Source organism: Leptolyngbya sp. CCY15150 (genome assembly GCF_016888135.1).
In the GTDB taxonomy this organism is placed as follows: domain Bacteria; phylum Cyanobacteriota; class Cyanobacteriia; order RECH01; family RECH01; genus RECH01.
This window is the reverse complement of sequence record NZ_JACSWB010000280.1, coordinates 1-57,671: the sequence shown is the minus strand read 5'-3', so window position 1 is coordinate 57,671 and position 57,671 is coordinate 1. Positions and strand designations below refer to the sequence as shown.

Genomic DNA, 57,671 nt, shown 5'->3' with positions numbered 1-57,671 from the left:
GCGCGACGAAAATCCTGACGTTGCTCCTGACCTGAGTGGGATTAATCTCAACAAAATCAACTTAAAGCACGCCAACCTCAGCCATGTTGATCTAAGTCAAACCAGCTTGTTAGGTGCCGATCTGGGCTACACCAATTTGCACTGCGTCAACCTTTCTCGGGCTGACCTCAGCGGCGTTGATTTCAATGAGGCGAATTTGACAGAAGCTAACCTCACAGATACAAACCTGCTTGGGGCCTATTTAAGTGGTGCGGATCTGAGTCAAGCTGACCTCAGCCGGGCTAAGGTCAACCGGGCCGATTTAACCGGCGTCAACCTTTCCAGCGCGATTTTGACGAAAACTAGCCTGGTGGGAGCCGACCTCAGCCGGGCTAATCTCAGCCAAGCCAGTATGGTGGGAGCCGACCTCAGCCGAACAGAAATGAGCCGGGTGGATTTGAGCCAAACGGATTTGACCGGGGCAGCTCTGCGAGATACGCGATTGATTGGGGCTAATCTCAGCCAAAGCATTTTGGTGAACGCGGTTCTGATCGGGGCACGCCTCAACCGAGCGGATCTCAGCGCCACGAATTTCACCGGTGCCAATCTGAGTACAGCTACGCTTTTGGGTGCCAAGCTCACCCAGGCTAATCTCAGTCAAGCTGACTTAACGGCTGCCAATCTCAGCGGTGCCAACTTGAGTGAAGCCATCTTGACCCAGGCGATTTTAGATGAGGCCAACCTCAGCGGTGCTAACCTCACGGATGCGGTTGTCACCGACATGTCTGCTGAGGGGGCTGATTTTAGTCAGGCTACGCTACCGGATGGTTCTCTATCGGAGTCGCCCTCCTAGGCTAAATGCCAGAGCCCAGCGATCGCCGCTGCCGAAGCGATCGCCCTCCACCAATGCCGGTCTTGGTTCGCGGCTCTAGGTCGCCCTCCTGCTCGGATGTTGGCGGGGCTGCTGCTGTGGGCGAGTCCGGTGCTGGGGCAGGTGTAGCGGGTTGGGGTGGGCGAATCGGCAACAGCTCCCCTTTTCGGGATACGGGAGCCAGCCGAGTTTGAGCTTGGTTGACCGCTACCCCCGCAATGCCACCACACATCACCGAGAACACGGGATTAGACATGGCGTTTAAGACGCTGTCCATCATATACAGCAAGAGCACTGTGGCCATAAGGGCTGCAGGGGCCACTTGGGGATGGGACCATAGCTTGGCGGGATAGCGGCGAATAAAGGCAAATACTGATAGGAAAAAGGATCCAAAAATTGCTGTTAGCCCAAAGAGCCCATTCACCCCAAATACAATAATCCATAGGCTATCGGTGACAGCAACATCGTTGCCATCCTCATCTATAATGCGGTTGCGCCCCCATCCGCCCCAGCCAAAGATTTTGCGCTGTCGAGCTTTGTCTGCCAATAATTCTTCGTTATTAAATCGAAATTCTAGTGATGCGATGCGCTCTTCTGGCACAAAGGATTCTAGGGAAGTGATAATTTGATCCGTTATGTAGGTTTCGGTGAGGGCATTTTGGTAGAGGTAAACCGACAGGGAAACAATGAGGGCTAGCGCGAGGATGGCGGTTCGGAAATACCAAGCCGCTGCCATAATGCCTAGCCCGATGACTAGGAGCATGTAAGCGCCGGTGGACTTTAGCAAGGTGAACCCCACCAGCATGACCGGAACCAGGATCTTCATGGGAATCCCGCGAACCTTGGTGAGGGCTCCTGTTTTCCAAAGCCCAATGCCCGTCAAGGTTGCGGCCATCATCCACCCACCTACGGCCAGACCGTGGCGCATCAGCACCGTAGGCCGGAAGCCATCCATCCGCATGGCTTGGGCAAAGTCGGCAAAGGCGTGGGAGCCGTAAATGATGGCATGGAGCTGGGGGCTAAACCGCACTTCAAAGAGACAGAGGGGAATGTAGGCTAGTCCACCAATGAAAACAGCGATCGCCAACATCCGCATCCCTTTGAGGGTGTTGAGATAGATCCGTCCTAGAAAATAGGGAAAGCCCCAGGTAACGGTTTGCTCAATAGATCCTGTAATGCCGTCATAGAGACCTAGCCCGTTTGACATAGACGAGAAAAAGGGCGCGATACAGTAGAGCAAGATGGGAATATCGATCCAACTCAGTTTAAAGAACTGTAGCTTTTGAGCATTGAAAAGCAGGGTTGCCAGAAAAATGCCGTAGCATGTCGCCGACATTTTTGTATAGTCTGGAATGCCTGGTAAGACTAAGGTTGCTTCTGGTAAAAAGAGCCAGGCTAAGACAAAACTGAGCACAATGGCGCGCTGTCCGGGAAGCTGCATGAAGAGATACAGCACCAGCGGAAACCACAGCAACATGACTAAAGGAACGGTAGGCGCTACGTAGCCTCCTCCGTTGTAGCTCATCTCAAAGTTCATAAGGCACAGTTTGAACTGAGGTCAACATAACGCATCTCTAGCAGGTATCTACAGCAAGCACAGGATCTCACCCCATTGTGAACGATGAATGTTAGATCCGCATGGGTATATGTGACGGAACTGAGGGTAATAGGTGTCATGGGGGGGGGCGATCGCTGCCTTGTGATGTAGATCCAATAGGTGATCCAATAGATGACCCAACAGGATGCCAGTGTGACGAGGAGCTTGGGCTGCTGGTTTTCTGCAGAGCGCGATCGCCCATAATAAAAGGGGCTAAGATAGCCCCCGATCGGTTCAGAATTCCAAGTCAACATTAGACTAACGTAGCAATTTAGATACGATTGCAGCATTGAATACAAATAGAGCCATTTTGGATTTTCTTTAGATATTCCTGTAGTTTCGTCTATGGCACGTATAAGGTTGGCTATTAGTTATTTGAAATGACCCGCCTAAAAGCGATCGCTTTGGATAGGAAAAGGTTTGAAATGATCATGTTTTGACAAATAAAATGTATCCCATCACTCTTTCTGGGATGCCCCCGATGAAGGGAGAATTGGGGCTTTCTCCTTCACCAGAGGGCATATGAGGCAACGAGATCGTTTGGGCTGTCGTGCTCAAGATGCCGTGCCCAAAATGTCATGATCTGGAAGCTCAATGTCTTGTTTAAGGAAGACATTGAGGACAGAATCATGGTCAATCTTGAGCACGACCCAACCATGGGATGACCTAGGCAGCGAGGATAAAGTTATCTCGGGTTACTTGAGTAGCATCAATGCCTTTGAGTATAACAATGGCCTGAACGGCACCCTCGTTGAAGCCAAATCCCAGATCTCCTTCTGTATCAACTCGGATCGCAGTATCGCTTCCGAGTTGTCGGACAGCAACATAGCGATCGAAGATGTCGAACCCGGAGAACTGATTGTTGTATCGAGGATCTGCAAAAATTCGACTGAGGTCAATCAAATCTCTCTCCACACTAAAGTCCAGAATGGAGTCCCGTCTGCCATTGGTGTCCTTAAACACAAAGGTATTAAAGCCACCACCGCCGACTAGGATATTGGCACCCGGGCCACTGTGGAGAATGTCATCTCCTATGCCACCGTAGAGTTCGTTGTTTCCATCGCCGCTAAAGAGTTGATCATTGCCGGCATTGCCATTGAGAACGTCATTACCGGCACCTCCGCGCAGGATATCGTTGTCTTCTCCGCCGAAGATGCGATCGTCCTCATTTCCGCCAAAGAGGCGATCTTCACCAATGCCACCGAGGATAAAATTATTGCCCGACGTGCCATAGATGACATCATTACCAGCGTCACCAAAGAGACGATCATCGCCAGGGCCACCGTAGATAATGTCAGTGCCATTACCACCGTAGATGGTGTCATCACCTGTTCTGCCATAGAGGATGTCGTCGCCAAAATTACCGTAGATAATGTCATCCCCAAGACCACCATAGGCAATGTCATTGTTATTACCGCCATAGAGCTGATCATCACCTGTGCCGCCAAAGAGGCGATCGTCCCCAGCTCCGCCGATCAGCAGATCATCGCAGGCTAGACCCCGGAGATTATCATCCCCGCCGCGACCCTCTAGACGGTCATTGTCTCGGGTGCCAACCAGCTCATTATTAGCATTGGTGCCAATGAGGGTGACACCATCTTCGCAGCAATCTTCACAAGGTGGCTCAGGCACCAACTGGACAATGCGGGTGCCAGCCACATCGCGGTTATTAACAAGATTAGGATCCTCAGTCGCCGAACGCACCGCCGCGCTGTTCCGTACTGTGAGGTCGCGATTGGGAGCGATCGCATTCACCTCAAAGACTCGGACTGCACCGCTGGCTAGACGGTTGAGGTTCCATTGCACAATGCCGGTTGTCGTACTGTAGAATCCCTGGGGCGCACTATCAAAGATCAGGCCCTCCGGAAGGCGGCTGCGCGTCACTACATTAGTGGCGGTATCGGGGCCAGCATTGCGCACACGGACGCGATAGGTGACGGTTTCACCGCCTTGTACCCGATCGGGGCCAATGATGCTGAGTCTGAGATTGGCTAAGTCATCCTCTGGAGGCTCAGGGTTATCCAATCGGACAATGCGGGTGCTAACGACATCGCGGTTATTGACAAGATTAGGATCCTCAGTCGCCGAACGTACGGTGGCTGCGTTCCGCACGGTAAGGTTACGATTGGGGGCGATCGCAGTCACCTCAAAGACTCGACTTGCGCCGCTGGCTAGACGGTTGAGGTTCCATTGCACAATACCGGTTGCCGCATCGTAGGTTCCCCGAGGCGCACTATCAAAGATCAGGCCCTCCGGAAGGCTACTGCGCGTCACCAAATTGATGGCGGTATCAGGGCCAGCATTCCCCACCCGGATGCGGTAGGTGATGGTATCCCCGCCACGCACCCGACTTGGCCCAATCGTGGTGAGTCTAAGATTGGCTAACTCATCCTCGGGCAACTCATTTACAACATTGGTCGCTAAAACGCGGCGGTTGTTGTTGAGATTGGGATCCACTTGGGTGCCCGTGACAAACGCGGTATTTTCGAGGGTTACCCCGGCTGTGGCTGGTGCTTGAACTGTAACGGAATAGGTTACCTGGTTACCATTATTGAGATTGGTGGGAGTCCAGTTGATGGTATTGGTGACCGCATCATAGGTGCCTCCATTGGATGCACTCACAAAGGTTAGATCATCGGGCAGTAAATCCTGCAGGGACACATTAGTCGCATTGTTGGGCCCGCTGTTCGTCACTGTGATGGTGTAGGTGAATTCATCCCCTGGCAGCACGTCACTCGGCCCAGTTTTACGAACCACCAGATCGGCTTGTGGGCCTGTGGGAGGATCGTTGGCCGTACTAATAGTGAGATTACGGATTTCGTGGATATTATTTGAACCACCTGTGGATGCCGCAAACCCAAACTTAAAGGTATCTGGAATGGCTGCACCCGTTTCTGTTACAACGTTGAAGGTGGGGATAATATCTTCGCCAGGATCATTAAAGTCCCCATCATCATTGAGATCGAGAAATACGGTGAGATCGCCGTTATCTTCTAACAAAACACGGGCCGTTTTCTGGGCATCGCCACGAGTAACCCCAGCACCTGGCACATCTAAGCCACCAGGAATTGCAGTTGTTCCACGCAGGTATGCGTAGCCATTCAGACCCGCTCCTGGCCCACGAATTGCCACAGAGTCCGGGGTTAGTCCTGGCCCACCTACTCGTCCTTCTGTAGCGGATGAGTAGTTTCCAAAGGCGTCAAATCCAATGCCGAGATACCCCCCTTCAATGCCATCGACCTGACCTCCAGAATCTCGTTGAGCATAGCCAAGGGAACCTCCAAAGGCCCCGGCGCTATCGGGAGTAACATTTCCATCGATGAGGAAGAAGTTGATGCCATCGGCACCGTTGCCTCCGTACATGTAAAAATCAAAGGTAATGTCTAAGCCATCACTGCTGCTGATCGGGTTGTTGTAGATGACAAAGGCAGCTTGGTTTTGAGCAGCAGCGGTGAGTCGCAGGGCACCATCACCGACGGCATCAATGGGGCCGCCGGCTAAACCTGGCAGAGCACCGGTGGTGCCTGTACGAGCGGTTAGGGCTGGATTAGGCGTGGTGGTTCCGGGGCCCGTGCCATAGATCCAGGGGCCTTGAACCGTGTCTAGGGTAAAGCTGTCTTGAAAGAGAACGGAGAGAACAGCGGGGTAGCGATCGCGCACCTGAGCCGAGAAAGCCAATTCGCTGCGGAGGGGAGCCGTGGTGACATCAAGCTCCCAATTGCCGCCGCGATCGCGATGACCAACGGGCGTGGAGGAAGCCGCAATCGTTGCTCCTGTCAGCTCATGCAGCGTTTGCACAAACGCCTGTCCCCGACGGCCAGCCCCAACCTCACAGCCATAGATGAGGATTTCAGAGTCTGATGCCAAAGAACGTTGCCATTCCCGAAGGCGATCGCTTTGGCTCTGCAGGGTGTCCTGATCGAGAGGAACTCGTCCTAGGGCTAACGATCCTGGTGATCCATGGGCGACGAGATGGATACTGCGGACATCGCTGTACAGGTTGAGAGTTTGGCTAATGAGGGCGATCGCGTCTTGGGTTGGGTTGAGAAGAATAGCAACGCCATGGGTGGGTAGTTCGGAGAGTAGATCGGTATAGTTTTCAACTCTCGAATCAACGAAAACAAGATGGGTTGGGAGGGTTGTAGATGCTGGGGATAACTGCACCGTGTCTTTCAGTTGATCAGCTTTGGATGAACCCCTAGGTTTTTGCATGACTGCTAAGATCCTCGATTGCATTTTAGGAACGAGTTCGTCTCACCTGATGCAATGGGAGGTCTTGTTAGCAATCCACGGCTATGTTTTTTGGATGGATGAACAGCTAGATATGGATGCATGGACAAGATCTACATTGAAAGGGGACGAATTTCAGGGTGTATAGACGCAGACTAACGATAGCTGCTACAACCACGATATCGATAAAAACTCAGGTTATTTATGGATAAGATAATCGAGTTTTTGTCAAATGCTTGCTGTAGCGTTGATGGTCTGGGGTAGAGCATTGATGGTGTGGTGTGACCGTCTCAAATCCGACTGAGATGAAAAAAATCAACTTCAACTGTAGCAATACTGATACGGGTATAACATTAATTTTTCCAATCTTCATCGAGACATCATTAACTGGGTGAAAACATGGGCATGTTCCTTTAAACAAGCCCATTGTAGGGGAGCATTGCATGAACTCCAAGAGAGTGTAGTGGGTATTTTGGGAAAATGTATCGGTGTGTGTCAAGCGTGACGGGCAAAGCGATCGCTCGCCAGTATTTTCTCTGTAAAAATAGTAATTCTACGCATCAGTATTATTCCTGAGATAAACCGTTTGCCTGCGATCGCTTTCCGGGTGAGGTGATGCCAGTCACATCGCGCATCAACGTGCATCACAGGGAGGTATCTGCATTTATCACGATAGTCTCTATCCACTATCACGAGGATGATTAGGCTCTTATCACAGAATAATCTGGAGCAGTACCGGATACTAAAGAGTGTGAATCAAGCCATAGCGATCGCAGTCTGTGTTGTGAATCGATTGCTATCTCTGCAGCAGGTATTTCAATGACTGAGGGTTTCTATGATGACCTTGCCTATGTTCGTCTCCTCCCCAGCCTCTAAAAGGGTTTCACTTCAATCTCATCCGTCAATGAGACGGTATGTCCGGCGTTTTTTGGCCCTGGGCATGTCCAAGGCCGAAGCACAACGACTTGCCCGTGCGATGGTTCAATATACCGTCACCAAGCGTGTTAAGGGTCAGCAGCGATCGCTCAAAATGCGGCAACTGATGCCCGTCTACTGGCGGCGACTGATTGAGGTGGGTGTACCGCTGCAAAATGCCCAGCAAATTGCCGAAATCATTGCTGCTTATGATGTGCTGCGCCAAGTCCCTTCGCCATATCAACTGGCGCTGCTCAAGCAACATTGCCGCTATATTTGTCGGGCAGAGCTGTGGCGACCCAAGTTGCTGATGGTGGACTAAGCGATCGCCCTAGGATTGCAAGACAGAACAACGAAGACAAAACAACGAAAAGGACTTGATACACAAGGGTTTCTGCCTTGGTCAATAGGCGAGTTACCTCTGCCTTAGAGTACGAGCTGTCTCTTTCTTGCTAGGCCCAGACGTCTTAGATCAGCCGAGGTGTTGGGGGATAGATGGTTCACGCGATCGCCGGGCTCTCTCCTGGCCTAGATCTGCAGATGGCGTTGCTGAATGGCGCTAACCGGCATGGGAGCAAGACACTCGCCCAACCTTGATCGTGAATGAAGGGTAAGCGAGCCGCTCACGGTTCGTTAGCGCACATCCGCTTGCGATTCAGCCCCGCATTGCCGATCGCCCTGCCTCTATTCCACGAAAGTTTCATTTTGTGGAACTGCCATGGCTCACGCAACCCATGGAGATCTCTCCAGGCTGAAGCGACGGGGCTACCAAGCCCCTAGATGGGGTGTGAGTTTGTCATGCGCAACGGGAGGTGGTGCCCAACGGCCACTCATTCTGAGGATGGACAGCGATCGCTAAAAAATCGCCCGATCGAGTGAGGTTAAACAACAGCAAGATCGTTTAAGTTAACTGAAGAACAGCAAGGTAAAAATCGCCCCTTGGCAATTGCCAGGGGTTTTTTTTATGAACATTTGGCGGATCTCAAGGCAGTGCCCCTTCTCTGGCTAAGCCTCAGGTCTGGACTGAGAACCCAGTTTTTCTAACCGGGAGAAGAAAGCACCCACGGACATGACGGGCAGTCAAGGTGTCTCAATCTTAACAAATTTCCGATTAAATCCTGGCTAGAGTTTAATCGAGATGCTGCAAGCCCTAGAGCCCACAAGAAGTGATATAAAAAGCACCCTGCCTGGGATAACAGGGTGCTGCGGAGTTAGTTGCATATAGTTTAAATTTCTAGAGCGATCGCCGAAACCCGTAGGAGATTTGTCAAGACTCGATGAGTTTCTGATGGATGAATTGTAAAGCTGCTCACGCTTGATCCGCCAACTCCATCAGGGGCTAGACCTAGAGGTAGGGCATCCATCTGGCGGATTGGCTGCGACATGGAGATTGTGACCATGAACTAGACGTGGAATAGGGTCTAGGGCTAGGCGAAATCTAGAGTGTGGGTTAATTCATGGCTCTGATGTATGTCCCTGGGCTGGCGCTTGGGGATGCAATATATTGCATTAGTTGAACCTAGATAAAAATTTCTGTTTTCTTATAAAGAATTGCGAGAAAAATGACGTAGATTCATTACGAAATTTTTGTGCATAACAGAATTGTCTTAATATTTTTTCCTTGAAATTGTTATTCACATCACAATAGAAATTAAGTACTATTTTAGTGGTTTACATAGCATAGAGATTCCTAGATGAACCTCTCTAGTTTGAAGAGCGATCGCCCCTGAAATAGAATCTGAATGTTGGGTATCTAGTAATTTTTTATACGTTTTGTAGAAGATTGTTTACATGCCTGATGGCCTGGTATGCGTCACCATCGCTACATTTTAGGAGAGAGCAATGAACTATAGAATCCATGATCCAGGTGCTAGATCAACGCAAGAGATTTCTCCATTCTATAAGCAGACGTTAACAGCTTCTAGCCTGTCTGAACCGCGGCACCAGCCTCACCATGGTGCTGGACGTCAGCCCTGGAGTGCTTATCAACCTACTCCATCCAATTGTTATGGCTTGGCTGAGCTAGGCATGAAAAACCTGGGTAATGTCTATCGAAATTTGCCGGTTCCTCAACTCATTGAACATGCTCTCATTCGTGGAGAAGGCATCCTAGCAGACAATGGTGCTCTCTGCGTTAAAACAGGTAGCCATATGGGGCGATCGCCCCAGGATAAGTTTGTCGTTGATGATCCAGATCATCATGCGGAGATTCATTGGGATGAATCTAATGTTCCTATTTCAGAACTCAAGTTTCAACACCTCTATCAGCGCATCCTCTCCTATGTTCAAGGGCGAGATCTCTATATTTTTGATGGCTTTGTAGGGGCAGATTCAACCTACCGAATGGGTTTGCGAGTCATTACTGAACTGGCATCAGAAAGCCTTTTTTCCCATCAACTCTTTATTCGTCCTTCACCATCAGAATTAGCAAATCATCATGCAGATTTTACCGTGATTGCTGTTCCTGGATTGAAGGGCGATCCAGACCATGACGGCATTCATAGTGAAGCCTTTATTGTGATTGACTTCTCAAAACGGCTGGTGATTATCGGCGGATCTCGCTATGCGGGAGAGATCAAAAAATCGGTCTTTTCTCTCATGAATTACGTCATGACAAAGCGAGGAGTCTTGCCCATGCATTGCGCAGCCAATCGCGATGCTCAAGGTCATACCGCCCTCTTTTTTGGACTATCGGGAACCGGAAAAACCACCCTTGCCTCCGATCCAGAGCGGTTTTTGATTGGTGATGATGAACATGGATGGTCGGAAGACGGCATCTTTAACTTTGAAGGAGGATGCTATGCCAAAACAAATAGCCTGTCGAAAGAGCATGAACCTCAAATCTGGCAAGCGGTTCGCTCAGGAGCCTTGTTGGAAAATGTGATCCTGCGGGCCAGCGATCGCTCTCCTGATTACGACGACCATTCCCTCACCGAAAACACTCGGGTTGCTTACCCCATTGACTATATTTCCAATAGCGAACGATCGGGTTTGGGAAACCATCCCAATACGGTGATCTTTTTAACGGCGGATGCCTTTGGCGTCTTGCCCCCGATCGCCAAGCTCACCAGCGCCCAGGCTATGTATCATTTTTTGTCGGGATATACGAGTAAGCTATCGAGTACAGAACAGGGTATGACGGAACCCCAAGCCACTTTCTCCGCCTGTTTTGGCAAACCCTTCTTACCCCTCGCGGCGGCACTTTATGCTGAAATGTTGGGCGATCGCCTGCGTAAACATCACTTCACGGCCACCGTATTTTTAGTGAATACCGGCTGGTTTGGCGGCCCCTATGGCGTAGGGCAACGCATCGCCATTCGCCATACCCGTGCCATGGTCAGTGCGGCTCTCAATGGTACCTTGAACCGAGTCACCTACCATGCCCATCCCATCTTCAAAATCTTTGTGCCAGATAGGGTGCCCGGCGTTCCCCTTGCCCTTCTCGATCCCCGGAAGACTTGGGCAGATGCTCAGGCCTACGATCAGCAAGCTTGCCTGTTAGCCCGCCGATTTATCGACAACTTTGCAGCAATTCATGGCACAAGCCCAGAGCTGATTGACGCGGGTCCCACCCTGGAAGCATTCTCTTGACCTTGAGCCGCCAATGCTCAAAACGCTTGGTTTTTCTAGAGTTGGCGATGTAATTGAGCCAAGGCGCAAGCTTTAATGTGCAACGATATCTCGTTTGTTCCCGCTAGATTTATGAGTCGTTTACTTAAAGTTCATAATTTCTTCATCGTTTAACGGTAAATCAACGGGACACAGAATGCGGGCTGAGGGCTAAACTACACGCAGGTAGATTAAATGGTTCGACTCAGGCTATTGTAATTAAGCGATGGGTGCGTCCCATCATTTTCGTCTCTAACTTCCATAGGGTGCATTGAAAGGTAGTGTGTAGGCTATGTGCGATGAGGTCGAGCCTCAAACCCATAGCTGTCATGCAAGAGCAACTGATAACGACTCGATAACCACTCATAGGTCTAGGAATAGGTCTAGGAACTTAATACTGGCTTACATCTTCTGATGATGGGTAGACTCTCCCAATCAGTCTTGAGATGTCATAGATGTGAGTTGCTAATGATTAGCCCATGACCTTTAAGTAAGTTTTTTAAGTTATTTAGCCCAGCATCAAAGGGCGATCGCGATCGAAACATGTGTCTGATCGACCGAATTCAACCCTGATGCTGCTGAAGATATCTCAAGAAACTTGTTGTCGCTTGTCGAGTATGACCCTAAGGTTGATGGGTTCATCAGCCTTGGCTGTCCAAGCAAACCCCAACAGCCTGATCCGAGCCATATCATGGCGTAGGGAGTGTTGTTTGAAGCAGTTGTTGCAAGCCTTGATGATGCCTTGGTAGGTATCATGCTCACGTTTTCTACCATGCCCCTATGCACCCGGAGACTTTAGTTGTATGCATGCGTTATCCAGACCCGCTACATCTGATATGGATTGGGTTGATAGAGTTCTAGTCTCAGCCGGTATTGATGATCACGCCATTCCTGCTGGTCTAGAATATGCCATTACCCAGTCTGAAGAAGGCATGATGGTTTCAATTTGGGAGCCTGCTCCCCTCACGCCAACCCGCGTTAGCCCTTTTATGTTTAAGGTGAATCACCGGGTTGAATCCCAGGAAGAAGCCCATCAATTTCTCAATCGCTATCTCCAGCAGATTATTGTATGAGGTCTGAGGGATTGATTGGCAGCTAAGACCGATTCCCATCCAAAAGATTTCAACGCGATCCTACAATGGGTGACGGAGCTGATGACGCTTGAGGTTCACGCCAAGGTGCGGGCAGATGCTGCATGGGGTAGGATGTGCCTAACCTGATGCCAACTGCGTCAACGCCGCTATAGCAAGATGACCAAGCGGCATCGTTGGGTCTCAGGTTAGTCTAGCCTAGGAACCAACCTTGATGGGTGGACATAACGTGTTACCGATGATGTAGGGGGCGATCGCCAATGGCTGGGGGAATCGATTTGTTTGGGGATGATGTAGACTCGGTGCGCAGTTTAGTGGCAGCGGTCGCTAAAATCGCCGGGCGCAATGCTGCCGCCATCCATAAACTCACAGAGCAGGTGGATCGAGTGGTAGCGACGCAGGAAACCAATGCGATCGCGATCGATCGCCTCACCCATCGCATCGATCGCCTCTCTCAGTCTGTTGCCCGTCTTTCGGTGGGTGCTGAAGCCGATCGCTCCGTTATGCGCGGCATTCAGACCGACAACCAAGAAATTCTGAACCATCTCAAGGGCAAGCCTTAGCCTTCTGGTCATCGGCAGGGCGCGATCGCCGGTGAATGGAGTTTTAGGGGGTACGGCTGACCTGATGGGCTGCCCCATTGTTTCCCCTCATCCCCCAGCCCCTTTTCCCACAAGGGGGGAGCAAGAGAGGTACAGGTTTTTCAAAGCCCCTCTACTGACCTGGTAGAGGGGTTTGGGGTGAGGGTCTTCGAGATTGACTCGTCACCCCGGCTAATGGCTCATGTCCAACATGCGCTGAATGGGTTTGAGGGCGGCCTGTTGTAGCTCGGCAGCCATGGTAATCTCGGGCGATCGCCGCTTCATGGCCCAGTAGATTTTTTCCAGGGTGTTCAGCCGCATGTGGGGACATTCGTTGCAAGCACAGCTTCCCATGGGCGGCGCTGGAATAAACTGCTTGTGGGGCGCTTGCTTTTGCATTTGGTGAATGATGCCCGGCTCCGTGGCCACGATGAAGGAGGAGCGATCGCTTTTTTGGCAATAGTTGAGCAGGGCGGTGGTCGATCCAATATAGTCGGCATGGCGCAATACTGAGGGCTCACATTCTGGGTGGGCCAAAATTTCCGCCTCCGGATGCTCCATGTGCAACTGCACCATTTTCTTTTCAGAAAAATTCTCATGCACCATGCAGGATCCCTGCCATAGCACCAAGTCTCGTCCGGTTTCTGCCATAACGTAGCGCCCCAGATTTTGGTCGGGCGCGAAGATAATCGGTTGATCCGTAGGGATTTGGTTGACGATCTGCACGGCGTTGGAGCTGGTGCAGATGATGTCGCTCATGGCCTTGATGTCGGCGGTGCAGTTGATGTAGGAAATCACCAGGTGACCCGGATGAGCGGCTTTGAAGGCGGCAAAGTCTGCTGGAGGGCAGCTATCTGCCAAGGAACAGCCGGCATCTAAGTCGGGCAACAAGACCAGCTTGTGGGGATTCAAAATTTTGGCCGTTTCCGCCATGAAATGGACGCCAGCAAAGACGATCACCGCTGCGTCGGTGCTGGCCGCTTGGCGGGATAACCCCAAGGAATCGCCGATGTAGTCAGCAATGTCTTGAATGTCGGGATCTTGGTAATAGTGGGCTAGGATCACCGCGTTCAGCTCTTGCTTTAAGGCCTGAATGGCGGCAACTAGGTCGGTGGGTAGGGCGGACGTTGACGTGGGACGAGCAGTCGTAAACACAGCAGTACCATCCATCAAAGGTAGGGAATCGGCTGCCTGAGATTGATCCCGGCCGCCCGATCGAAACGATGGATCAACGATGATCAACGGGTCGGCTCGGGGGATGGCAATCTAGACAGGTTTCCTATTATAGTAGTTTTTACCAAAATTGGAGGAGCGGCGGTGAAGGTACAGGGGAATGGGCAGGCTAGGGTGTTGACCGGGGACGAAATTCAGCGCTTGTTTGCCCATGGCTTGAGCAGCGATCGCGATCGCGCCCTGTTTGGCCTTTGTCTATATACGGGCTGCCGAATTTCCGAAGCCCTCACCCTGCGGGTGGATGATCTGCAGGGCGACACCCTCACCCTGCGGCGGCGGCATACCAAGGGCAAGCTACAGACGCGATCGCTCCATATTCATCCAGCTCTCGCGGAACTGCTGGCGGCCTACGCTCCGGCCAGCGGCTACCTGTTTCCGGGAATGCCAGGGCGATCGCCCCATCTCACCCGATTCAGCGCCGACAAAATTCTGCGGGCAGCCTGCCGGCGGGTAGGGCTCCAGGGCATCAGCACCCACAGCTTTCGCCGCACAGCCCTAACGACCATGAGCAATGCCGGCGTGCCCCTGCGCCATATCCAAGACATTTCCGGGCATCGCTCCCTCGCCACTCTCCAGCGCTACCTAGAAGTGCGTCCCGAAGACCGACAGCGAGCGATCGCCACCCTCCAGTTCTAAGCACCCCTGGGACGACCTCCGCAGAAATCTGTGGAATTCTGTAGGATGAAAGAGTATTTTGTAAACCAGTGTTAAACCCCATGGGATTATTCGGATTCGGTAAAAAGCTCAGCCTGCCCACCGCTCAAGAGGCGCTCCCTGGACGGGCGGAAACCATGCCCATTCCGTCCAAGCATTTTGTCAACGGCAATCCCCTCAACCCCGACCTCAAGGGCTTAGAGCAAGCCATGTTTGGTCTGGGCTGTTTTTGGGGCGCAGAACGCAAATTCTGGCAGCTACCCGGTGTGGTGGTGACGGCAGTGGGCTATGCAGCGGGGATCACGCCCAATCCCACCTACCAAGAAGTTTGTAGCGGTCTCACCGGTCACAATGAAGTCGTCTGGCTGGCCTTTGACCCATCTCAAATCAGCTACGAAACCCTGCTGAAGGTGTTTTGGGAAAGCCACAACCCCACCCAAGGTATGCGCCAAGGCAATGATGCGGGCACGCAATATCGCTCTGGGATCTATACCTATTCTCCAGAGCAGCAGCAGGCAGCGATCGCATCCAAGCAGGTCTATCAAACCGCCATTCAGGCCGCAGGCTATGGGGCGATCACCACTGAAATTCTAGATGCGCCAACCTTTTATTACGCAGAAGAGTATCACCAACAGTATTTAGCTAAGAATCCCAACGGGTACTGTGGCTTGGGTGGAACTAATGTATCTTGCCCCATTGGCATGGGGATCGAAGCTCGGGCATAACCCGTAGCATCCACTTGTCCCAAAACGGCTAGGGCATAGAATACATCTACGCTCTAGCCGTTAATATGGCTTAAATTACCCAGCTTATTGGCGGATGACGCGCGGCTATTTTGAGCAGAAACTAGAGAAGTCCTTGTAAAAACCTATGATCATCCAAGGTTTTGCCCTCACTATCCGTCAAGAGTCAAGAGTGAGTATCTGAGATCCAAGATCCGTTAAGCTCTCGGACAAGGGCATCCACGTTACTGGCAATGAGAGTACGGATTTCTTCGTCATAGACAGGTAAGTGGGCAAACCAGGCCTCTAGCTCGTCTAGCTCATAGGGCGTTAGGTTTGTCAGTTTGGATTGAAGCTCTACTGGCATATCCATGGCAATTCTCACGGGGCTACTGAATAGTAAACTGGAAGACTGTAATATCGGGCTGAGCGCTGCTCGGGCATGATCCAGATGTAAGCAACGCAATGATTTGACAGGTTGTGGGCGGTCTTGAAGAACCCAACGTTCAATGTCTGATCGTGCGCTGGAGTGTAACCATGACCTGAGTATGGATGAACTCGGGTCTATCCTTCAGCAACGCAAAAATGTATGGTGTCAGCGTATGGGTGTCAGCGGGGCTTCAGTATAAACCACAGGGTCATGAGTCACAATTCCAGAAAATACCTCTCAGAGGTTTGGGAAAGGTATAGCGACTGAACTTCATAACATCAAGGACTGAAGAGCAGAAACGCTTATGACTCAGGGGGGTTAACTGATCGCGATCGCATCTTGATAGATAGGATTACAACAGATACCAGGCCTTTCTTCGTCCTACGCCAACAGGTATGAAGATAGACACCGCCCCTATACTGTTGCACGACGCTGATCAACAGATTTCAATGTAAGGGTTAAGGTCTAGATGGCTGGAGTAACCAAATACTGGCAGCTTCTAGGGAAAAAATCAGTGATTTTGCTTACAAAGTTGGCTAGTCCTGGAAGACTTAACTCTAATTCTAGCGATCGCGCTCTATTTTCTCAAGCTGTTATAAGATTGATTGCGTATTTTCACTGAAACAACATCTATACCTTTTCAACTTCATAAAAGCTATATTTTTTTGTCTCAGAAACAAGGTAGAATGCCGAACCCCCTAGTATAAAAAGCTCAACCCCGCTCATCCGTGATCCAAGCCTGCCGGCGGGAGGATCTGCACATGCTTAGCGGTGTTGGGGGTAGGAGTCAGGGAGAGCGATCGGCAGATCAAACCATAGGGTTGTTCCTTGGCCGCAGGTGCTAGAGACACCAATGGTTCCATGGTGCGCTTCAATGATCTGCTGACAGATATACAGCCCCAATCCTAGTCCTAGGGTTTGGCGGGCGTTGGGGCCACGGGTACAAAAATTGAACAGTTGATCGCATTGTTCAGTCGAGAGCCCCGGGCCGTTGTCATGGACGGTGCAGCGGAGATACTTGCCCATGACTTGGGCGGTCAACCGCAGATGGAGTCCAGGAGCGTTGGAGCGCAGGGTATGTAAGATGAGGTTGTGATAAACCCGATGCAGTTGTGTCGGATCGGCGTTCACGAGCGGCAGGGCATCTGGGATTCTCACGGACACGATCGCTTCGGCATCTTGTATAGAAGAATACAGATCACCGAGAATCTTTTGTACTGAATTTCCCAACGAGAGCGGTTGGCAATGGAGCTGTAGTCCGTGGGTTTCGATGGTATAGGCTTCGAGTAAGGAATCAATCAGTTCAACCTGGCGATCGCCGCTTTCAATCATGCGGTCTAGAATGCCCTGAGACAGCGTGGTTTCACCGGCTGGATTGCGTAAATTTCTTAAGACCATCAGTGTTCCCAACACGGGGTTGCGGAGGTCATGGGATACGGCATGGAGAAAGAGGCGTATTTGCCGTCGCAACTCAAACTCCTGTCGCATCATCCGCTCGTAGAGATACACACCTAGATTAGAGATAAGACAGACTGAGAAAAGCTGAAATCCAGTCAGGGAATATACCGCAGAGCCCATAGCAGGGGTGAGATCGGTGCGGGCCGCAAAGTGAACGTTTTCAAAGCCAAGGAGCATCGCTCCAGCCACACTGCCCAAAAGAACAGCCTGAGACAGCAGATGCAGCCGCCAGCGAACGGGGATCAAAATGGCCTGGGCCGTGAACACAATCATCCAACTGATGGGGTTGAAGATGACTTCCCCTCGAAGAAATACCTGGATCTGGGGCAGAAAGGAAATCGACCAAGATAGCCATAAAAAGAGCCATCCTGGATAGTTCCGGGCACGAAAGTCTTTCAGCAAGACCAGCCCTAAGACCAGTCCTAGCCCTTGAGCAATGGAGCTTACAATGCAGCGGTAGGAGAGGCCTGGCGTGAGGCTCACCGATTGCTCCAGAGTCACTGCCGGGATCACCACAAGCAGATTGAGCGTGGTTAAACAGCTCAATAAAACAATAGCCAGGATGCCCATTAAGCGTAATCGTTCCAGCATGAAGCGATGTTGCCATTTTGGATAGTCCAATGAGGAGGAGGACGGCATCCAAGATATCAAGCGATCGCACCATGGCTTAAAGGAGATCAAGGTCAGCCTAGGCCACTGAAGATGCTGTGGAGTTTTTGCATTCACATTGGAGCAACTATGAGCTACAGTCTCCACTGTACGAGATCACTGCCCATCTCACTAGCTCCCAGTGGTTCACCCTTTTGGATGAGGGCTAGGACGGGGATGAGTCATGATGGGGCGATCGCATGGAATCTTGACTGGAAAAAAGCTGGAGAAAATCTTGCGGAGTATCGTAAATTTCCAGGATGGTATCAAGGGACGACATTTCCACAGCCATGCGAGCTTGACCACTGAGGGAGCATAACGCCAGCCGTCCACCCACCTTCTTCACACGCTTGCTAGCAATCACCAACGCTCCTAGACCGCTACTATCCATAAACATGACGTCCTGCAAATCTAGAAGCAAGCAGGCAACATTGGATTCTAAACTCTGGGTGACCCAATGCAGGATATCTGGCGCACTGGTTGAGCTGAGAATGCGCGTGGTCGGACGGAAAATCCGATAGGGAACAAACATAATGCAACCTAGAAAACCAATGGGCTGAGCAAGACCCATGGCATGGCCTACCATGGGTCAATCTACTTTTCTGCCCCAGCTTTTGATATCCGGATCCTGGCTGGCTCTGCTCACCAAGAGCCAGCCAAATTAGCGGCTGGATGGCGCAGATTTATATTCGATCAGCGTGGCTTGGCGATGGAAGATCCGACGAAGATGAAACTGGAGCTGACCCTGAAGTTCTGGAAATTTTCCTACGGTGCAAAACCATCCATACCAGCGAGCTACGCCTGGCTCATAGCCCTTGCCCTGGGCATAACGAGCCGTTCGCAGGGCAGACACCAGATAGAGAGCCAGCAGCAGTAAACTAAAGCCCGAGGTGATCCCAGCCGTTCCCAAGATCACTACGGGGATCACCAGCCCCCAGATCCAAATCCGGCGGCTTTCCTTGACCCAATGCTGCTGAGGACTGCGGCCATGCATCCAACTGCCTTGGGCGAAGGCATGACCCGATCGCTGCGATCGCTTCCACCACTGGGAAAACTGGGTCATTTGGGCATCATGCAGGGTCATCTCTGCATCTAGACGGAAGATTTTCCAATCCTGCTGACGCAATCGCACGCATAGCTCCGGCTCCTCCCCAGCAATCAAACTAGGGTTGAAGCCGTTCACCTGTTGGACTGCCGCCACCCGCATCATGGCATCGCCGCCACAGGCCGTGGCTTCTCCCACTGGGGTATCCCATTCAATGTCACAGATTTGGTTATAGATCGAGGCCTCGGGGAAGCGCTCCCGCCGCCGTCCGCAGACCACCGCCAGATCCGGGCGATCGCTCAAGGCTTGGCGAGCCATCTCCAGCCAGCCTGGCACCACTTCGCAATCTCCATCGACAAATTGCACAAAGGTGAGATCGGGCTGGAGCTGCAGCAGCCGTTCAAAGCCAGCATTCCGAGCGCGGGCGGCGGTGAAGGGAATAGACAGATCAAGCACCACCACCTCAACGCCGAGAGATTGGGCAAACTCGACGCTGCCGTCCGTGGAGCCAGAATCGACGTAGACCACCGCATCAGCCTGGCCCACCACCGATTTTAAACAGCGCTGCAGGCGATCGCCTTCATTGCGACCAATCGCGACTAATCCAATTGTGTTCAAGGGACACCTCACTCATTGATTAGGGGCGATCGCCCCAAGGGTTCGCTTCTACCATGCCCAATACAGCTTAGCTTCGGCAAGGCCGCCCTGTGACCGGGATCATCGGAACAACCGACGGCGATCGCTCTCAGACGGATGTACTATCACTCGATGGATAGACCGGGATCAATCACACGTCTCATGAGGGTCACAGGTAAGTCTTAACTCCATCACAGGCAATTCTCAGAAACTTTCGTATCTTGAAGAAGTCGTGAACATTTAAGTAACCATGCAAATTCCACTACAGCGAAATTCCTGGGGACACCTTGAGATTCGCTTTCGACTACATCAGTCTTGGGGTGTATCTCGCAAAACAGCTCCCATCTTGACCCATGACCCAGAGCCAGATGAGGTGGCGACGGACGGCCAAGATACTTTGGCCGAACTTGAAATGTTGATGCGTCCTGGTTAAAACATTGCCATGCATCATCCTAGGAGCATAATTTGGATCCGTACTCTTGACCGTGCGATCGCCATACGTCAGGGCACTTAGTTTTCTATCGTTTCAACTATGGTTAGGGCGCTAGTATAACGTCAGTTTGGGCTAAGGGAATGGTTCCGCTTTTCAGATGAAGGCAGGCTCTCAAACAACGAGAGCATAAGGCTTTCAGCTTATCCCACACTCAGGTTATGTTAGGCATCTATTGAAATTATCTATCGATTTGAGTCATCCCCATAGGGTTATTTTGAACGTAAATTCGACGGAGATCCTCAGCCTGAAAGGTACCGATCATCGCCCAAGGCATAGGAGTTTCTGGAGCCCTCACCTCGTCGAACGCACGGCATTTTTGAGAGCGATTTTAAGAGCGATCGCCCTTGATGTGAATATCTTTGGGCAAATTTGGGTATCCTGGGCACGCCTGCGATTGCACATTACTAGGGACTCTGTATGGCTGATCCGTCCTTAACGCCTTCTCCCGAGCCCACGCCTGATCCTGCGGCCAAACCGTCCTTAAAAGCACGGGCCATCCGGGGATCCATGTGGACGCTGGGCGGCTATGGTGCCAATCAGGTTCTACGGTTTGCCAGCAATTTAGTTCTGACTCGCCTGCTGTTTCCAGAGGCCTTTGGGCTAATGTCGCTGGTGCAGATTTTTCTGCAGGGGCTAGAAATGTTTTCCGACATTGGCATCAAGCCCAGCATCATTCACGATAAACGGGGCGATGATCCAGCCTTTCTCAACACTGCCTGGACGATTCAAGCTGGACGCGGGGTGGGGCTGTGGTTGTTGTCCTGCGCGATCGCGTTCCCGGCGTCCCAGTTCTACCGCGAACCCATGCTCACCCAGCTTTTGCCCGTGGTGGGGTTAACGGCGTTAATCTCCGGCTTCACCTCCACCAAGCTGCCCACCGCCAACCGCAACCTTCGGCTTGGGTTGGTCACGAGCTTAGAACTCACCTCCTATGTGGTGGGTTTGGTGGTGATGGTTTTCTGTGCTTGGCGGTATGAATCGGTCTGGGCGCTGGTGGCAGGGGGGCTGGTAGATAGCTTGGTGCGCATGACCCTCAGCCATGTGATGCTGCCGGGCATCCCCAACCGCTTTCATTGGGAACCGGAGGCCTTCAAGTCCCTCTATCGCTTTGGGCGCTGGATTTTTATTAGCACCGCGCTGACCTTCTTGGCCGGTCAGGGCGATCGCTTGATTCTGGGACGATTGCTAGACGTGCGATTTTTGGGGGTTTACACCATCGCCGTCACCCTAGCCCGCTTCCCCCGCCAAGCCATTTCCCAGGTGATCGATCGCGTCCTGTTTCCCTCCTATGCCGAACTCATTCGCGATCGCCCCGAGCGAGTCTATACCAATCTACGCAAAAGCCGCCTCACCTTAATAGGAATTGGCTGGGGTATTTCCCTAACGTTTATTCTGTTTGGCCCCACTATTATCAACACTTTATATGATGAACGCTATGCTGATGCTGGCTGGATCATTCAGATTATTTCGTTGGGATCATTAATTGGCGTTGTGGGCGGCACCTATGACGGTATTTTGATGGCCAAAGGCAAGACTTTCCTGGTGTCCTTTTTGTTGGTTGTGCAAATTTCAGTGCAGTTAGCCGCGATGGTCATCGGCTATCAGCTCAATGGTCAACCGGGTGTGGTGTGGGGGTTAGCCAGTGTGACCTGGTTTGCCTATCCTGTGAAAGCCATCATTTTCTCTAAGTTTTCGCTCTGGCAGCCAGAGGTTGATATCCCGGTGCTTGGTGCTGCCATCGTGATTATTTGGGGCTCAACCTATATGCTGAGTTCTATTTAAGCTATCAGCATGATTGATGGCAGTTGTCGAGATAGTTTTCAAGATTCATGCATCCTATTCATCAAGTTCTATCAGGTGTGTCTGCTGGTTTTAAGGAACAGTCTCATCATCTCTAGCAACCTCATGTATTAACTTCAAAAACCTTCAACCAACTGAGCTAGTTCAGCAGATTTATTTCAGCACCAGAGATTCAACCCAAGAGACACCATGATCCAACAGCCAGATGCCTTAACCGCAAAACTATTTCGAGCCTATTACAAGGCTAACTTGGTCGTTCGTCGTAAGTCCTATGAGTATCTATGGATATTGGGACATATGCGATCGGGTTCATCGATGTTTACCCATATCCTCAACACCAATCCAGAGATTTCTGGCTATGGAGAAACCCATGTTTTTTATTGGAACCAACAGGATTTAACTCACTTAATGTGTGATGTTAAATATGCCCTAAAGCAACTTGATATGAGCGATCGCTTTATCATGGACAAAATTCTTCATGATATGCATATTAAAGACGAATCTCTCCTCAATCATCCTCGTATCTCCATCATTTTTCTCCTAAGAGATCCGGCGGAAACCTTGTCTAGCATGGTCAAGCTATGGGGCGAAACGGGAGATGATGGAGTCCAGCTCTATTCTGTAGAAGACTACACCCAATATTATTGCGATCGCCTCCGAAGCATCCAGCGCTATGCCGAGATCATGGAACATCCTAAGCGAGCATTTTTCCTCACCCATGCTCAGCTCATTCATCAAACAGATGCTGTTTTTCGAGCCCTAGAACAGCATCTATCTCTAAAATTTCCCCTTTCTGAACAGTATGAAAAAACGCCGGTAACTGGACAGAGAAAAGTGGGTGACTGGTCTGGAAATTTAGAATCTGGAACCATTATTCGCAATCCTAAAAAAACACTCTATAACCTAGATCCACATCTTCTTGAGCGGGCCAATCAAGCCTTTCAAGACTGTTGTCAAACCTTAAGCCAGCGATGTACTAGCCTGCCCATATCCCAGGATGAATCGTGAGCCAGATGGTGAAACAAACCTCGAAGACCTCCCCCAACCCCTTTGCCAGAGAGGTAGAAGGGCTTTGAAACCACCTTTCGTCCAACTTTTGTCCCTTTGTGAGATGAGCTGATGTCAAACGTGCCTATTGACTGCGATCGCCCCCCTCGGGTCTCGGTCATTTTGCCGGTTTACAACTCCGAACGCTACCTAGCTGAAGCAATTGAGAGTATCTTGTCCCAAACCTTTGAGGACTTTGAGCTGTGGATCGGTGATGACTGTTCTAGCGATCGCTCCCTCGCCATCCTCCAAACCTATGCCGCCCAAGATGCCCGCATCCATGTGCTGGCTAACCCCACCAATCTAGGGGTTTCGGCTACCCGCAATCGCCTCCAGGCCCAAGCCCAAGGCGAGTTCATTGCCGTCATGGATGCCGATGACATCGCCCTGCCCGATCGCTTTAGCCAGCAGGTCAGCTTCCTCCATGACCATCCAGAGGTGGTCTGTGTGGGTGGTAACCATGCCCTGATCGATGCTGAGGGTCGCCTGCTCACCTACCTGGCCCTCCCCCCAGACAATGAGGCGATTCAACAATCTGCCCTCGCCGGCCATGGCAGTATTTGCCATCCCTGTGCCATGATGCGTCGCAGCACCCTGCAGGAGATTGGCGGCTATGACGAATCGCTGAAAAGCGCCTTAGATTTAGACCTGTGGCTGCGGCTGGGGGAAGTGGGGCATCTGGCCAATCTGCAAACCGTTGTGCTGCACTATCGGCTCCATGCCCATTCCATTAGCGAAACGCGCAGTACGGAACAGCGGCACAATGCGCGGCGGGTTTGCGAACGCGCTTGGCAGCGGCGCGGCATCGAGGGCAAGTTTGAAGCGGGCTATGCCTGGCGACCCACCGCCGATCCTGAGTCCCAGCATCACTTTATGCTCAAGTATGGCTGGTGGGCCTTCAATAGCCGCCAGCGCCAAACTGCCTTGGTCTATGGGTGGCGGGCGATCAAGCTACGTCCCTTCCAGACCGATGGCTGGATACTCTTGGGCTGTGCGATCGCCAAGCCAATGCCGTCCCTGGAGGAACCTTAGCTGTCCTCTAGGAGACCTTTGGAAAAAGAGTCCGTTCATTCACCCAGTAGGAGAGCGATCGCACCATGCAGACTTTGGAACTACCACCACCGCTCGTTAGCGTGATTATTCCGATGTATAACGCCGAGGGCTATATTACTCAGGCGCTGCAGTCGGTGCTGCAAGAAACCACGATTCCCTTGGAGGTGGTTGTGGTCAACGATCGCTCTAGCGATCGCTCCCTAGAACGAGTGCAGGCGATTCAAGATGCGCGATTGCGGGTCGTCAACGGTGCTAAGGCGGGCATTTCCACCACCATGAACCTAGGACTAGCGGCGGCCCGGGGCGCGATCATCATGCGCTGTGATGCCGATGATCTGTTTACGCCTGGACGCATTGCCTCCCAAGCCAACTGGCTGCAGCAGCATCCAGACTATGGCGCGGTTTGTGGTAGCTACGACATCATTGCGCCCAACGGCTCCTTTGTCCTGCAGCACGACACCGGCAGCACGCCGGAAGAGGTGACCGATGAACTTCAGCAAGGCATCACCCGCACCCACCTCTGCACCTTCGCCATCCGCACGGACACCCTACGACTCCTGGGCGGGTTTCGTCCCTACTTCGAAACCGGCGAAGACATTGACCTGCAGCTTCGTCTGACCGACATTTGCCGGGTGTTTTACCAGATCGAGTCTCGCTATTGCTACCGCCTGCACAACGACTCCATTACCCACGTGATCCCTTCCGAGCGACGGGTCTTTTTTGATCGGATCGCCCGCACCTTCCAGCAGCAGCGCCAGCATCAAGGGCAGGATGATCTGCAACGTGGCATCTTTCCGCCTATTCCCCAAGGTTCCGAGTCGCGATCCTATTCGTCCAATGAACAAATTCAGGGATTTCTACAGGGTCGAGCCTGGCAGGCTCTCAGCCAAGGACAGCGGCGGAATGCCTTGAAGCTAGGGGTGCGATCGCTCCTGGCCAATCCTGGCCATCTGCCCACCTGGAGCAACTTTTTGGTCTTACTGGCCAAACTGCCCACCCAGAAAGCACCGTCGGCACCCGCTCCCCCCAGTCCACCCATGGACGAAGCCCCCCAGCCCCCAGCCAAACCGGTTACATCCGAGGTTGACCGAGATGGATGATAGCGATCGCGCCTTCTTGGGCAACTTGAGGGTAGATTTACGGATCTGCTACCGTTGAGCCTTAGTATCTTGCAGCCAAGGAGCTAGATTTGGTCGTTCTGACATACCTATGCTGGGCGATCGCCCTGATCGTCTGCATTCCAGTTCTCACCTTCACCCTTGAATGTTGGCTAGCCATGCTGCCGGGGCGATCGCCCGCCCCGTTGGCCCATGCACCACGATTGGCGGTGTTGATTCCAGCGCACAACGAGGCTCTGGTCATTCAAGACACCCTGGCCGCACTGATGCCCCAACTGGTAGAGGGCGATCGCCTGATCGTCATTGCCGATAACTGCAGCGATGACACTGCCGCCATCGCTCGCTCGGCGGGAGCCACGGTGCTCGAACGCCAGAATCGGGATCAGCGGGGCAAGGGCTATGCCCTAGATTTTGGGCTGCGCTCCCTAGATGCGGATCCGCCCGACATTGTGGTGATGGTGGATGCCGACTGCACCCTACTGCCCGGAGCCCTGCGCACCATCGCCCAGCAGGCCGCCCAGTCCCAGCGCCCGGTACAGGCTTTGTATTTGATGGAGCAACCGCCCGATCCCAGCGCCAAGGATTCGGTGTCGGCTCTGGCCTTTATGGTGAAGAATCGGGTGCGGCCGCGAGGTTTGCAGCGCTTGGGCTTGCCCTGCCTGCTCACCGGCACCGGCATGGCCTTTCCCTGGGAGATGATTCGGCAATCGCCCTTGGCCAGCGGCAACATTGTGGAAGATATGCAGTTGGGTTTAGACCTAGCGATCGCCGGTGCGCCGCCCCAGTTTTGCGAAACGGCCCGGGTGATCGGTCGCTTGCCCCAGCAGGATCAGGCCGCCACCAGCCAACGCACCCGCTGGGAACATGGCCATTTGCAAACCTTGGTGACCCAAGTTCCCCGGTTGTTGACCACAGCGATCGCCCGGCAGCGCCTTGGTGCCTTGGCCCTAGCGTTGGACTTGGCCGTGCCACCCCTGTCGCTGTTGGTGATGCTGTGGGGTGCGGCGATGGTGGGGGCGATCGCCGCTGGCTGGCTGGGTGTGTCGTGGGCGATCGCGGGCTTTTTGGGTCTGCAGGGCCTGCTGCTGCTATCGGCGGTGATGCTGGCTTGGGCTCGCTTTGGGCGATCGATCCTTTCCCTAGGACAGTTACTCTCGATTCCCCTCTACGTGCTCTGGAAAATCCCCATGTATATTGCCTTCATCGTCCGACCCCAGCGGCAGTGGGTGCGCACGGAACGAGATCCTGCCCCGCCGCCGAAGGCCGATCGTGCGCCCTAGTATCCCAAACCGTCCTTAATCCCTACATCTCTACGGAAACTTTACGAACCATCTGAAGGTTTACAAAAACTCGTGGGAATACTGAGATGGGCTAGGCCTCAACCCTGCCAAACCGGGAATTCATAAGGAGGTTTTCATGCAGATCATTCCCACAGACATCCCCGATGTGCTGATTTTAGAACCGAAGGTGTTTGGGGACGATCGCGGCTTCTTCATGGAAAGTTTTAACCGGCGTACCTTTGCCGATAAAACTGGGCTCGATCTCGATTTTGTCCAAGATAATCACTCTCGCTCCGTCAAGCATGTGCTGCGCGGTCTGCATTATCAAGTGCAGCAGCCCCAGGGTAAGCTGGTGCGGGCGGCGATGGGCAGCATTCTCGATGTGGCGGTGGATATGCGGAAAAGCTCCCCCACCTTTGGTAACTGGGTCAGTTGTGAACTCAGTGCGGACAATAAACGCCAGCTTTGGGTGCCCCCCGGCTTTGCCCATGGCTTTCTGGTGCTTTCTGACAGCGCCGACGTGCTCTACAAAGCCACCGACTACTACGCACCCCAGCACGAGCGATCGCTCCTTTGGAATGACCCCGACGTGGGCATCCTCTGGCCCCTCACGGCCGACCCGATCCTGTCGAGCAAAGACCAAGCGGGTCAATCCTTCAAAACAGCCGAGGTGTACGCCTAATGCGGATTCTACTCACGGGTATCGATGGTCAACTGGGCAGCGAACTCCAGCCTATTCTCTCCACCCTCAGCGATGTAACCGCCCTAGGGCGATCGCGCCTGGATCTCAGCCAGCCTGACCAAATCCGGCAGGTGATGCAGGCGATCCGGCCCGATGTGGTCGTCAATGCTGCGGCCTATACCGGCGTAGACACCGCCGAGCGGGAAATGGATCGAGCGATCGCCATCAACGGCACCGCGCCCACAATTTTGGCGGAAGAGGCGCAAAAACTCGGCAGTTCCATCATCCACGTCTCCACCGACTATGTGTTTGACGGCAGCAAAAATACCCCCTACCTAGAAGACGATCCCACCGGCCCCAAGGGAGCCTATGGGCAATCCAAGCTGGCTGGAGAGCTGGGCGTGAGCAATAATTGCGATCGCCACCTGATTGTACGCACTGCCTGGGTCTACGGTGCCGGCGGCAAGGGCAATTTTGTCAAAACTATGCTGCGCCTTGGGGCCGAGCGCGAAGAACTGCGGGTGGTCATGGATCAGGTCGGCTGCCCAACCTGGACGGGAGACTTGGCCCAAGCGATCGCCCAGTTGATTCCCTACCTCTGCGCCCCCAGCCCCACCACCGGCATCCTCCACTACACCAACAGCGGAGCCATTAGCTGGTATGACTTCGCCGTGGCGATCGTTGAAGAAGCCGCCGCCCTTGGATTTCCCCTCACCCTCAAACGGGTGGTGCCGATTACCACTGCTGACTATCCCACCCCGGCCCAGCGGCCTGCCTACTCGGTGCTGTCCGGTCAGAAAGCCGCCGACATCCTAGGGCATCCCGCTCCCCATTGGCGGGCCAGCCTGCGGAAACTGCTGCATGACCTAGCACCCGTGACCGCCTCTGCTCGTTGAATTCAGTCCTTCACCCATAGCACTCCCATGAAAGCAATTATCTTATCTGGTGGCAAAGGAACCCGTTTGCGTCCTCTTACCTATACTGGGGCGAAGCAACTGGTACCCGTAGCTAATAAACCGATTCTCTGGTACGGGATTGAGGACATTGTCGCCGCTGGCATTACTGAGATCGGCATCATTATTAGCCCAGAAACCGGCGGCGAAGTGCAGGCTAAAACCGGGAATGGCGATCGCTTTGGAGCCAACATTACCTACATTTTGCAAGAGGAACCGGCAGGGCTCGCCCATGCGGTGAAAATTGCCCAGCCGTTTCTCGGCGATTCGCCCTTCGTCATGTACCTGGGCGATAACCTGGTGCAGAGCGACTTGAACCTCTTTATTGACGCCTTCAAAGCTCGCCAGCTCGACGCCCTCACTCTGCTCTGTGAGGTGCCCAATCCCACCGCCTTTGGGGTCGCCAAAATTGACGACGAGGGGCGGGTGTTGGCCTTGGTGGAAAAACCGAAGGTGCCGCCCTCCAACTTAGCTCTGGTGGGCATTTATCTATTTGCGCCGAGTATTCATGAAGCGATCGCCCATATCCAACCCTCGGCTCGGGGCGAGCTAGAAATCACCGACGCCATCCAATATCTGATCGACCATCAGCAAAAGGTGGAAGCCCGCCGCATTCAAGGCTGGTGGCTAGATACCGGGAAAAAAGATGATTTGCTAGAAGCCAACCGGGTGATTCTCGACACCTGCTTGCAATCCTCCGTGAATGGCGAGGTGGATGATAAGAGCCAGATTATTGGGCGGGTGAGTATTGGCAAACAGTCCAAAATTATCAATTCCACCATTCGCGGCCCGGTGATTATCGGGGACAACTGCCATATCGAAAATTGCTTTATTGGCCCCTACAGCAGCATTGCCAACGAGGTATCGCTGATTGAAGCCGATATTGAACATAGCGTCTTGCTGAAGGGTGCCAGCATCACCGGCATTCATCACCGAATTGTAGACAGCCTGATTGGTCAGCGGGCCCAGCTCAAAGAAGCGCCTCAGCGTCCCAAGGCTTTGCGGTTCATGATCGGCGACGATTCTAAGATTGAGGTGATGTAGGGTATCCCAGATCCCAGACCCTCCCAACCACACGCCTAGCAACCCTAGATGCCTGAGTTGCCCACCGTTCCGCCCCATACTTTGATGCAAGAGGCACCTGCTCATGCCTGAGACCGCAGATTACAAATCCCTCAACGTTTTATTGATCATCGAGTCCTGTAACCCGGATTGGTCATCGGTTCCCTTAGTGGGATACAACTTTTTCCGAGAGATCAATCAACGGGTGAACGCCACCCTGGTCACCCATGCGCGCAACCGCGATGCTATGCAAAAACGGGGCCATCAAAACGTTGTTTATATCGAAGAAAGTCGAGGCATTCAGCTTTACTTTGGTTTAGTTGGGCCGATCGCTTCCAAGATTTGGCCGCTGTTTCATGCCCTCACCTATCCGGTCTACGAAGAATTTAACCGCCGGGTCTACCAGCAATTCAAAGACAGCGTGGTGGCGGGAGACTACGACCTGGTGCATGTGATCACCCCGATGATTCCTCGCTATCCGGTCAAACTTAGCCAAGTGTGCGATCGCACCCCGTTTCTCTACGGCCCCGTCAATGGCGGCGTTCCGTTTCCCAAAAACTTTGAAGCGATCGCCCGCAAGGAACATGCCTACCTAAATTTTCTTCGAGATCTAGGAGAACTGCTCCTGCCCGGCTATGAAGATACCTATCGCCGCGCCGACAAAATCCTTGCTGGATCAACCTATACCTTAGACATGCTGCAGGAGAAATTTGATCTTCCCAGCGATCGCATTCATCTGTTCTACGAAAATGGCATCGAGCAAAAGTTTTTAGATGCCGCTGAGGATCGCCCCGTCCATGACAAAATTGAGCTAATTTTTGTGGGGCGCTTAGTGCCCTATAAAGGAGCCGATATGTTGGTCGATGCGATCGCTCAACTAGAACCCGAGGTGCGCGATCGCATTCACCTAACCATTGTGGGAGATGGCCAAGAGCGATCGCCCCTTGAGGAACAAACCCAGCAGTTAAACCTCACATCAGCGATTACCTTTACCGGCTGGGTGCAGCAACAGGAAACCCTCGACTATTACCGCAAGTCTGACCTCTTTTGTTTCCCCTCTATTCGTGAATTTGGCGGTGCGGTTGTTATGGAGGCCATGGCCTGCGGCCTGCCTTGCATTGTGGTGAATAACGGCGGCATTGGTGAATATGTAACGGCAGAAACTGGCTTCAAAATTGAGCCCCTGTCCCGTGACCACATTGTCCAAGAAATGGCAGTTCACATCACCCAACTGGTGAAGGATGAAGCCCTACGTCGAACCATGTCGAAAACAGCTACGGAGCAGGCTAAACAATTTGAATGGGGACAAAAAGCCCTAACAATGATGGCTATTTATGATGAGCTGGTCAGCCCATCTCCGGTTCCTAAACTGGATGTTGCTACAGGTTAATAGCCTCTCAATCTAGCTGATAAACTAGGTTTAAACTATCTTGAAAGTCCGGTTTTCTAACCAGTTTTTGAAGGCTTCTCCCCTAGCTCTTGAGTCAAACTTAGTCAACAAGCACAACGTTGTTTCAATAGCTGCTTTTATGGATCAAAACTTATGTGATAACTAGAAGAACATCTAAGCGATCGCCTTCGTCTTAATCAGAAACCAGGCATCTATCCTAGTCTCAGTCTAGTCATCCATAGGAGTTTTCCATTTGTGAATCAGCAACCCTTATCTTGGGGATTATTAGTCTGTACCTATAAGCGAGAGAAAATATTGCCTCTGTGTATTCAGTGCGCCCTATCGCAATCTCGTCCCCCCACAGAAATCATCATTGTAGATGGAAGCCCCTATTGGCAAAAAACGCAGCAATCTATACTAGAAACCTTCGCTCATCAAGCACCTGATATTCAATGGACTTATGTTGAAGCTGAAAAACGTGGGCTCACACTTCAGCGTAATCAAGCGATTCAATTAGCAACGGCGGATATTGTTTTTCTGATTGATGATGACTCTCTCATGTATCCCACCTGCGCTGAGGACGTCATGAACATCTACGAACTAGACTCCCAATCGATAATTCAAGGAGTACAGCCAGCCGCTGCCCATGCTCCCCCTTCTGGGATTTTCATTGATGATAAACCCAAGGAAACGGGTATGAATCCAGAGGCAAAATCTCTCCGGAATGGACGATTTAGTAAGCTCAAACATTTCCTGTGGACGCATATTTTTCTCATGTCGAGTGAGCATTTATTTGTCCCCTATACTGGCTCTTTTCCTGCTCAATCGTTTCCAAGTTTTCCTGAGGATCACGTTTCTATATTTCCCGTGAAACTTTTCCAGGGATTTCGCATGACCTACCGCCGAGAAACGATTGCTAAAGTAAAGTTTGAACCTGCCTTGCTTTACTATGCAGCCGGAGAAGATCTAGATGCTAGCTATCGAGTTTCATTGCATGGAGCTTTGGTGGAAGCGCCCCAGGCAGCTATCCATCATTTCGAAAGCAAATCAGGTCGTCTCCGACGATTTCAGGTGACCATTCTATCGGTTCTCAACCAAGCTATCTGTATTAAGAAACATGCCTCAAATGCGTCCAAAGTTCACTCAAAGTTCTATGTTTTAATGGTTAGACGGATCCTGGCAGAACTCTGCAAGGATATTCTCAGCAAACGCTTTTCACTACCTCAGGTTCGGGGATTATTAGTTGGCTTAGCCTACTCGTTTAAAGTGTTTTCCATGTCCGTTCAGGATTTAGAAGACTGGTATCCGCAGTTTCAAAAATCTCTCACCCAAGCCTAGATATGTGTTGGGCAGATCGCTTCATGGAACAAGCTGTTGGGCAAGCACTTTAACTATTAGGTTGCATTTCGTTTGGTAGACCGCTCTTTATTTGTAACGTACCCTGTAGGACTCAGCCAGGATTATGGAAAACATGCAGCGACGACTTTTGATCACGGGTGGGGCTGGTTTCATCGGATCGAACTTTGTCCATCATTGGTGTGAAACCTATCCCAGCGATCGCGTGGTGGTGCTGGATGCGCTCACCTATGCCGGCAATCGGGCTACGCTGAATGACCTTGATAGCCATGACAATTTTCGGTTTGTGCAGGGGGATATTTGCGATCGCCCCATGGTGGATCAACTATTGGCTGAAGAGCAAATCAACACCGTTGCCCACTTCGCCGCTGAATCCCATGTGGATCGCTCGATTCTGGGCCCCGATGCCTTCATTCGCACCAATGTCGTCGGCACCTTCACGCTGCTCGAAGCCTTTCGCCATCATTGGACAGGTCGCGGCCAGCTAGAGAGCGATCGCTTCCTGCATGTTTCCACCGATGAAGTCTATGGCAGCTTAGAGGCGGATGATCCCGCCTTTAGCGAAACCACCCCCTACGCGCCCAACAGCCCCTACTCTGCCTCCAAAGCTGGCAGCGATCACCTAGCCCGGGCCTACTTCCACACCTATGGCATGCCCACGCTGGTCACCAACTGTTCCAATAACTACGGCCCCTACCACTTCCCCGAAAAGCTCATTCCCCTGATGTGCATCAACATCCTGCTGGGTAAGCCGCTGCCGGTCTATGGTGATGGGCAAAATATTCGCGACTGGCTCTATGTGAAAGATCACTGCACTGCCCTAGATGTCGTCATCCACAAAGGCCAGACCGGCGAAACCTACAACGTTGGCGGCAATAACGAGGTCAAAAATATCGACCTCGTGCATATGCTCTGCGATTTGATGGACGATCTCGCGCCAAATCTACCCGTGCGCCCCTCTCGGCAACTGATCACCTTCGTGAAAGACCGAGCTGGCCACGATCGCCGCTATGCGATCGATGCCAACAAAATCAAAACCCAACTCGGCTGGACGCCCTCCGTCACCGTCGATGAAGGCCTACGCCAGACCATTGAATGGTTTCTTAGCCATGAGGAATGGTGGCAGCCCTTGCTATCTGAGGACTACCAAGCCTACTACCAAAAAGTCTACGCCTGAGCTCCCTAGCGGTAGGACGGGTTAGCGACAGCGTAACCCATCAAAGCTGACACAACTGGAAGCCCCTCACCCCAAAGCCCCTCTCCCAGAACGGGCGAGGGGCTTTGAACGTATGTGAACTTTTTGGTTTCCACAAGGATAGAAGGGGCTGGAAACCAGTAGGACGGGTAGCGATCGCGTAACCCGTCCCAGCGCCCACCTTACGAGAACATCTAGGCTCATTGGGTGGGTAACGTTAACGTCTCTTGAACAAGACATCTGACCGCCCAAAGGTGAACGGTCAGGGCACATCTATTCCTGACCGTTCAGCCGCTAGTACTCCTAGGCAGACATAACCCGCCTAGTTGCTAAGGCGGAAACCCTTGACTGTCTTGGAAGTCCTCTTCGTTCTTCTATCTTCGTTCTTCTGTCTTGCGTTACTAGTCTTCCAAACAGCGCAGCATCCGCACCGTCGCCGCCGTGGCGTAGTTACGTAGCGCCGCTTCGTCGGGGCTGAACCGTTGCCCAGTTTCGTTGAGCGGTGAAGCAACACCGCAGTAGGTAGACATCTGGGTAATCAAGCTTGAGCCCCAATGCCCGGAGATATCGGTAAAGCTCGTCGCCGCCGTATTGCCAACTAGCGTAGGATCGTCACCTTGGAGCGTTTGCCCATATTCAGCCGCACGGCGCAACACTGCCATCAGCTCAGCCCGTGTCACTGGTTGCCCAGGACGGAAGCTACCGTCTTGATAGCCACTAATAATGTTGTTATCGCGGGCAAATTGAATCTTAGCTGCACTCCAGCGAGACGCACCCACATCTCGATAGGGGTTGCTACCTACCTGAGTCGGCAGCGCCAAATTCACATCGGGCAACGTATCGAGTGCCTCAATCACAATGGAGACCAACTGTTCACGGGTCAAGGAAGCGCGAGGACGGAAGGTGTTGTCTTCCAAAAATCCTGAAATAAACCCACGCTCAACCGCAAGCTGAATATCCGCTGCATAAATATCTCCAGCAATATCACTGAAGGCAGGGGTCGTGGGTGGTGTCACGACCGGCGGTGTGGTCGGTGGCGTCGTAGGAGGTGTCGTAGGAGGCGTAGTCGGTGGTGTTACAACTGGCGGTGTCACAACCGGCGGTGTGGTGGGCGTGGTCGGTGGTGCAGTATCCCGAGTGATGTAGACATGCCCCAAGGTGCGTCCTTCATAGGTGCGCTTCGCAAACCGCCAGCCAGGATCGAGGGTAATTTTGGCAAAGTCGGTGGTGACGCCATTGGCGCGGCCAAGTTCATATTCTTGGCCCGCCGAACGACTGAAGGGCACGCCCACCAGCACCATATCTCCACCCCGACGCACCACCCGCAGGCTGTACTGAACGCCCAAGTCTTCCCCGGCAATACGAATCGAATAGCCGTTACTATCGGTGCTGCGACCACAGATACCCGTAAAATCAAACGTCAGCAGGAGAGGATCGATAATCGTGGGATTGCTGCCCTGCTCGTTCCAACATTGACGCGTTGTGGACACTTGCTCAACAATCAGCAACTGGTGAGAACTACCGCCGCCAATGGGAGAAGCGATCGCCACAAAGCGGCTTTGATCAACTTCCTGCTGTCCAAAAATAGACGCTAAGGCAGGGGCAGACATCAGCAGCGTGCCTGCCATAGTGCCGGCAATGGCTGTAACTGTGGAGATGCGATGAAGAAGGGATTTTATAGCCATAACTAAACCATTACAAATTAGCGGATGAATAGAAGGGATGCTCGTCTGAACTAGGTGATCTGACTTAGGCGATCTAACTTAGGCGATCTGACTTAGGCACATCGAGAGATACTTGCTTACCCCGACGCCTATTGGCCTCTTCTATCGTTAGGAAGAACAGCTTGATGATGATTGCATGGGCTCCTGCGATGCTGATAACCATAGGGTGAACAGTTCTCTCCGCTAAGCATGGCCAAGCATGATGGTAGCGGGAGTATCTAGCAGACAGAATCAATCATAGGCGTTGGAAATCGCCCTTAACCATCACAAACAGCATAGATTTATCATCTCACTATTCTCGATCATCCGTAATCTCCCGCAATCTCCTGCAATCCGATGAGGGATAGGCCGGCAAAAATTCCCCTGGGTTACGCCAAGGGAATGACCGTGATTAGACGATGGATTGGGGGAGCGATCGCCCCCCATCACCACCTAAAATTCCATAGCATCCATACTGATGATCTGATTATTGCTGTTAAACAAGATAAACAGGTCGCGCGGGCCATTCTCAAACTGACCGGTCATAATCACTACCGGTGCATCGCCGGAGTTGTCCACCGTTGTGGCAACGGGGCCTTCATAAGCACCCGTACTAGCAATAAGATCGTTCCATTGCTGGGCTAGGCTTTCAGCGGTGAGGGTGGTGCGAATGGCCGGATCGTAGCTTTGCAGGGCAGTCGCGTAGTCACCACTCGCTAATGACTCAATAAACGTGTCAGCGATCGCTGTGACATCAGCACCTTGGGCTAAAACATTGGCCGCTGCAGCGTCCCCAGCAGGAGCGGTTTGGGCCTGAGCTGGAGCGATGCCACCTAGAAGAGCAGCAGCAATCACGATAACGGGCAAGTATCTTTTCATAACGTATGTCCTAAATGAATGAAGCGACTGAAAACCTAAATAGCTAGACGAAAAGGCGCTGGATTTGTGCCGCTGGCCAGAGCACGTCCTCTAAGCTGTTCAGGGCTTGACCCTTCGGAATAGATGGGTTGAGATGTCCCGATCGCCCTGGAAAAAGCGTGAATAGGGAACTATCCCAGTTTAGTCGTCTAGCTGTCCCAAAGACATCAACTTAGAGGTAGCCAAAAGCATAGGTTGATCAGCCTCACTAAGCAGCAGACATACTTCCTAAAGGATTCACCCCTACACCCAGCATTTCCGTAAACTATCCCGCACGTTTTCACGAACCTCCCTCACCCTTGGATTAAACCCATGGCCGATCAAGAACATCTCGACTTGCTCACCCAGAGCGTAGATGCCTGGAATGAATGGCGGCAAACCCTCCGCATTAAGCCGGATCTGAGCGGTGCCAAGTTAAGTGGGCTGGATTTACATATCGCGGATTTGATCAAGGCCAAGCTGGTGGAAGCGCAACTGGTGAAAACGAACCTGCGCGGTGCCTATCTGCGGGATGCGGATTTGAGTGAGGCGAATCTGCAACAGGCAGATTTAGAGGATGTGGATGCGGGCTGGTCAATTTTTATCCAAGCCAATCTACGGCGCGCTAAGCTATCGCGGGCCCAGCTCATCCAAGCCAATCTCAGTTGGGCTGATCTGCGGGAAGTGAACCTCACGGGGGCCAATCTCAGTTGGGCTGATCTCAGCAGCGTGCAGTGTACGGGTTCTATTTTGGTGGATACTGACCTTAGCCGTACCAAGCTGCAAAACAGCGCGCTCAACCTGTCTGACCTCAGCAATGCCAACTTGATTGAGGCTAACCTCAGTAATGCCAGTTTGGTTGGGGTAGATCTTGAGGAAGCCAACCTCAGCCGCAGCACCCTGGTAGGCTGTAATTTTACCGAAGCTTATCTGGTGGGCGCGAAGCTAAGCGGAGCCGATCTCACCGGCTGCTGCTTTCAAAACGCCGATCTCCAATATGCAGATTTCACCAACACCTGCATCGATCAGGTGATCTTCGACGGTGCCAATCTTAAGGGGGCAATTTTGCCAAAACCAGCGGCAGAGCCAGGGCGATCGCGCTAATCCCAATCAGCAACCCTACGGTAACGTGCGTTTGATGACGTTATCCGATCGCCCAACCCCCTAGATGCACCAGCCAGCTCTACGCCAACACCTGCGCCTGCTGACGATACCAATCGATGGTTTGCTGCAGGCCGTCGCGAAACGTCACCTGCGATCGAAAGCCAAAGGCTTGGGCGGCCCGCTGGGTGTCTAGACAGCGACGGGGCTGACCGTTGGGCTGATGATGTTCCCAAATTAGGTCGCCGGTAAAGCCCATCAGCTCACAGATCAATTCCACTAAGTCCTTAATGGAAATTTCCTCGCCGGTGCCGAGATTGACCGGATCTGGATGGCTGTAGTGTTGCGTACCCAGCACAATGCCCCGCGCTGCATCATCTGAATAGAGAAACTCGCGGGTGGGGCTACCATCCCCCCAGACAGGGATAGAGCGATCGCCCCGTTGTTGGGCTTCATGCACCTTGCGGATCAGAGCGGGAATCACATGGGAACTGCGGGGATCAAAATTGTCCTTGGGGCCGTACAAATTCACGGGCAGGAGATAGATGCCATCCAGGCCATACTGCTGGCGATAGGCTTGAAGCTGCACCAGCAGAGCTTTTTTGGCAATCCCGTAGGGGGCGTTGGTCTCTTCGGGATAGCCGTTCCACAGATCATCTTCCTGGAAGGGCACCGGCGTAAATTTGGGATAGGCGCAGATGGTGCCAACACAGACAAATTTTTCCACCCCAGCTTCATAGGCGGCATGGATGAGCTGGGTGCCCATCATTAAGTTGTCGTAGTAGAGCTCGGCGGGCTTTTCGCGGTTGAGGCCAATGCCGCCGACGTGGGCAGCCAGATGGATCACCACATCCTGCTGATCAACAGCGCGTTGGCAAGCCTCCCACTGGCGCAGATCACAATCTCGCGATCGCGGAATGGTGATGGTCTCAGCCGTGGCTCCCGCCTCGATCAGTTGGGCCACCACGGCCTGACCGAGGAAACCGGCACCACCGGTCACAAGAATGCGTTTCTGGCGAAGATCAAGGGTTGTCATAGTCTAGGCATAGTCTAGGTCTGGGGGTCTGCTGAGAACTAGTTGGCCAGGGGATCCTGGAGCGATCGCCGCACGGTGGCATAGTCTGAATCGCCGTTGGCGTTACTGTGGGCGTTACTGTTGCTCAGCCCGAGCACTTGCAGATCGGCATCCACCATAATCGCCACCAGTTGCTTAAAGGTGACTGACGGCTGCCAACCTAGCTGCTGCTTGGCTTTGGTTGGATCGCCCATTAACAGATCCACCTCCGAGGGCCGGAGGTAGCGATCGTCAAATTCTACATAATCTTCCCAGTTGAGATTGACATAGCGAAAGGCCAGGTTGAGGAAGTCGCGCACCGAGTGGGTTTCCCCCGTCGCCACCACATAATCATCGGGCTGGTCTTGCTGCAGCATCAGCCACATGGCCTGCACATAGTCCTTGGCATAGCCCCAGTCGCGTTTAGCATCCAGGTTTCCCAAGTACAGCTTGGACTGTTGCCCTGCCACAATACGGGCGATCGCTCGGGTGATCTTCCGGGTGACAAAGGTTTCGCCCCGCCGAGGCGACTCGTGGTTAAACAAAATGCCATTGCAGGCAAAAAGCTGATACGACTCACGATAGTTGATGGTTTGCCAATGGGCATAGACCTTGGCGCAGGCATAGGGACTGCGGGGATAGAAAGGCGTGGTTTCCCGCTGGGGCACCTCCTGTACTAGACCAAACATTTCCGATGAACCGGCTTGGTAAAACCGCACCTCAATGCCGGTACGCTGCTGATAGTCGCGAATGGCTTCTAGCAGGCGCAGCGTCCCCATGGCCACGGAGTCTACCGTATATTCTGGAGCGTCAAAGCTAATGCGCACATGGGATTGGGCTCCCAGGTTGTAGATCTCCACCGGCTTCACATCTTCCAGAATGCGGCGCAGGGTGGTGCCGTCGGTGAGATCGCCATAGTGCAGGAAGAGGCGAGCCTGCTGATCGTGGGGATCTTGGTAAATATGATCAATGCGATCGGTGTTAAATGTAGACGTGCGGCGGATAATGCCATGCACCTCATAGCCTTTGTCCAGCAACAGCTCACTGAGGTACGACCCATCTTGTCCAGTAATTCCGGTAATCAGGGCACGTTTTAGATTAGTCACCATTAATACTCCTAGCAATCTAAGCCATTCACCTCCCACCCCTGGACAACAGCCCACGTCATGGCGGTGCAACATATGAGGCAGTCTTGCATTGTACGCGGTGATCTGAACATCTTCAGCACAGGACAAGGTTCAATCCTGCACCTCTATAAGCATCTATGAGCACCTCAAGGTCATCTAATCCTCGTGCAGCACGTCTTCGATATGGGCGGTTGTGGGGTCATTCAGCTCAAAAATTCGGGATAGCGCCTCGCGGTTATCGGGGGTGAGCGATCGCCCCCCGGTTTCTAGCTGAGAAATTAATCCCTGGCTGAGCCCCGTGAGGGCTGCCAGTTTTCGTTGACTCCAGCCATAGCCCAGGCGCATCGCCTTAATTTGCCCTCCGGTGAGGCCGGTTTCGGGTTCCGGTTCGGGCTCCGGTCCCGGTTCCACAGAGGCAAGCTCGTCTGTATCATCCACCGTCATGGAGCTATCGTGCCAGTCTTCGAGGGGGGTAATCCAAAGCTGGGCCTGCAGCAGGCGATCAAAAAAGCCTCGGGGCCGACTCGGGCGCGATCGCCCCAACCCTAACGGCTGCAGCTCTGGCGGATAGGTTTCTGGATCAAAGTGAATACACCAATCACGAACCTGCAGCAGATGCAGGGTTTCATCCCAGAGGTTGGCAAAGCGTTTGCGGGATTGGCTGTCTTGCTTGGCCTGCTCAATCCGCTCTGTCCCAAAGGCCACATCCATGAGCATCATCACCGACATCGGTTCCTGGCGCTCTAGCCGAGTTTTAAACAGCAGCCACACCATCAGGCGAGCCGCCCCTTCCCGGTGCTGCCAAACGCTCATCACGTCCCGCAGGGAGGATTTGGACAGGGTGCTGTATTCACAGAGGGCATTTTTGTTGCGCCGCCCCTCTTCGTTGAGAAAATAGCGGGCCCAGAGCCCCGCCCGCACAATAAAGGTCACGCCAGAAAGTTCTTTGTTGCCAAACAGATCCTGCTGATAGTGGTAGCGCGTCCCCAACAAATGCCACAAGCGCCCTTCTTCAATGGTGAAGCCCTTCATGCGGCTTTGGGTGGGCCACGACACAAAGGTAGTGATTTTGCAGGGCTGCTTGGCAATTTCTTGAATCAGCGCCAATTTCTGCTGTTTATTCTTGTCCGTGCGCTTTTTCAGCCCCAGATATTCTTCAATCTGGCGATCGCTGATCACAAACTCTTGCTCCCAGGGGCGATCGATCTGGGTGGCGTGGGCCGCATAGATCAAATGCATACAGGCGGCGCGAATATCAAAGGTGTCAATCACCGCGAGGGCCGCGGCCCCTGCGAGGGTAGCGGGTGACTCGTCTTCAATCTGCTCCGTGACCCAAAAATGCACCGCCCCTTCGCCATTTTCCACATTGCGGGCATAGCGAAGTTTGCCCTTCGAATCGGCACCCCAGGGCAAATCCTTCCGCTGGGTGAGAATATTGCTGGCTTCCCAAATGGGCAGGGCCGAGGCCATGCGGGTGGTGGTTTTGCCGTTGGGAAACAGGTCGGGACTGGTTTGCAGGGCATCCGACGAGACATCAAAGCGATCGACCACTTCCACAGACGGCGCATTCACAGACGGCGGCTCCACAGGCAAAGCATTCCCAGGCTCATCCACAGATGGCGGATCCTCACAAGGCGGCTCTCCATCTGCAGGCCTGGGATCGGTGGATAGCTCCATCTGCACCGACTCAGGCGAGAGGGATGCTTCTGGGGGTGGAGAGGAGGAGTTACGTTTGCGAGGCATACGGTTTCCTTTAGCGTTCTGCCTGGCCGAGCGGCAATCGGTAAGGATTGCACCATTTGGACAAGATCGTCCCGCTTATACTGGGATGCAGGATTGAGATTCAGATCTAGACCTTAGATCGAGTCTCAGATCTAGAATTCAGTTGTCCCATGGTATCCGATCTGCCCCCAACTCGCCCAAGGGGCGATCGCTTTCCCCAGATCCCCGCTGTAGCTATCCCCAAGCCGATATGTCCTCCCAGCCGTTCCATTGGGTGATTCCCCAAGCTGATACCCATCCTGAAGCGATCGAGGTTTTACAGCGCTACCAAATCACCCACGAGTTTTATCAAGAAGCGCTCTATCGAGAGGTGCAGCATATCCAGGCCCAGGATTATCAGGCGTTGGCCAGCCAGCATCGCCAAGAGCTAGAGCAGCTTCGGCGAGATATTAACATCATGGGCTGGTTCAACCGTTGGCTCCAGCGGCGATCGCCTTAGATAAATCCGGGGGGCGATCGCTTTAGATAAATCCGGGGGGCGATCGCCCTAGACCTCAATCGCCCTAGACCTCAATTATCCTAAGACTCATGGGGCACTGGCTTTCCCTCACTAGCCTGGATCGACAAACCGCCAGCTTCTGAACCAGAAACGCCGGTTTTCATCCAAAGAGGTTCTTCGGCTGCCACCCTGGTAGAGCTTTGCTGCATGGGCCGATGACGATTGAGGGGCGAGTTGGCCACCACCCCCACCAGGGATATAGAATATTCCTGCAATTTTTCTAGGGCAATGTTCACGGCTGACTGCTTGGTGCGGCGCAGGGCCACCGCCATCAACACGCCATCCACATGGTCAGACAAAAACACCGTGTCCATGTAGTCGCGCAGGGGCGGAGCGTCGTAAATCACCACGTCAAACATCTCGGCTAAGCGATCGCTGACGGCTTCCATCCTAGGCGACCCCAACAGCTTAGGTGCATCCACCATCGTGCTGCCGGCCGTTAAGATGGAAAGATGCTCCGCCGTTGGTGCCGATCGGATCACCGCTTCTGGTTCAAAAGACGACTTGAGAAGGTCGCCTAGGCCCTTATCATTGGGCAGATCAAAAAACTCATGCAGCCTTGGATCTCGGAAATTAGCATCGACCAACAGCACTCGTTTTCCAGAGGATGCTAGGGTTTGGGCTAAATTAGCCGCAATCGTTGACGTGCCATCCCCCATCGTTGCAGAACAGACCGCTAGGGATTGAATCGTGCCACTTTTTTGAAACCGCAGCCCGGCAAACAATTCGCTAAAGGCTTCCTGAAACGCCACAATCGAGCTTTGCTCAGCGGGCCGTAGGGTAGACGACTCCGGCGAATAGAACAGGACTTGGTTGGCAAAGGGACAGGGAGGCACCACGGACAGGATCGGAGCGGGCATAGCGTCCTCGATATCCTCAACGTCGTGGTAGATATCGCGATATTTTTCAAGCAGCAGTGCCAGGGCAGCTCCCAACATCGCTCCGCCCATAATGCCCGCCAGCAAAATAATCGGGCTGGACGACTCGGGCATGGGGTCGCCGTTTTCATCTAAGGGCACCTGCGGCTCTGACAGCACTTCCCAAGGTACAGCGCTCTGAGCGGCTTCTAGGCTTAGGGTCTCCCGTTGGGAGAGCAGTTGATCCAGCGCCTGGGTGGTGATATCCAATTCTCGCTGAATTTCGTTGTATTCTCGGGCGATCGCTGGGAAATCTTGCACCCGGTCTTCCGCCGCCGACCGCAAACGCCCTAGCTCATCCTGCCGCACTTCCAATAGTTCAACTAGATTGGACGTATCAACCATCTGCTGAATCAAACCCAGGCGGATACTGTTTTGGAAAGCCTGCACTTCAGGATTACTCGACTCGCCGCCTAGGGCAGGGCCAATAATACTTTGGGCCGTTGAGTTCATGAGGCTAGCAATATTATCTTGCTGCTCCCGTAGCGCTTGAATGGTTGGGCTGGCCTCCGTAAAGCGGGCAGACTCGACGGCAATTTGGGCCTCTAGCTCGCGAAACTGGGTCAGCAGCGCCTGATAGCCTGGCTCTTCACTTAAGGTTGAAGCCGCGATCGCCTGATTGGGTGTGAGGTTGAGCTGCCGCTGTAGCGAAGCATAGTATTCGCGCTGCTCCCGCAACTCCTGAGCCGTTTCCACCTGCTGAGACACAATGCCCCGCAATTGTTCTGTGAGCTGAGCACTTTCGTTTTCAGGATCATTCACAAAAAAGCGCTGCTGGAGATCTTGCAGCCGATCTTGCAGCTCACTAGCGCGCTCTTCTAGGGTAGGAAGTTGGTCATTAATGAAGTTAATCCCTTCACCAATTCGGGTTTTCCGCTCTTGCAAACTATATTGCAGATACTTGGCAGCGGTTTCATCCAGCACCGTCTGCACCAAACCAGGATCATTGCCAAGAAAGGTCACTTCAATGATCTTGGTTTGGGGCGATCGCTCCACCAAGAGGTCGTTCTGGAGCTGAATATAGGCAAATTCTGGAAACTCCTCGCTGACCTGCTCGTAGATGGGCCATAGCATCGCCGGGCTTTTCAAAATCTCAAGCTGGGTGGGATAGTCAATTTCCTGGGCCCGGTTAATACCACCACCATTCCGCGTTAATGCCGATGGATCGACTAATCGAGCTTCCGCCGTCACCGGCTCCACCAGCAGCCGAAACCCTGCTTGGTAGGTGGGCACTGAGGAGGTACTTTTCACAAACGCAGCCCCCCCCAACAAAAGAGTGCTGCCAACCACAATCCAGAGATTGCGCTTGAGCATTCGAATGTAGGGGCCAAGCTTCAACCCGCCCTGGGGAGCGTCAGTATTTAGATCGTCGTAACCCGCTGGGGACTGCTGCATAATGGGCTATTTAAATTGCAAGGTCAACACGAGATAAACATGAAGGTGGTGGTCGATCACGGCTAGCAGTTGACGTCATCACGGGCGATCGCTGCCCTAGGCTACATCTGAATGCTAGCAATTTACAGTTTGACCTTCCAACCTGTTCCTCAATTCTTCAAATAAGAAGCATTCAACCTCTCATCGGTTAAGACTAGAAATCACCCTACCCACCATGGATCATGATGGATTGCACCCTACTTGTCTCACATCGCACCCTGAGTTTGAACAATACCTAAACAAGGCCTCAACAAAAATCTACCCTATCCCTGATCCCTCGGCTGATCATCAACCATACTTATAATCCAACATCTGGAAAGGGTTCACCTGGATCTGGATTATCTGGATCATCCGGATCAAACGGATCATCATCGTCGTCGTCATCGTCATCGTCATCGTCGTTATTCTGATCATTATTGTCATTAGTATCGAGACGATCGCGCACATCTAAAACGCCATCCAGCAGACCAAATACGTTGCGAATCGGGGCTGTTACAAACTCGATGCCATCAAAAATTCCAGCCAAGGTCGAACGCCGCACCACCACAATGTCGTTATTGCGCAGGGACGGATTGGTCTCTTCATTGACTGGGTCAGAGAAGTCAATGGACACCCGCCGCCGCTCAACGCTTCCGTCCAAATTAACGCGGATGAGGTCTACCCGACCGGCGCGGTTGCTCACCCGTCCGCCCGCCGCCAGCAAAGCTTGGTTGAGAGATGAATTGGGAGGCAACTCTATGGCTCCGGGGGTTTCAACTTCTCCAACCACATAGGTATTGATCAACAGCGGTGAGAAATTGGCTGTGGCAATTTCCCCAAGTTCTTCTTGATTGATATCAGACACCCGCGGCACTAACACGGTGTCTCCATCTCGCAGGGTAATGTCTTGGGGCAGGCTCCCGGTCTGCAAAAACTCCCAGAGGTTCACTTCAATGGTGCTTTCCTCACCGGGCAAGGTCTGACCTCGGCGAATTTCAATGTTGCGGATATTGGCGAGCTGGGTGATGCCTCCGGCCTGCTGAATGGCATTGATGGCGGTGGCCCACTGGCTGATGCCGTCACCCAAGTCTGTGGTTGCACCGGCCTCTGGGCTAATGGTGTAGGAGCCTGGCCGGGTCACTTCTCCCACCACACTCACCCGCAGCGGACGAGGTTGCACTAGGGCAACAACAATCAGCGGATCGCGAATGAACTGGGCATAGATCTGTTCTAGGTAGGTGCCAGCACTCGATATCGTTTGTCCTTCTAAGTAAACCGACCCAACCCAAGGCAGGTTAATGGAACCGTCTACGCCGATGACATATTCCCCGTCGCTAAATTCCGGGACATCAAAAATATTGAGGGTGATGGTATCGCCGGTGCCCAAAATATAGGGAAAGGAGGAGGAGCGGGGCAGGGAGAAGCTCCGATCGTCGGTTCTCACGAAGGGAAAGCGCGGGTCAACGCCGGGAGTGGCCGGGGATACCGGAGCAGGCGTGGGTTGAACCGGCTGATTTGGGAGCGGTGCCGTCTCGATGGGAACCCGTTGGGAAGCATCTGGTTCAGACGGGCTTGGGGTGATCAAGGGCAGGCGATCGCTGCTCTGGGCGGTGGGAGTAGCTTGGGCTAGGCGATCGCTTAAGCGATCAACCTCAGATAGACGAGTGTTGGATAGATCTGCCTCGGCAAGGTCGTTATCAGGATGATGAAGCTCGGATAACGGTGCCAAGTCAGACGGTGCCAAGTCAGACGGCGTCATCTCGGGCAGCGTTTGATCGGGAGCTGCGTCTAGGACAGCATCCCTAGACAAACCATCCGGCTCCAGCACAGGCAAGCGATCGCTTTGGGCCACGCTGGCCGTTGCCATCAGTGCGGTCATGAGTGATGCCGTCAACCCCACCGACAGCCCCATCAAAACCAACAGTCCTTGATTAAGTGTCTGGTTAGCCCTTGGGTCACCAGGCATTGCTTTGTGGATCGTGACCATAGTCCCTAAACAATAGTCCTTAAACAATAGAGGTTAAATGCAGGCTCAGTGGTGAATGGGTGTGACCAGTATTTTACATAGACCACTGGCAATCGTTGGATAATCACCCCTATCTTTACTAACGTTTTATATAACGATTATGTTTCTGAAACAGTCACCACGCTGATCAATCCATAGTCCTGAACGTCAGAACCGGCTAGCCAGCCCCATTCACCCTCTCAGTTGACCTAATCGCACCTACCGTAACCTTTCCACAAGTAAACTGTCATCTGTAGAGCACCGTGCAACTGAATCTGAGAACCACCAAATCCTTTGCATTGTATAGGATAGAGCGATCGCACCTCCGTAGATTCAACAGCGCCTGGTCAACTTCCGTCTATGCTTGAGCAGTTCAAGGATAGTCTGGGTACTATGAAACTGATTTACCCCCCAAATCTGGCAGTTTCTAACCACTCGGTGTTACGTTGAACCTGGCATGAGCCTTGCATCTACTATCCCACCACCCAAGTGTCATCCCCCATCAGGAGGGTCAAACCCGCCCACAAGAGCGTCCATCTGCTCTCGTACTAGGGTGAAGGACGTGGGAAATACGGACAATCTGTTGATCGACCGTCCCTTCCATCAGATTGCACACCTAGCTCTGCCGCTTTCAAACGTCGATGGTCAACATCGATGGTATCTGTCGATAGTGTCTGCTGAATTGTCTACTGAGTTCATGAACTATGCTCGTGATGTCGATGGCGATCGCCTATCTTATCAATCAATATCCTAAGGTTAGCCATAGTTTTATTCGCCGCGAAATTCAGGGAGTTGAAGCCTGCGGTATCAGTGTATACAGGTTTTCAGTCCGATCGCGCAGCGACGAGCTAGTTGATGAAACAGATAAAGCTGAACTCCAAAAAACTGAGGTGATTCTTCAGGTAGGGCTGGTCGGCTTGATGCTGGCCATGGGCAAGGTGGCCCTATCTCGACCCACGAAGTGGTTAAGCGCCCTGCGGCTAGCGGTGCAGGTGGGCTGGAACTCTGAGCGAGGTCTGTTGCTGCACATCATCTATTTGGCGGAAGCCTGCGTGCTGCTGGGCAAATTGGCGCGTACCCCGGTCACCCATGTTCATTCCCATTTCGGCACCAATTCCACCACCGTCGCCATGCTCTGCCATGCCCTAGGCGGGCCACCCTATAGTTTTACCGTCCATGGCCCTGAGGAGTTTGACAAGGTGAAGGCGATCGCCCTCCCAGAAAAAATTCGCCGGGCTGCTTTTGTCGTCGCCATCAGCTCCTACGGCCGCAGCCAGCTCTATCGCTGGTGTTCGGCAGACGACTGGGCCAAAATTCACATTGTGCATTGTGGCGTAGACGATTACTTCTTGAACCCAGCCACCACGCCCATTCCCGCCGCCCCCAATCTTGTCTGCGTAGCGCGGCTGAGCGAACAAAAAGGGCACCTGCTGCTGTTAGAAGCTGTTCACCGCTTAGCTCAAGCCGGGCAAGAGTTTCACCTCACGCTTGTGGGGGACGGGGAGCTGCGATCGCAGCTTGAGGCCAAGATTCAGGATTACCAGCTCCAGTCCTACATCACCATCACAGGATGGGCCAGCAGCGCCGAGGTACAGCGCCATATTTTGAATAGCCGAGCCTTTATCCTGCCGAGCTTTGCGGAAGGGCTACCGGTCGTGATCATGGAGGCCCTTGCCCTACACCGCCCGGTTCTCAGCACCTACGTGGCTGGTATCCCTGAGCTGATTGAGCCCGGCGTCTGCGGCTGGCTAATTCCGCCCGGCTCCGTGGATGCCCTCGCCGACAGCTTAAAAACGGTCTTGCACACATCCCCAGAAGACCTCACCCGCCTAGGCGACGCTGGAGCCCAACGCGTCCAAGTGCAGCACAATGCCCATACGGAAGCCCATAAGCTCACCCAGCTCTTTGCCAAGCCCAAGTAGCATCCCCAAGGCGATCGCTCCCCCTCAAGCTTCGGCTACTCCTGGGTAATACCCGTCCTTCCAGCCACCATCATTCACCCCTTTTTTCCTAACTACTATGCCCTCCCTCAAATCCCTAGCCCTCAAAGGTGCCATTTGGACCTTCGCCGCCTATGGCTTCAGCCAAGGCATTCGGCTAGCTAGCAACCTAATTCTCACCCGTTTGCTGCTCCCCGAATTCTTTGGCTTAATGGCGCTGGTCTACACCTTCATCGGCGGACTCACCCTCTTCTCAGATATTGGGATTGGCCCCAGCGTCATTCAAAATCGACGCGGCAACGAACCCGACTTCCTCAACACCGCCTGGACAGCCCAAATTATTCGGGGGTTTGGTCTATGGCTCTGCTGTTTGATCATCGCTTGGCCCGTCGCCGCGCTGTATGAAGAACCTCGCCTGCTCTGGCTGGTTCCCGTCATCGGCTTCACCATGGTCTTAGGCGGTCTAGAATCCATGGCCAACTACACTCTCAGCCGAGAGGTTGCCATGGGGAAACTGGCGCTCTTTGAAATTAGTACTCAGTTAATCGGTACGGCCGTCACGGTGATTTGGGCATGGTTTGATCCCACCGTTTGGGCCTTAGCCGGTGGATCGCTGGTGGCTTGGAGTCTGCGGTTAATCATTAGCCACACCCTTCTACCCCAAGTCACACCCAGCCGCCTAAAGTGGGATAAAGACGCCATCAAAGAGATTATTTCCTTTGGCAAATGGATTTTTCTATCCACCGCTATGATGTTCCTCTCCACCCAGTCTGACCGTCTCCTGCTGGGTAAATTCCTCTCGTTAGAGTTTCTAGGTATCTACAGCATTGCCTTTACCCTTGGCGACCTACCCCGGCAAATTAACCAAAAGGTTTACACCAAAGTGTTGTTTCCGGTGATGTCTAAAATTTCCGACACCCCTCGTTCAGAACTGCGCCAGAAAATTATGAAGTCTCGCCAGGCAGCCCTAGCAGGGTTGATGGTGGTAGTGGTGATCCTAGCGAGTGGCGGAGATATCATTATCGATTTTTTGTATAACGAAAACTTCGAAAGTGCCGGCTGGATTTTGTCCATCGTGGCGCTGGGGCTATGGCCCAACCTGATGGCCGATACCCTCAATCCTTGCCTATTTGCCGTGGGTCAACCCCGCTATAACGCCTATGGGAACTTTTTTAGCTTCTTAGTCATCGTCGTGGGTATCCCTGGATCGATCATGATCTTGCCGGAAGAGATAGCTCCCTTCGGGGCAGTATTGGCGGTGGCCTTAAGCGAATTGCCCTTTTATATTGCGATCGCCCTGGGGCTATACCGAGAAAAACTCTCCTGCCTGAGGCAAGATGCTATCTTCACCGGGCTTCTGGTCGTCCTCCTAGGAAGCGTATTAGCAGTACGCACTTTCTTAGGGCTAGGTCTACCCTGGGACGGCGTATTTGCCTAAGTCTAAGACCGGCCGATCAGCCTCTAACCCAGGACTAGGGCTATACTTCGTGGTTATACATCGTGAACCGTTGCATCTATATGGGCGGATAGCTTCCATAAGCTGAATGGATAACGCCTGGGAAGCTCTAGGGCAGACAAATCCCTATCTAGCCATCCTAAAAAACGATGACTCAACCGTTTAGTTCCTTGGTGGGAGAGCATAGCACCCCACCCGAGGTCATCGACTGGATCAGCACTATCCTGCGGCCCATGGTCATCAAAACTATCTCCCACTCAGATCTTTACCCTTAACCAGTGTTATGAAGGTTACTTTTGTCTTGCCCCCCGTTGACATGACTGGAGGAATTCGGGTGGCGTCCATTTATGCTGATCTGCTGCAACAGCGGGGCCACCAGGTCACCGTCGTTTCCACGCCTGCCCCCCGCCCCCGATTGCGGCGGCAGATTCGCTCTGTGTTAACCGGCAAGGGATGGATTCCGACGGACAAGAAGATGTCCTATTTCGATGATCTTGATGTGCCCCACCGGGTGATTGAGCGATCGCGCCCCATGGTTGCCGCCGATGTGCCAGATGCTGATGTGATCATCGCCACCTGGTGGGAAACAGCCGAATGGGTAGCGGCGATGCCTGAGGCCAAAGGCACCAAGGTTTACTTCCTGCAGCACTACGAAATCCATGACTATCTACCCGTGGAGCGGGTGAAGGCTACTTGGGCCCTGCCCATGCATAAGATCACCATTGCCCAATGGCTGGTCGATGTTGCTAAGGAAACCTACGGCGATCCAGAGGTCTCCCTTGTCCCCAATGCGGTGGATTGTCAACAGTTCTATGCCGAACCTCGGGGCAAGCAAGCCATCCCCACCGTGGGCATGATGTTTTCTCGGGCCGCTTGGAAAGGCTGCGATTTTGCCTATGAGGGCGTTCAGCGAGCGCGACAGGTGATTCCTAATCTCAAACTCTTGGTGTTCAGCATGTTTCAGCCCGGCGACAATATGCTAGCCGGCTGCACCTTTTTCCATAAGCCCAGCCAAGCAGAGCTGAGAGCCATTTACGCAAGCTGTGATGCCTGGTTGTTCACCAGCAAGATTGAAGGCTTTGGGCTGCCAATTTTGGAAGCCATGGCCTGCCGAACACCCGTGATTGGCACTGCCGCCGGAGCCGCTCCCGAACTCTTGCAGGAAGGCGCTGGCCAATTCATTCCATTCAACGATCCTCAGGCCTTAGCGGATGCGATCGTGGCGATCGCTCAGATGCCCGATGCCGATTGGCGGGCCATGTCTGAGCGAGCCCATGAGCGGGCAATTCACTATACCTGGCAGGATGCGGTGGTGACCTTTGAGGCAAGTCTCGAACGAGCGATCGCCCGTCAGCAAGCGGGCCTGCTCCAGCCGCTCACCCCGCCGCCGCCATCAACGACCCCCGATGTGCCCGAGTCTGCACTCTAGGCACCCCCTGCCGACCGGAGAAATTCATACTATGATCGAGGCAATGGCGTAAATTTTTGTAAATCCCTTGACATCAGCTTTTGAATCTGTAAGAAGCACCCTAGCATCACCACCTTGGTATGCCCTGCAGCCCATTTGGCAAGGGGGAGAAGAGGTAGTTCAGCAAGGCTTGCCCCATGATCAACTGGCCCCAACGTGGCAAATTCTCATGCTCGGGGATGGCTCGCCCACCCGTCACCTCCAGCTACTCACCGGCGAACGGACGGACGTGGATGTGATTGATATGTCGCTGATTGGCTGCGATCGCGACCAGGCTCCCAACGTGATTGACGTCATTCCAGGGCCCCGCCTGCGCCGCCAAGTGTGGCTACGTACCGCTTCTGGGCAACGGCTTGCCTATGCCACCTCCTGGTGGGAAGCCAGCCATGTTGACGACTATTTACAAAATCGATCGCTGCCCATTTGGGCTAGCCTCGCCCGCCTGCGCACCGAACTCTACCGAGATGTTCAGGGCATTTACTGCGGCTATTCCGACGTTCTAGAACAGGAATTTCAGCAAGCGGGCCCCTTCTGGGGACGGCACTATTTGTTTTGGCATCACGGACAGCCCCTCACCCTGATCTACGAGGTATTTTCTCCCTATCTAACGCGGTATTTGGGCCCCATGCAGCGATCGCAGCCCTAGACGCTAGCTATCTCTAGATCACCCTCAGATCACCGACGAGAATTGCAACAATAGTGCATAATCGGGATATCTAGGGTGTTTCTTGCAGCAATTATCTCTTCAGTACTGAGCCAGGGGATATATCCATTCCTGGTTCCATCAGAATCATCTAGGGACGTTTGGCATCTTCTATGAATCATGGCTAACGATGACAGTGACTACCATGTCATCGGTCTGGCTTTATATGCCCAGCCCAGTATGCCCGGTCTAGTATGCTCGGCCCAGTGGGGCTGTCAGTGTGCCTGTGTGATTCAAAGGTATAAGATGTAACCGATGCCTCGGTAGCAACATCTTGATGATCATAAAACGGTTCGGATCTACCTCTCATTTACTTGTATAGATGAAATAGTTCCCCTGTGAACTCCCCCTGTGAACAAGCCGTTACTCAGTATCTTGGTTTTCAAGTGAGCCATCTTGCACGGTATTGCGCCTTGCATCCCTGCCATCATCCCAGCTATGACGTCGTAACTGTCTTGGGCTAGTCTTAACCTGACAAAATGCCCATTGGGCATGAACTTCATTCCTCCATGAAGCTCTTACCAAGATGTTCTGATGACAGGCGATCGCTGCCACCCCCCAACCATACTTGGGTATCCTGTGCGATATAGATTCATCCTCCCATGACGCTGATTAATCCTCCTCCTAACCTAAGCGCTAGCACAAACCGACAACCTCCCCACATCTCAACCACGGCTTCGTCCCACAGGTCATCTCTGCGCTTTATCAAACCCGTTAGCCTACGCACTAAGCTGCTGATTGGCTTCAGCATGGTGTTTAGCATCGTATTTGCTGGAACCTTCTACTGGTTTTACCAATTCACCACCGAAAAAACCCTCAGTCGCCTCCAGGCTGATATGGAAGCCACGCTGAACGGCGCAGCCGAAGGTGTTGATGTTGAAGAATTAATGGCGTTGTATACCGAAGGACAGCCCAATGCTGAAGGCTTTTCGGATGATCCACGCTACCACAATCAACTGAAATGGTTTCAAACTGTTCAGAGCATTGAACCCAGGGCTTGGCTTTATTCCTACGTCATTCGTCGTGAAGGGGAAACCCATTGGACTGGGCTTAATTCTAATAATCCCCAGCGCTTAGAAATGGTGTTTTTAGTCGATCTATGGGCCATTCGAGATCCTGAAAAGGCGGCCCATTTTCTAGCCGTTGAAAATCCGGGTACCCCGCGCTGGGCCATTTTAGATGAGCGGATTAGACGGGAAGATGAAATTTATACCGATGATTGGGGCGCTTGGATTTCAGCCTATGCACCCCTACGAGATGCCAATGGCAATGTGGTTGCCGGCCTGGGGTTAGACATTGAAGCAGATTACGTATTTCAGGTACAGCAGGCCATTCGCAACCGGGTATTGATATCCTTCGGCATTACCTACGGCGTGTTGTTTATCCTGATCTATACGTTGTCGGGTATCTTAACGCGCAACTTAGTTGAGTTCACCGAATCAGCGGAGAAAATCGGAGCTGGAGACTACGGTGTTCAACTGTCGCGATCGCACCTACACACCTTTCCAGATGAAATGGATCGCCTGGCTCAGGTTTTGCAAAGCATGGTGGAAAGCATTCGCACCCGCGAGCAAATGATCATTAAAAGTAAGCGGATTGAAGATGAAATTCGTCATGCTTTGAAAGCAGAAAAAGAGACGAATGAACTTAAGTCGCGCTTTGTGTCTATGGTGTCCCATGAACTGCGCACTCCCCTCACTATCATCCGCACCTCTACAGAATTGCTAGAGAAATATGGGCATCAAGTTACCGAGGAGAAAAAGCAGGAATATTATCATCGCATTCGCTCAGCCATCAGTACTATGACCCAGTTGCTAGAAGACGTGCTGACCCTAGGCAAAGCTGAGGCTGGGCGGCTTGAGTTCAACCCTATGATGGTCAATCTAAATTACTTTTGTCGGGAAATTGTTGAAGAAATGCGCATGGGGTTGGGCATCAATCACACCATTGAATTTGAATGTTTATTGGGCTGTGAACAAGCGTTTCTAGACCCAGCTTTGATGCGATCGATCCTGACGAACTTGTTATCCAACGCCATCAAATATTCTCGCTCCCATAGCACCGTAAAACTGAGCCTCCACTGTCAAGATGGTGTTGCTCTGATTGAAATTCAAGACGAAGGTATTGGCATTCCTAAAGAAGACCAACCTCGATTATTCGAGCTGTTTCACCGCGCCAGCAACGTCAGCACCATTCGCGGTACGGGCCTAGGGCTAGCCATTCTCAAACAATGTGTTGCCCACCACCAAGGGCAAGTGCGTTTTAAGAGCCAGGAAGGCGTTGGAACCACCTTCACCATCCAACTACCTATCCAACCCCCTCCAACGCCCCCTGACGCCTAAATAACCCCAAGCTCAGCTTCAGGTTAGGGGCTCAGGGATGAACGGATCCGTCAGGCAAGATGGCCTGGTAGAGATTGGCGGTGCCCAGGGTCTCGATGTCAAGAATTGCCCCTTCCAGGTTGGCATAGCTGAGGTCTGCACCTCTCAGGGATGCCTCGGTGAGATCAGCACCCTGTAGACAGGCTTCGCGTAAATTGGCGCGGTTGAGGTTCGCCTTGCTCAAGTTGGCCCGGATTAGGCTGGCCTGAAGCAAATTGGTTTCACTCAAATCAGCGCGACAAAGATTACTCCCATCCAAGATGGCCTGGGTCAGGTTGCTCCCCATCAAGCCAATATCCGCAAGGTAAGCATTGCGAAGGATCACCCCCTCTAAGTTGGGCGATCGCAGATGCAGGTGACCCTTGACCAGCTTAGCCATGCTGAAGGTCTTGCGTCCGGAGCTATAGAGTTTAAGCAGTTTTTGGGCTTTCTGTTGAGCGATCGCTTCAGCAGACGCCGTCATGGGCGAACGTGTCATTGGGTGCAACGTGTGATATTAGTTACACTCCAATACTCAGATCCTACGGGGAAAGATCAGGAATGGGGCGATTTAATTCTTGGTGAATTTTGAACGCTTTCGTAATCCTTGGCTGACGCGTCAACCCCTGGGTCGGGGAGGTTGGCTAGCTCCGTAGCGATCGCCCTATCCAGATCAGTAGTCGCCTCCGCTAGGTTGCTGGAGACAGCCTCTGGGACATCGCTGGGGGAGGTCAGCACCTGCTGGACTAAGACTTGGTACATCAAGGTTTGGTCTAGTTCAACCTGCTCATCCATGGGCTGGGGAGCTGGGGAACTGTTTAGGGGTTCAGAAGCAGACCAAGGTGGCCCCTCTGCATTTGCAGTCACCCCCTTATTAGTTAGATCAATACTATCCAGGGGGTGACCCTCCGGGGTGACCTGCTGTTGTGCCCAAGCCTCAAAAATGCGATCGCGGCCATCGGTGGGTGAACTGTAGCGGTAGATCCAATTGCGGCTGCCGTCTCGGAGGCGCGATCGCCGTTGGCGATGGAGCTTAACGCCAATCAGGCCTAGCAAGGCTTGAATGATCTGCATGGAGCCCATGTTTTCAGTAATGGAGATCCGGAAGAGGGTTTTCAGGTCATACCTCCACTGCCGCGATCGCGCCACAATTGCCTGCACGAGGTCATGATCACCGTGAACGTCTTTACCGTCTTGCAGCAGGTCTACGAGACCCAGTAGCTTGAGAGCCTCAACGCGCTCGGTATAGGTGCGGACATCTTGGGGAGAGATGATCCCCTGGCCGCGGGATAGGTGATCGCGCCAATGTTGGCGATCGCGCGATCGCACTTGGTCGCTGGCATGGGTGAGGTAATAGTGCAGCCGCAGTTGCTGATACCAGCCCTGTTGATGGTGGAGGTATAGATCCGCCGTCACCTCAACGCCATAGCGCTGCTGTAGGCGATATTTTTCCTCTTGCTGACGTTCTTCTGGTGTTTTGTAGCGCTGGTCTTGCAGGCGTTGGTAGAGGTCGTCGGTAATGTCTGCTGCGTTGACAACTCCGTTGGCCTCATCCTGACAGGAGCGATCGCGAATATTAGTTTGCTGTTTGTTGATATCGCTTAAGCGTTTCTTGTCCTGAGATGCTGGGGTCACAGCCGTTACGGTATGCCCTTCTTGCACCAGGGTTGCTTCTAGGACATCTCGCAGCTTCGTCAGAGATGTATTGGCGCGGGCAGCAAACTTAGCCCATGTACGCAACGTTACCGGATCGTAGGTGTAATCAAGGTCAAAATCGACGTCTTTGAGCAATCGTAAGTTGGCTTGCTGGGTGCGAACGGTGGAGGCTACGACGGCTTGGTAGTCTGTGGAGCCATTGCCAATGCGATTCACCCCAAAGGGGCGTACCCAGACATGGCGGGGCACCGATTGTCGAACTCGCGCTAGGGCTTGCCTAATTTCACTATCGGGAATCGTGCCTTGAAAGATACCAAAGACCGCGACAAAGTAATCGGGAACGTTAAAGCTAATGCCAGAACCGATGCTGGGTGAGGCAATGACGATGTCATACTGCTGCATCAACGGGATCAAGTGAGCCATGCATCCATAGGCAGGATGGCTAGGATCGGTGACGGTATGGCTGTCGATGCGGAGAATGCGCTTATCGGGAAAAAGCTGCTGGAGGCGCGCTTCAACGTTGACGGTTCCCCACTTAGAGCGAGGTTTCTGGGCATCCATGCAGATAAACACAGGCCCTTGCTGCACCGCCTGTTCTAGGGCAACCCATAGAGCTGCTGGATCCGGTGTTTTGTAAAACGTGATCGGCCATGCCTGTGTTGGTTTCCAGGTGTTGACGACGATCCAGGGCTGAATCGGAGCTGCATTGGGTTCATCGGGGCGATCGCTGCCATAGGTGGTGAGCAGCTCAATACTCAGGTCGGATAGATCGGCATCTTGGGCAATGACCAGTCCACCGCTGGATAACACCAGCCGCAGGAGCGCTTTGAAGGTTTCTAAAATCACCACCCGCTCTTGCTGACAGGTGGTGCTATTGAGAACATGCCAGATAATCTGCTCGCATTCGTCTAGCACCACGATCGCGCCTTTCCAATCAGATACCATAAACTGCGCTTGGCTACGGCTATGAAGGGAGTCAATACAGAGGCCAAAGCCAAGTAAGTTAGACGTTTCAGATTGATGGAGTTCGCTCACATAATCCAGCCCCAGAAGCTGGCAAATGGCCCGGGCAAGCTGGATACGATGACTGATGACCAAAGTTTTACGGCCCGTCTGGGTGGCTTGGCGGATGATGCCTTCTAGAAGGGAGGTTTTTCCAGTACCTTTGGGAGATTTGATACAGACTAAGCCTGACTCAGGCAAGGTAACGTCTAGATAGCGCTGATGCACCGTTTCCTGCACAGGACAGGTTAATTGATACATCCGCCGCGATCGCCAAATGTTGAGCGGTAGGGCTTGCTCATAGCAATCGGTAAAGGCTGCTTGAGAGCGCTGCATGATGAAGTCATCCACCCCTTTTTCGGGCCCCGGCAACTCAATCACCCGCACATCACAGCCCGCATCGTGCCACAGTCCTCCTAGCACCAAGGTGTTGGCCTGCACCGCTGCTTGGGTTGATGGCTTTTGATCGTGGTCAAAACAGATGTAGACCTGGCGATCGGGGGTGGCGAAGAGCTGCAAGTCAGGAATTAAGTAGCGCTTGCCTGAACGCGTTCCCTGGTTATTTTTCTGCACTCGGTAGCCACTGCTCACACCGGGAAGGGCAATGGCAGCATAACCGGCAGTGAGCAGCGCTCCTGCTTTCTTAGCCCCTTCTGTAATCAGAATAAAAATATTGTAGGTTAAGACACAATGCCAAAAGCCTTGGTCTTGGTCTTCCGGGGATGGACAGACGCCTGCGGTTTGATAAACCCGTTGAGCGATCGCGTCGGGTACCATAAGAAAATAAGCTCGCGTTGCTACTTTAACCGGTGGTTCATACTTCACGACCTTAAGTTTGGAACGGCCTGTCCCGCCATAATCCAAATGTCGTCGAGGTGTATCAGCCTTAAACTGCCCCCACAGCATTGGTTCCCATTGGCATTGAGGATCTAGCCCACTACACCACCAGCCGCCTGCTTCTAGGGGCGCATAGTCCCGGAGATAAAACGAAGATAAGCGTCCGGTATTCGTGCGGGAAACCTCTTCTCCGTAGAACAGATAATCATAAATAGCAGCTCCGCTGAGGCTGCAGACATTAGCCTTAATGAGTTCAGCATCTACGCCACTATCAAGCCACTCCTGATAGTGGGCATCGGTTATCGATGCGGTCATTGATGCGGCGGGTATTGAGAGATGGGATGAGCCGTTGACCATAACTATTCTGCACCTCAAACTGACTGGAACCCTTCCTGGGTGATCTATGCCAAGCCATCGCAGCACAAACTGCCCTCTCAAGAGAGGGATGTTGGCGCAACTGCCCGTTTCGGGTTGGTGTATTGACTTTAGCAGACTGGCTTTTTGTGATTACAAGGGCAATTTGCCAGTTTTGTAATCACTTTGATTACAAAATGACCCAATGCGATCGCTGAAACCCTGATTCTCTCGTTCGGGGTTGGCGAGTTTGGGGGGGGGGTTCTAGA

General features: G+C 52.8%; 45 protein-coding genes (1 of these 45 running past the window's edge). 28 read left to right on the top strand and 17 right to left on the bottom strand.

The window, feature by feature from the left end; all coding sequences use genetic code 11:
- Nucleotides 1-832: the 3' portion of a pentapeptide repeat-containing protein gene (locus JUJ53_RS22235; RefSeq protein ID WP_204154242.1), read on the top strand. It extends 59 nt beyond the left edge of the window; 832 of the gene's 891 nt are visible here — the last part of the coding sequence; its start codon lies off the left edge, out of view; its stop codon occupies nucleotides 830-832.
- A 1-nt stretch (nucleotide 833) separates the two neighbouring features.
- On the opposite strand, the gene JUJ53_RS22230 is transcribed toward JUJ53_RS22235, so the two are convergent.
- Both JUJ53_RS22230 and JUJ53_RS22225 read right to left on the bottom strand, forming a co-directional pair.
- Complete coding sequence (locus JUJ53_RS22230) at nucleotides 834-2,375, bottom strand: O-antigen ligase domain-containing protein (protein ID WP_204154241.1); 1,542 nt, start codon at nucleotides 2,373-2,375, stop codon at nucleotides 834-836.
- 738 nt (nucleotides 2,376-3,113) lie between these two features.
- Nucleotides 3,114-6,659, bottom strand: coding sequence for a DUF4347 domain-containing protein (locus tag JUJ53_RS22225; protein ID WP_204154240.1), 3,546 nt, complete (start codon nucleotides 6,657-6,659; stop codon nucleotides 3,114-3,116).
- A 958-nt stretch (nucleotides 6,660-7,617) separates the two neighbouring features.
- Here JUJ53_RS22225 and JUJ53_RS22220 point away from each other — a divergent pair.
- On the top strand, nucleotides 7,618-7,914 hold the full coding sequence (locus JUJ53_RS22220) for a hypothetical protein (protein ID WP_204154239.1): 297 nt from the start codon (nucleotides 7,618-7,620) through the stop codon (nucleotides 7,912-7,914).
- A 904-nt stretch (nucleotides 7,915-8,818) separates the two neighbouring features.
- Here JUJ53_RS22220 and JUJ53_RS22215 read toward each other — a convergent pair.
- A complete protein-coding gene (locus JUJ53_RS22215; protein ID WP_204154238.1) occupies nucleotides 8,819-8,992 on the bottom strand; it encodes a hypothetical protein in 174 nt (57 codons plus the stop codon).
- 442 nt (nucleotides 8,993-9,434) lie between these two features.
- Here JUJ53_RS22215 and pckA point away from each other — a divergent pair, with 442 nt between their 5' ends.
- From pckA to JUJ53_RS22200, 3 genes are all read left to right on the top strand, one after another.
- Nucleotides 9,435-11,183 (top strand): phosphoenolpyruvate carboxykinase (ATP), encoded by a 1,749-nt coding sequence (pckA, locus tag JUJ53_RS22210; RefSeq protein ID WP_204154237.1) that lies wholly within the window; start codon nucleotides 9,435-9,437, stop codon nucleotides 11,181-11,183.
- An 821-nt stretch (nucleotides 11,184-12,004) separates the two neighbouring features.
- The gene (locus JUJ53_RS22205; protein ID WP_204154236.1) at nucleotides 12,005-12,274 is read left to right on the top strand and encodes a hypothetical protein; all 270 of its coding nucleotides are present in this window, start codon (nucleotides 12,005-12,007) and stop codon (nucleotides 12,272-12,274) included.
- A gap of 278 nt (nucleotides 12,275-12,552) precedes the next feature.
- On the top strand, nucleotides 12,553-12,855 hold the full coding sequence (locus JUJ53_RS22200) for a hypothetical protein (RefSeq protein WP_204154235.1): 303 nt from the start codon (nucleotides 12,553-12,555) through the stop codon (nucleotides 12,853-12,855).
- Between the two features lie 210 nt (nucleotides 12,856-13,065).
- Here JUJ53_RS22200 and nadA read toward each other — a convergent pair whose 3' ends face one another.
- Entirely contained in the window at nucleotides 13,066-14,043 is a 978-nt protein-coding gene (gene nadA, locus JUJ53_RS22195; RefSeq protein WP_239125292.1) for a quinolinate synthase NadA, read from the bottom strand.
- Between the two features lie 147 nt (nucleotides 14,044-14,190).
- Between nadA and JUJ53_RS22190 the strand changes: the two genes are divergently transcribed.
- Together JUJ53_RS22190 and msrA are read left to right on the top strand one after the other, a co-directional pair.
- Nucleotides 14,191-14,742 carry a site-specific integrase gene (locus JUJ53_RS22190; RefSeq protein WP_204154234.1) on the top strand — a complete coding sequence of 184 codons (552 nt, stop codon included), beginning with the start codon at nucleotides 14,191-14,193 and terminating at the stop codon, nucleotides 14,740-14,742.
- Nucleotides 14,743-14,822: 80 nt separating this feature from the next.
- Nucleotides 14,823-15,485, top strand: a complete 663-nt coding sequence (gene msrA, locus JUJ53_RS22185) for a peptide-methionine (S)-S-oxide reductase MsrA (RefSeq protein WP_204154233.1) — start codon at nucleotides 14,823-14,825, stop codon at nucleotides 15,483-15,485.
- 184 nt (nucleotides 15,486-15,669) lie between these two features.
- Here msrA and JUJ53_RS22180 read toward each other — a convergent pair whose 3' ends face one another.
- From JUJ53_RS22180 to JUJ53_RS22165, 4 genes are all read right to left on the bottom strand, one after another.
- Complete coding sequence (locus JUJ53_RS22180) at nucleotides 15,670-15,855, bottom strand: hypothetical protein (protein ID WP_204154232.1); 186 nt, start codon at nucleotides 15,853-15,855, stop codon at nucleotides 15,670-15,672.
- Between the two features lie 822 nt (nucleotides 15,856-16,677).
- Nucleotides 16,678-18,009, bottom strand: a complete 1,332-nt coding sequence (locus JUJ53_RS22175; protein ID WP_204154231.1) for a HAMP domain-containing sensor histidine kinase — start codon at nucleotides 18,007-18,009, stop codon at nucleotides 16,678-16,680.
- A 175-nt stretch (nucleotides 18,010-18,184) separates the two neighbouring features.
- Nucleotides 18,185-18,550 carry an STAS domain-containing protein gene (locus JUJ53_RS22170; RefSeq protein ID WP_204154229.1) on the bottom strand — a complete coding sequence of 122 codons (366 nt, stop codon included), beginning with the start codon at nucleotides 18,548-18,550 and terminating at the stop codon, nucleotides 18,185-18,187.
- Between the two features lie 129 nt (nucleotides 18,551-18,679).
- Nucleotides 18,680-19,681 (bottom strand): glycosyltransferase, encoded by a 1,002-nt coding sequence (locus JUJ53_RS22165; RefSeq protein ID WP_204154227.1) that lies wholly within the window; start codon nucleotides 19,679-19,681, stop codon nucleotides 18,680-18,682.
- Nucleotides 19,682-19,949: 268 nt separating this feature from the next.
- On the opposite strand from JUJ53_RS22165, the gene JUJ53_RS22160 reads away from it, so the two are divergent.
- The 13 genes from JUJ53_RS22160 to rfbB all read left to right on the top strand — a co-directional run bounded on the left by JUJ53_RS22160 (nucleotide 19,950) and on the right by rfbB (nucleotide 33,110).
- Entirely contained in the window at nucleotides 19,950-20,132 is a 183-nt protein-coding gene (locus tag JUJ53_RS22160) for a hypothetical protein (RefSeq protein WP_204154225.1), read from the top strand.
- 274 nt (nucleotides 20,133-20,406) lie between these two features.
- Nucleotides 20,407-20,628 (top strand): hypothetical protein, encoded by a 222-nt coding sequence (locus JUJ53_RS22155; protein ID WP_204154224.1) that lies wholly within the window; start codon nucleotides 20,407-20,409, stop codon nucleotides 20,626-20,628.
- Nucleotides 20,610-21,974 (top strand): lipopolysaccharide biosynthesis protein, encoded by a 1,365-nt coding sequence (locus JUJ53_RS22150; RefSeq protein ID WP_204154222.1) that lies wholly within the window; start codon nucleotides 20,610-20,612, stop codon nucleotides 21,972-21,974. The genes JUJ53_RS22155 and JUJ53_RS22150 overlap by 19 nt, the downstream gene beginning before the upstream one ends.
- Before the next feature lie 207 nt (nucleotides 21,975-22,181).
- A complete protein-coding gene (locus JUJ53_RS22145) occupies nucleotides 22,182-23,000 on the top strand; it encodes a sulfotransferase (RefSeq protein WP_204154221.1) in 819 nt (272 codons plus the stop codon).
- A 111-nt stretch (nucleotides 23,001-23,111) separates the two neighbouring features.
- Nucleotides 23,112-24,071: a glycosyltransferase gene (locus JUJ53_RS22140; protein ID WP_204154220.1), complete on the top strand. Its 960-nt coding sequence runs from the start codon at nucleotides 23,112-23,114 to the stop codon at nucleotides 24,069-24,071.
- 65 nt (nucleotides 24,072-24,136) lie between these two features.
- Nucleotides 24,137-25,192: a glycosyltransferase family A protein gene (locus JUJ53_RS22135; RefSeq protein ID WP_204154219.1), complete on the top strand. Its 1,056-nt coding sequence runs from the start codon at nucleotides 24,137-24,139 to the stop codon at nucleotides 25,190-25,192.
- 89 nt (nucleotides 25,193-25,281) lie between these two features.
- Complete coding sequence (locus JUJ53_RS22130; RefSeq protein WP_239125288.1) at nucleotides 25,282-26,490, top strand: glycosyltransferase family 2 protein; 1,209 nt, start codon at nucleotides 25,282-25,284, stop codon at nucleotides 26,488-26,490.
- 136 nt (nucleotides 26,491-26,626) lie between these two features.
- Nucleotides 26,627-27,172, top strand: coding sequence for a dTDP-4-dehydrorhamnose 3,5-epimerase (rfbC, locus tag JUJ53_RS22125; RefSeq protein ID WP_204154218.1), 546 nt, complete (start codon nucleotides 26,627-26,629; stop codon nucleotides 27,170-27,172).
- A complete protein-coding gene (rfbD, locus tag JUJ53_RS22120; protein ID WP_204154216.1) occupies nucleotides 27,172-28,068 on the top strand; it encodes a dTDP-4-dehydrorhamnose reductase in 897 nt (298 codons plus the stop codon). The genes rfbC and rfbD overlap by 1 nt, the downstream gene beginning before the upstream one ends.
- Before the next feature lie 27 nt (nucleotides 28,069-28,095).
- Nucleotides 28,096-29,169, top strand: a complete 1,074-nt coding sequence (locus tag JUJ53_RS22115; RefSeq protein WP_204154214.1) for a glucose-1-phosphate thymidylyltransferase — start codon at nucleotides 28,096-28,098, stop codon at nucleotides 29,167-29,169.
- 103 nt (nucleotides 29,170-29,272) lie between these two features.
- Entirely contained in the window at nucleotides 29,273-30,577 is a 1,305-nt protein-coding gene (locus JUJ53_RS22110; protein ID WP_204154213.1) for a glycosyltransferase family 4 protein, read from the top strand.
- 255 nt (nucleotides 30,578-30,832) lie between these two features.
- Nucleotides 30,833-31,915, top strand: coding sequence for a glycosyltransferase family 2 protein (locus JUJ53_RS22105; protein ID WP_204154212.1), 1,083 nt, complete (start codon nucleotides 30,833-30,835; stop codon nucleotides 31,913-31,915).
- A gap of 133 nt (nucleotides 31,916-32,048) precedes the next feature.
- A complete protein-coding gene (gene rfbB / locus JUJ53_RS22100) occupies nucleotides 32,049-33,110 on the top strand; it encodes a dTDP-glucose 4,6-dehydratase (protein WP_204154211.1) in 1,062 nt (353 codons plus the stop codon).
- A gap of 419 nt (nucleotides 33,111-33,529) precedes the next feature.
- On the opposite strand, the gene JUJ53_RS22095 is transcribed toward rfbB, so the two are convergent.
- Both JUJ53_RS22095 and JUJ53_RS22090 read right to left on the bottom strand, forming a co-directional pair.
- Nucleotides 33,530-34,813 (bottom strand): DUF3747 domain-containing protein, encoded by a 1,284-nt coding sequence (locus JUJ53_RS22095; RefSeq protein ID WP_204154210.1) that lies wholly within the window; start codon nucleotides 34,811-34,813, stop codon nucleotides 33,530-33,532.
- Nucleotides 34,814-35,284: 471 nt separating this feature from the next.
- Nucleotides 35,285-35,710 (bottom strand): DUF3887 domain-containing protein, encoded by a 426-nt coding sequence (locus JUJ53_RS22090; RefSeq protein ID WP_204154209.1) that lies wholly within the window; start codon nucleotides 35,708-35,710, stop codon nucleotides 35,285-35,287.
- Between the two features lie 351 nt (nucleotides 35,711-36,061).
- On the opposite strand from JUJ53_RS22090, the gene JUJ53_RS22085 reads away from it, so the two are divergent.
- Complete coding sequence (locus JUJ53_RS22085; protein WP_204154208.1) at nucleotides 36,062-36,832, top strand: pentapeptide repeat-containing protein; 771 nt, start codon at nucleotides 36,062-36,064, stop codon at nucleotides 36,830-36,832.
- Between the two features lie 79 nt (nucleotides 36,833-36,911).
- On the opposite strand, the gene JUJ53_RS22080 is transcribed toward JUJ53_RS22085, so the two are convergent.
- From JUJ53_RS22080 to JUJ53_RS22070, 3 genes are all read right to left on the bottom strand, one after another.
- Complete coding sequence (locus JUJ53_RS22080) at nucleotides 36,912-37,865, bottom strand: GDP-L-fucose synthase (protein WP_204154207.1); 954 nt, start codon at nucleotides 37,863-37,865, stop codon at nucleotides 36,912-36,914.
- A 38-nt stretch (nucleotides 37,866-37,903) separates the two neighbouring features.
- Nucleotides 37,904-38,989 carry a GDP-mannose 4,6-dehydratase gene (gmd, locus tag JUJ53_RS22075; RefSeq protein WP_204154205.1) on the bottom strand — a complete coding sequence of 362 codons (1,086 nt, stop codon included), beginning with the start codon at nucleotides 38,987-38,989 and terminating at the stop codon, nucleotides 37,904-37,906.
- 177 nt (nucleotides 38,990-39,166) lie between these two features.
- Nucleotides 39,167-40,753 (bottom strand): helix-turn-helix transcriptional regulator, encoded by a 1,587-nt coding sequence (locus JUJ53_RS22070; RefSeq protein WP_239125287.1) that lies wholly within the window; start codon nucleotides 40,751-40,753, stop codon nucleotides 39,167-39,169.
- Between the two features lie 142 nt (nucleotides 40,754-40,895).
- Between JUJ53_RS22070 and JUJ53_RS22065 the strand changes: the two genes are divergently transcribed.
- On the top strand, nucleotides 40,896-41,231 hold the full coding sequence (locus JUJ53_RS22065; protein ID WP_204154204.1) for a hypothetical protein: 336 nt from the start codon (nucleotides 40,896-40,898) through the stop codon (nucleotides 41,229-41,231).
- 80 nt (nucleotides 41,232-41,311) lie between these two features.
- Here JUJ53_RS22065 and JUJ53_RS22060 read toward each other — a convergent pair whose 3' ends face one another.
- Both JUJ53_RS22060 and JUJ53_RS22055 read right to left on the bottom strand, forming a co-directional pair.
- Nucleotides 41,312-43,603 carry a tyrosine-protein kinase domain-containing protein gene (locus tag JUJ53_RS22060; protein WP_204154203.1) on the bottom strand — a complete coding sequence of 764 codons (2,292 nt, stop codon included), beginning with the start codon at nucleotides 43,601-43,603 and terminating at the stop codon, nucleotides 41,312-41,314.
- Between the two features lie 337 nt (nucleotides 43,604-43,940).
- Nucleotides 43,941-45,608 carry an SLBB domain-containing protein gene (locus tag JUJ53_RS22055; RefSeq protein ID WP_204154202.1) on the bottom strand — a complete coding sequence of 556 codons (1,668 nt, stop codon included), beginning with the start codon at nucleotides 45,606-45,608 and terminating at the stop codon, nucleotides 43,941-43,943.
- A gap of 737 nt (nucleotides 45,609-46,345) precedes the next feature.
- Between JUJ53_RS22055 and JUJ53_RS22050 the strand changes: the two genes are divergently transcribed.
- The 6 genes from JUJ53_RS22050 to JUJ53_RS22030 all read left to right on the top strand — a co-directional run bounded on the left by JUJ53_RS22050 (nucleotide 46,346) and on the right by JUJ53_RS22030 (nucleotide 53,535).
- Nucleotides 46,346-47,548: a glycosyltransferase gene (locus JUJ53_RS22050; RefSeq protein ID WP_204154244.1), complete on the top strand. Its 1,203-nt coding sequence runs from the start codon at nucleotides 46,346-46,348 to the stop codon at nucleotides 47,546-47,548.
- 97 nt (nucleotides 47,549-47,645) lie between these two features.
- On the top strand, nucleotides 47,646-49,004 hold the full coding sequence (locus JUJ53_RS22045; protein WP_204154201.1) for an oligosaccharide flippase family protein: 1,359 nt from the start codon (nucleotides 47,646-47,648) through the stop codon (nucleotides 49,002-49,004).
- Between the two features lie 301 nt (nucleotides 49,005-49,305).
- Nucleotides 49,306-50,451 (top strand): glycosyltransferase family 4 protein, encoded by a 1,146-nt coding sequence (locus JUJ53_RS22040; protein ID WP_204154200.1) that lies wholly within the window; start codon nucleotides 49,306-49,308, stop codon nucleotides 50,449-50,451.
- A 67-nt stretch (nucleotides 50,452-50,518) separates the two neighbouring features.
- Nucleotides 50,519-51,136, top strand: a complete 618-nt coding sequence (locus JUJ53_RS22035; RefSeq protein WP_204154199.1) for a chorismate lyase — start codon at nucleotides 50,519-50,521, stop codon at nucleotides 51,134-51,136.
- 177 nt (nucleotides 51,137-51,313) lie between these two features.
- Nucleotides 51,314-51,445, top strand: a complete 132-nt coding sequence (locus JUJ53_RS25260; protein WP_275415827.1) for a hypothetical protein — start codon at nucleotides 51,314-51,316, stop codon at nucleotides 51,443-51,445.
- Between the two features lie 350 nt (nucleotides 51,446-51,795).
- Nucleotides 51,796-53,535: a HAMP domain-containing sensor histidine kinase gene (locus tag JUJ53_RS22030; RefSeq protein WP_204154198.1), complete on the top strand. Its 1,740-nt coding sequence runs from the start codon at nucleotides 51,796-51,798 to the stop codon at nucleotides 53,533-53,535.
- Nucleotides 53,536-53,566: 31 nt separating this feature from the next.
- Here JUJ53_RS22030 and JUJ53_RS22025 read toward each other — a convergent pair whose 3' ends face one another.
- Together JUJ53_RS22025 and JUJ53_RS22020 are read right to left on the bottom strand one after the other, a co-directional pair.
- The gene (locus tag JUJ53_RS22025; RefSeq protein ID WP_204154196.1) at nucleotides 53,567-54,037 is read right to left on the bottom strand and encodes a pentapeptide repeat-containing protein; all 471 of its coding nucleotides are present in this window, start codon (nucleotides 54,035-54,037) and stop codon (nucleotides 53,567-53,569) included.
- Between the two features lie 71 nt (nucleotides 54,038-54,108).
- Entirely contained in the window at nucleotides 54,109-57,363 is a 3,255-nt protein-coding gene (locus JUJ53_RS22020; RefSeq protein WP_204154195.1) for a plasmid replication protein, CyRepA1 family, read from the bottom strand.
- Nucleotides 57,364-57,671 lie beyond the last annotated feature (308 nt).

Coding starts and splice junctions, on each gene's coding strand:
- JUJ53_RS22230 (WP_204154241.1), bottom strand. CDS start 2,375: ATGAGCTACAACGGAGGAGGCTACGTAGCGCCTACCGTTCCTTTAGTC.
- JUJ53_RS22225 (WP_204154240.1), bottom strand. CDS start 6,659: ATGCAAAAACCTAGGGGTTCATCCAAAGCTGATCAACTGAAAGACACG.
- JUJ53_RS22220 (WP_204154239.1), top strand. CDS start 7,618: ATGTCCAAGGCCGAAGCACAACGACTTGCCCGTGCGATGGTTCAATAT.
- JUJ53_RS22215 (WP_204154238.1), bottom strand. CDS start 8,992: ATGGTCACAATCTCCATGTCGCAGCCAATCCGCCAGATGGATGCCCTA.
- pckA (WP_204154237.1), top strand. CDS start 9,435: ATGAACTATAGAATCCATGATCCAGGTGCTAGATCAACGCAAGAGATT.
- JUJ53_RS22205 (WP_204154236.1), top strand. CDS start 12,005: ATGCATGCGTTATCCAGACCCGCTACATCTGATATGGATTGGGTTGAT.
- JUJ53_RS22200 (WP_204154235.1), top strand. CDS start 12,553: ATGGCTGGGGGAATCGATTTGTTTGGGGATGATGTAGACTCGGTGCGC.
- nadA (WP_239125292.1), bottom strand. CDS start 14,043: ATGGATGGTACTGCTGTGTTTACGACTGCTCGTCCCACGTCAACGTCC.
- msrA (WP_204154233.1), top strand. CDS start 14,823: ATGGGATTATTCGGATTCGGTAAAAAGCTCAGCCTGCCCACCGCTCAA.
- JUJ53_RS22180 (WP_204154232.1), bottom strand. CDS start 15,855: ATGGATATGCCAGTAGAGCTTCAATCCAAACTGACAAACCTAACGCCC.
- JUJ53_RS22175 (WP_204154231.1), bottom strand. CDS start 18,009: ATGCCGTCCTCCTCCTCATTGGACTATCCAAAATGGCAACATCGCTTC.
- JUJ53_RS22170 (WP_204154229.1), bottom strand. CDS start 18,550: ATGTTTGTTCCCTATCGGATTTTCCGTCCGACCACGCGCATTCTCAGC.
- JUJ53_RS22160 (WP_204154225.1), top strand. CDS start 19,950: ATGCAAATTCCACTACAGCGAAATTCCTGGGGACACCTTGAGATTCGC.
- JUJ53_RS22150 (WP_204154222.1), top strand. CDS start 20,610: ATGGCTGATCCGTCCTTAACGCCTTCTCCCGAGCCCACGCCTGATCCT.
- JUJ53_RS22145 (WP_204154221.1), top strand. CDS start 22,182: ATGATCCAACAGCCAGATGCCTTAACCGCAAAACTATTTCGAGCCTAT.
- JUJ53_RS22140 (WP_204154220.1), top strand. CDS start 23,112: ATGTCAAACGTGCCTATTGACTGCGATCGCCCCCCTCGGGTCTCGGTC.
- JUJ53_RS22135 (WP_204154219.1), top strand. CDS start 24,137: ATGCAGACTTTGGAACTACCACCACCGCTCGTTAGCGTGATTATTCCG.
- rfbC (WP_204154218.1), top strand. CDS start 26,627: ATGCAGATCATTCCCACAGACATCCCCGATGTGCTGATTTTAGAACCG.
- rfbD (WP_204154216.1), top strand. CDS start 27,172: ATGCGGATTCTACTCACGGGTATCGATGGTCAACTGGGCAGCGAACTC.
- JUJ53_RS22115 (WP_204154214.1), top strand. CDS start 28,096: ATGAAAGCAATTATCTTATCTGGTGGCAAAGGAACCCGTTTGCGTCCT.
- JUJ53_RS22110 (WP_204154213.1), top strand. CDS start 29,273: ATGCCTGAGACCGCAGATTACAAATCCCTCAACGTTTTATTGATCATC.
- rfbB (WP_204154211.1), top strand. CDS start 32,049: ATGCAGCGACGACTTTTGATCACGGGTGGGGCTGGTTTCATCGGATCG.
- JUJ53_RS22095 (WP_204154210.1), bottom strand. CDS start 34,813: ATGGCTATAAAATCCCTTCTTCATCGCATCTCCACAGTTACAGCCATT.
- JUJ53_RS22090 (WP_204154209.1), bottom strand. CDS start 35,710: ATGAAAAGATACTTGCCCGTTATCGTGATTGCTGCTGCTCTTCTAGGT.
- JUJ53_RS22085 (WP_204154208.1), top strand. CDS start 36,062: ATGGCCGATCAAGAACATCTCGACTTGCTCACCCAGAGCGTAGATGCC.
- JUJ53_RS22080 (WP_204154207.1), bottom strand. CDS start 37,865: ATGACAACCCTTGATCTTCGCCAGAAACGCATTCTTGTGACCGGTGGT.
- JUJ53_RS22070 (WP_239125287.1), bottom strand. CDS start 40,753: ATGCCTCGCAAACGTAACTCCTCCTCTCCACCCCCAGAAGCATCCCTC.
- JUJ53_RS22060 (WP_204154203.1), bottom strand. CDS start 43,603: ATGCAGCAGTCCCCAGCGGGTTACGACGATCTAAATACTGACGCTCCC.
- JUJ53_RS22055 (WP_204154202.1), bottom strand. CDS start 45,608: ATGGTCACGATCCACAAAGCAATGCCTGGTGACCCAAGGGCTAACCAG.
- JUJ53_RS22050 (WP_204154244.1), top strand. CDS start 46,346: ATGGCGATCGCCTATCTTATCAATCAATATCCTAAGGTTAGCCATAGT.
- JUJ53_RS22045 (WP_204154201.1), top strand. CDS start 47,646: ATGCCCTCCCTCAAATCCCTAGCCCTCAAAGGTGCCATTTGGACCTTC.
- JUJ53_RS22040 (WP_204154200.1), top strand. CDS start 49,306: ATGAAGGTTACTTTTGTCTTGCCCCCCGTTGACATGACTGGAGGAATT.
- JUJ53_RS25260 (WP_275415827.1), top strand. CDS start 51,314: ATGGCTAACGATGACAGTGACTACCATGTCATCGGTCTGGCTTTATAT.
- JUJ53_RS22030 (WP_204154198.1), top strand. CDS start 51,796: ATGACGCTGATTAATCCTCCTCCTAACCTAAGCGCTAGCACAAACCGA.
- JUJ53_RS22025 (WP_204154196.1), bottom strand. CDS start 54,037: ATGACGGCGTCTGCTGAAGCGATCGCTCAACAGAAAGCCCAAAAACTG.
- JUJ53_RS22020 (WP_204154195.1), bottom strand. CDS start 57,363: ATGACCGCATCGATAACCGATGCCCACTATCAGGAGTGGCTTGATAGT.